This is a genomic window from Arthrobacter sp. MYb224 (assembly GCF_002975455.1).
Classification (GTDB): Bacteria; Actinomycetota; Actinomycetes; order Actinomycetales; family Micrococcaceae; genus Glutamicibacter.
The window spans coordinates 285,451-339,687 of sequence record NZ_PCPU01000004.1 but is presented as its reverse complement, the minus strand read 5'-3'; the positions used below and the strand labels follow the sequence as shown (position 1 = coordinate 339,687).

At 59.8% G+C, this 54,237-nt stretch carries 62 protein-coding genes, 4 tRNA genes and 1 pseudogene (2 of these 67 cut by a window edge); 38 read left to right on the top strand and 29 right to left on the bottom strand.

Annotated elements, in window-relative coordinates:
- The 3 genes in view from CQ017_RS10165 to CQ017_RS10155 are tightly spaced (at most 51 nt apart) and all read left to right on the top strand, a layout consistent with a single transcriptional unit that may run on beyond the window.
- Positions 1-102 carry the 3' end of an aromatic acid/H+ symport family MFS transporter gene (locus tag CQ017_RS10165; RefSeq protein WP_258133579.1) on the top strand. Its footprint begins 1,266 nt before the window's first position, so the window shows 102 of its 1,368 coding nt (coding positions 1,267-1,368); the start codon falls outside the window, past its left edge; its stop codon occupies positions 100-102.
- A 51-nt stretch (positions 103-153) separates the two neighbouring features.
- Positions 154-2,835, top strand: a complete 2,682-nt coding sequence (locus CQ017_RS10160) for a LuxR family transcriptional regulator (protein ID WP_105553595.1) — start codon at positions 154-156, stop codon at positions 2,833-2,835.
- Between the two features lie 44 nt (positions 2,836-2,879).
- Positions 2,880-3,503: a GrpB family protein gene (locus tag CQ017_RS10155; RefSeq protein ID WP_105553594.1), complete on the top strand. Its 624-nt coding sequence runs from the start codon at positions 2,880-2,882 to the stop codon at positions 3,501-3,503.
- Positions 3,504-3,562: 59 nt separating this feature from the next.
- Here CQ017_RS10155 and CQ017_RS18385 read toward each other — a convergent pair whose 3' ends face one another.
- From CQ017_RS18385 to CQ017_RS10130, 6 genes are all read right to left on the bottom strand, one after another.
- Positions 3,563-3,691 carry a hypothetical protein gene (locus CQ017_RS18385; protein ID WP_258133578.1) on the bottom strand — a complete coding sequence of 43 codons (129 nt, stop codon included), beginning with the start codon at positions 3,689-3,691 and terminating at the stop codon, positions 3,563-3,565.
- Between the two features lie 160 nt (positions 3,692-3,851).
- Entirely contained in the window at positions 3,852-4,709 is an 858-nt protein-coding gene (catA, locus tag CQ017_RS10150; RefSeq protein WP_105553593.1) for a catechol 1,2-dioxygenase, read from the bottom strand.
- Between the two features lie 194 nt (positions 4,710-4,903).
- On the bottom strand, positions 4,904-5,182 hold the full coding sequence (locus tag CQ017_RS10145) for a muconolactone Delta-isomerase family protein (protein ID WP_096285854.1): 279 nt from the start codon (positions 5,180-5,182) through the stop codon (positions 4,904-4,906).
- 30 nt (positions 5,183-5,212) lie between these two features.
- A complete protein-coding gene (locus tag CQ017_RS10140) occupies positions 5,213-6,313 on the bottom strand; it encodes a mandelate racemase/muconate lactonizing enzyme family protein (protein ID WP_105553592.1) in 1,101 nt (366 codons plus the stop codon).
- Complete coding sequence (locus tag CQ017_RS10135; protein WP_105553591.1) at positions 6,310-7,203, bottom strand: LysR substrate-binding domain-containing protein; 894 nt, start codon at positions 7,201-7,203, stop codon at positions 6,310-6,312. The genes CQ017_RS10140 and CQ017_RS10135 overlap by 4 nt, the downstream gene beginning before the upstream one ends.
- 180 nt (positions 7,204-7,383) lie before the next feature.
- Positions 7,384-8,640 carry a DUF445 domain-containing protein gene (locus CQ017_RS10130; RefSeq protein ID WP_181148456.1) on the bottom strand — a complete coding sequence of 419 codons (1,257 nt, stop codon included), beginning with the start codon at positions 8,638-8,640 and terminating at the stop codon, positions 7,384-7,386.
- Between the two features lie 75 nt (positions 8,641-8,715).
- Between CQ017_RS10130 and CQ017_RS10125 the strand changes: the two genes are divergently transcribed.
- Genes CQ017_RS10125 through CQ017_RS10110 form a run of 4 tightly spaced genes read left to right on the top strand, consistent with a single transcriptional unit; the run spans position 8,716 to position 11,297 of the window.
- A complete protein-coding gene (locus CQ017_RS10125) occupies positions 8,716-9,585 on the top strand; it encodes a glycerophosphodiester phosphodiesterase family protein (protein WP_181148454.1) in 870 nt (289 codons plus the stop codon).
- Positions 9,582-10,271 carry a hypothetical protein gene (locus CQ017_RS10120; RefSeq protein ID WP_105553588.1) on the top strand — a complete coding sequence of 230 codons (690 nt, stop codon included), beginning with the start codon at positions 9,582-9,584 and terminating at the stop codon, positions 10,269-10,271. The genes CQ017_RS10125 and CQ017_RS10120 overlap by 4 nt, the downstream gene beginning before the upstream one ends.
- Positions 10,252-10,983: an AzlC family ABC transporter permease gene (locus CQ017_RS10115; protein WP_258133577.1), complete on the top strand. Its 732-nt coding sequence runs from the start codon at positions 10,252-10,254 to the stop codon at positions 10,981-10,983. Before CQ017_RS10120 ends, CQ017_RS10115 begins: the two co-directional genes overlap by 20 nt.
- A complete protein-coding gene (locus CQ017_RS10110) occupies positions 10,980-11,297 on the top strand; it encodes an AzlD domain-containing protein (protein WP_096285839.1) in 318 nt (105 codons plus the stop codon). The genes CQ017_RS10115 and CQ017_RS10110 overlap by 4 nt, the downstream gene beginning before the upstream one ends.
- 51 nt (positions 11,298-11,348) lie before the next feature.
- On the opposite strand, the gene CQ017_RS10105 is transcribed toward CQ017_RS10110, so the two are convergent.
- Positions 11,349-11,798, bottom strand: a complete 450-nt coding sequence (locus tag CQ017_RS10105) for a MepB family protein (RefSeq protein ID WP_105553587.1) — start codon at positions 11,796-11,798, stop codon at positions 11,349-11,351.
- 90 nt (positions 11,799-11,888) lie between these two features.
- On the opposite strand from CQ017_RS10105, the gene CQ017_RS10100 reads away from it, so the two are divergent.
- Together CQ017_RS10100 and CQ017_RS10095 are read left to right on the top strand one after the other, a co-directional pair.
- Positions 11,889-12,197 carry a thiamine-binding protein gene (locus CQ017_RS10100; protein ID WP_105553586.1) on the top strand — a complete coding sequence of 103 codons (309 nt, stop codon included), beginning with the start codon at positions 11,889-11,891 and terminating at the stop codon, positions 12,195-12,197.
- 4 nt (positions 12,198-12,201) lie between these two features.
- A complete protein-coding gene (locus tag CQ017_RS10095; RefSeq protein ID WP_105553585.1) occupies positions 12,202-12,891 on the top strand; it encodes an O-methyltransferase in 690 nt (229 codons plus the stop codon).
- Here the strand turns inward: CQ017_RS10095 and CQ017_RS10090 are convergent.
- Positions 12,888-13,265: a hypothetical protein gene (locus CQ017_RS10090; RefSeq protein ID WP_105553584.1), complete on the bottom strand. Its 378-nt coding sequence runs from the start codon at positions 13,263-13,265 to the stop codon at positions 12,888-12,890. The two genes, CQ017_RS10095 and CQ017_RS10090, sit on opposite strands and share 4 nt — an antisense overlap.
- Before the next feature lie 141 nt (positions 13,266-13,406).
- Between CQ017_RS10090 and CQ017_RS10085 the strand changes: the two genes are divergently transcribed.
- Both CQ017_RS10085 and CQ017_RS10080 read left to right on the top strand, forming a co-directional pair.
- Positions 13,407-13,922 (top strand): GNAT family N-acetyltransferase, encoded by a 516-nt coding sequence (locus tag CQ017_RS10085; protein WP_105553682.1) that lies wholly within the window; start codon positions 13,407-13,409, stop codon positions 13,920-13,922.
- Entirely contained in the window at positions 13,915-14,739 is an 825-nt protein-coding gene (locus CQ017_RS10080; RefSeq protein ID WP_258133576.1) for a spermidine synthase, read from the top strand. The genes CQ017_RS10085 and CQ017_RS10080 overlap by 8 nt, the downstream gene beginning before the upstream one ends.
- On the opposite strand, the gene CQ017_RS10075 is transcribed toward CQ017_RS10080, so the two are convergent.
- Positions 14,732-15,172, bottom strand: coding sequence for a DUF2087 domain-containing protein (locus tag CQ017_RS10075; RefSeq protein WP_181148452.1), 441 nt, complete (start codon positions 15,170-15,172; stop codon positions 14,732-14,734). The genes CQ017_RS10080 and CQ017_RS10075 overlap by 8 nt on opposite strands.
- Positions 15,173-15,383: 211 nt before the next feature.
- On the opposite strand from CQ017_RS10075, the gene CQ017_RS10070 reads away from it, so the two are divergent.
- Positions 15,384-15,956: a dihydrofolate reductase family protein gene (locus CQ017_RS10070; protein ID WP_105553582.1), complete on the top strand. Its 573-nt coding sequence runs from the start codon at positions 15,384-15,386 to the stop codon at positions 15,954-15,956.
- A gap of 69 nt (positions 15,957-16,025) precedes the next feature.
- Here CQ017_RS10070 and CQ017_RS10065 read toward each other — a convergent pair whose 3' ends face one another.
- On the bottom strand, positions 16,026-17,474 hold the full coding sequence (locus CQ017_RS10065; protein WP_105553581.1) for an NCS2 family permease: 1,449 nt from the start codon (positions 17,472-17,474) through the stop codon (positions 16,026-16,028).
- A gap of 170 nt (positions 17,475-17,644) precedes the next feature.
- Between CQ017_RS10065 and CQ017_RS10060 the strand changes: the two genes are divergently transcribed.
- Complete coding sequence (locus tag CQ017_RS10060) at positions 17,645-18,613, top strand: universal stress protein (protein WP_105553580.1); 969 nt, start codon at positions 17,645-17,647, stop codon at positions 18,611-18,613.
- A gap of 155 nt (positions 18,614-18,768) precedes the next feature.
- Here the strand turns inward: CQ017_RS10060 and CQ017_RS10055 are convergent, their stop codons facing one another.
- Complete coding sequence (locus CQ017_RS10055; protein WP_105553579.1) at positions 18,769-20,457, bottom strand: NlpC/P60 family protein; 1,689 nt, start codon at positions 20,455-20,457, stop codon at positions 18,769-18,771.
- Positions 20,458-21,446: 989 nt separating this feature from the next.
- Here CQ017_RS10055 and CQ017_RS10045 point away from each other — a divergent pair.
- Positions 21,447-21,881, top strand: coding sequence for a hypothetical protein (locus CQ017_RS10045; protein ID WP_105553577.1), 435 nt, complete (start codon positions 21,447-21,449; stop codon positions 21,879-21,881).
- Positions 21,882-22,536: 655 nt separating this feature from the next.
- Here CQ017_RS10045 and CQ017_RS10040 read toward each other — a convergent pair.
- The gene (locus CQ017_RS10040) at positions 22,537-22,908 is read right to left on the bottom strand and encodes a metallopeptidase family protein (protein ID WP_105553576.1); all 372 of its coding nucleotides are present in this window, start codon (positions 22,906-22,908) and stop codon (positions 22,537-22,539) included.
- 134 nt (positions 22,909-23,042) lie between these two features.
- Here CQ017_RS10040 and CQ017_RS10035 point away from each other — a divergent pair.
- The 4 genes from CQ017_RS10035 (at position 23,043) to CQ017_RS10020 (ending at position 23,504) form a co-directional block, all read left to right on the top strand.
- Positions 23,043-23,115 (top strand) — tRNA-Glu (locus tag CQ017_RS10035).
- 56 nt (positions 23,116-23,171) lie between these two features.
- A tRNA-Asp gene (locus tag CQ017_RS10030) sits at positions 23,172-23,245 on the top strand.
- Positions 23,246-23,294: 49 nt separating this feature from the next.
- Positions 23,295-23,367: transfer RNA gene (locus CQ017_RS10025), tRNA-Phe, on the top strand.
- 60 nt (positions 23,368-23,427) lie between these two features.
- Positions 23,428-23,504: transfer RNA gene (locus CQ017_RS10020), tRNA-Asp, on the top strand.
- A 78-nt stretch (positions 23,505-23,582) separates the two neighbouring features.
- Here the strand turns inward: CQ017_RS10020 and CQ017_RS10015 are convergent.
- Entirely contained in the window at positions 23,583-24,413 is an 831-nt protein-coding gene (locus tag CQ017_RS10015) for a hypothetical protein (protein WP_146112468.1), read from the bottom strand.
- 26 nt (positions 24,414-24,439) lie between these two features.
- Positions 24,440-25,240, bottom strand: coding sequence for an exodeoxyribonuclease III (locus CQ017_RS10010; protein WP_105553574.1), 801 nt, complete (start codon positions 25,238-25,240; stop codon positions 24,440-24,442).
- Positions 25,241-25,345: 105 nt separating this feature from the next.
- Here CQ017_RS10010 and CQ017_RS10005 point away from each other — a divergent pair, with 105 nt between their 5' ends.
- The gene (locus CQ017_RS10005; RefSeq protein WP_105553573.1) at positions 25,346-26,398 is read left to right on the top strand and encodes a 3-hydroxyisobutyryl-CoA hydrolase; all 1,053 of its coding nucleotides are present in this window, start codon (positions 25,346-25,348) and stop codon (positions 26,396-26,398) included.
- Positions 26,395-27,291 (top strand): 3-hydroxyisobutyrate dehydrogenase, encoded by an 897-nt coding sequence (gene mmsB / locus CQ017_RS10000; protein ID WP_105553572.1) that lies wholly within the window; start codon positions 26,395-26,397, stop codon positions 27,289-27,291. Before CQ017_RS10005 ends, mmsB begins: the two co-directional genes overlap by 4 nt.
- On the opposite strand, the gene CQ017_RS09995 is transcribed toward mmsB, so the two are convergent.
- The gene (locus tag CQ017_RS09995; protein ID WP_105553681.1) at positions 27,286-27,789 is read right to left on the bottom strand and encodes a MarR family winged helix-turn-helix transcriptional regulator; all 504 of its coding nucleotides are present in this window, start codon (positions 27,787-27,789) and stop codon (positions 27,286-27,288) included. The genes mmsB and CQ017_RS09995 overlap by 6 nt on opposite strands.
- A 71-nt stretch (positions 27,790-27,860) precedes the next feature.
- Between CQ017_RS09995 and CQ017_RS09990 the strand changes: the two genes are divergently transcribed.
- A complete protein-coding gene (locus tag CQ017_RS09990; protein WP_105553571.1) occupies positions 27,861-29,003 on the top strand; it encodes an acyl-CoA dehydrogenase family protein in 1,143 nt (380 codons plus the stop codon).
- Positions 29,004-29,335: 332 nt separating this feature from the next.
- Here the strand turns inward: CQ017_RS09990 and nadE are convergent, their stop codons facing one another.
- Positions 29,336-30,160, bottom strand: coding sequence for an ammonia-dependent NAD(+) synthetase (gene nadE, locus CQ017_RS09985; protein ID WP_105553570.1), 825 nt, complete (start codon positions 30,158-30,160; stop codon positions 29,336-29,338).
- 93 nt (positions 30,161-30,253) lie between these two features.
- Positions 30,254-30,688: a MarR family winged helix-turn-helix transcriptional regulator gene (locus tag CQ017_RS09980; protein ID WP_105553569.1), complete on the bottom strand. Its 435-nt coding sequence runs from the start codon at positions 30,686-30,688 to the stop codon at positions 30,254-30,256.
- A gap of 280 nt (positions 30,689-30,968) precedes the next feature.
- On the opposite strand from CQ017_RS09980, the gene pyrE reads away from it, so the two are divergent.
- The 3 genes and pseudogenes from pyrE to CQ017_RS09965 all read left to right on the top strand — a co-directional run bounded on the left by pyrE (position 30,969) and on the right by CQ017_RS09965 (position 32,526).
- On the top strand, positions 30,969-31,526 hold the full coding sequence (pyrE, locus tag CQ017_RS09975) for an orotate phosphoribosyltransferase (protein ID WP_105553568.1): 558 nt from the start codon (positions 30,969-30,971) through the stop codon (positions 31,524-31,526).
- A gap of 242 nt (positions 31,527-31,768) precedes the next feature.
- Positions 31,769-31,972: pseudogene (locus CQ017_RS09970) on the top strand (bifunctional D-altronate/D-mannonate dehydratase); the annotation flags it as partial.
- Positions 31,973-32,028: 56 nt separating this feature from the next.
- Positions 32,029-32,526 (top strand): gluconokinase, encoded by a 498-nt coding sequence (locus CQ017_RS09965; RefSeq protein ID WP_258133575.1) that lies wholly within the window; start codon positions 32,029-32,031, stop codon positions 32,524-32,526.
- Positions 32,527-32,681: 155 nt separating this feature from the next.
- On the opposite strand, the gene CQ017_RS09960 is transcribed toward CQ017_RS09965, so the two are convergent.
- From CQ017_RS09960 to CQ017_RS09940, 5 genes are all read right to left on the bottom strand, one after another.
- Positions 32,682-33,407, bottom strand: a complete 726-nt coding sequence (locus tag CQ017_RS09960; RefSeq protein ID WP_105553566.1) for an ABC transporter permease — start codon at positions 33,405-33,407, stop codon at positions 32,682-32,684.
- Positions 33,404-34,147: an ABC transporter ATP-binding protein gene (locus CQ017_RS09955; RefSeq protein ID WP_308727253.1), complete on the bottom strand. Its 744-nt coding sequence runs from the start codon at positions 34,145-34,147 to the stop codon at positions 33,404-33,406. The genes CQ017_RS09960 and CQ017_RS09955 overlap by 4 nt, the downstream gene beginning before the upstream one ends.
- Positions 34,148-34,230: 83 nt before the next feature.
- Positions 34,231-34,860, bottom strand: coding sequence for a TetR/AcrR family transcriptional regulator (locus tag CQ017_RS09950; protein WP_105553564.1), 630 nt, complete (start codon positions 34,858-34,860; stop codon positions 34,231-34,233).
- A 25-nt stretch (positions 34,861-34,885) separates the two neighbouring features.
- Positions 34,886-35,125 (bottom strand): hypothetical protein, encoded by a 240-nt coding sequence (locus CQ017_RS09945; protein WP_105553563.1) that lies wholly within the window; start codon positions 35,123-35,125, stop codon positions 34,886-34,888.
- A gap of 57 nt (positions 35,126-35,182) precedes the next feature.
- Positions 35,183-36,031, bottom strand: coding sequence for an HAD-IIA family hydrolase (locus tag CQ017_RS09940; RefSeq protein ID WP_258133574.1), 849 nt, complete (start codon positions 36,029-36,031; stop codon positions 35,183-35,185).
- A gap of 136 nt (positions 36,032-36,167) precedes the next feature.
- Here CQ017_RS09940 and CQ017_RS09935 point away from each other — a divergent pair, with 136 nt between their 5' ends.
- The 6 genes from CQ017_RS09935 (at position 36,168) to CQ017_RS09910 (ending at position 41,820) form a co-directional block, all read left to right on the top strand.
- Positions 36,168-36,824, top strand: a complete 657-nt coding sequence (locus tag CQ017_RS09935; protein WP_105553562.1) for an RNA methyltransferase — start codon at positions 36,168-36,170, stop codon at positions 36,822-36,824.
- A gap of 280 nt (positions 36,825-37,104) precedes the next feature.
- Positions 37,105-38,334, top strand: coding sequence for a M23 family metallopeptidase (locus tag CQ017_RS09930; protein ID WP_146112467.1), 1,230 nt, complete (start codon positions 37,105-37,107; stop codon positions 38,332-38,334).
- 191 nt (positions 38,335-38,525) lie between these two features.
- Complete coding sequence (gene fbaA / locus CQ017_RS09925) at positions 38,526-39,548, top strand: class II fructose-bisphosphate aldolase (RefSeq protein ID WP_105553560.1); 1,023 nt, start codon at positions 38,526-38,528, stop codon at positions 39,546-39,548.
- Between the two features lie 2 nt (positions 39,549-39,550).
- On the top strand, positions 39,551-39,964 hold the full coding sequence (locus tag CQ017_RS09920; protein ID WP_105553559.1) for a DUF3151 domain-containing protein: 414 nt from the start codon (positions 39,551-39,553) through the stop codon (positions 39,962-39,964).
- 366 nt (positions 39,965-40,330) lie between these two features.
- Positions 40,331-40,984, top strand: a complete 654-nt coding sequence (locus CQ017_RS09915; protein ID WP_105553558.1) for a DUF4956 domain-containing protein — start codon at positions 40,331-40,333, stop codon at positions 40,982-40,984.
- Positions 40,981-41,820: a polyphosphate polymerase domain-containing protein gene (locus CQ017_RS09910; protein ID WP_105553557.1), complete on the top strand. Its 840-nt coding sequence runs from the start codon at positions 40,981-40,983 to the stop codon at positions 41,818-41,820. Before CQ017_RS09915 ends, CQ017_RS09910 begins: the two co-directional genes overlap by 4 nt.
- Before the next feature lie 63 nt (positions 41,821-41,883).
- Here the strand turns inward: CQ017_RS09910 and CQ017_RS09905 are convergent, their stop codons facing one another.
- The 4 genes from CQ017_RS09905 to CQ017_RS09890 all read right to left on the bottom strand — a co-directional run bounded on the left by CQ017_RS09905 (position 41,884) and on the right by CQ017_RS09890 (position 45,095).
- A complete protein-coding gene (locus CQ017_RS09905) occupies positions 41,884-42,552 on the bottom strand; it encodes a response regulator transcription factor (protein ID WP_105553556.1) in 669 nt (222 codons plus the stop codon).
- Positions 42,549-43,943 (bottom strand): cell wall metabolism sensor histidine kinase WalK, encoded by a 1,395-nt coding sequence (locus CQ017_RS09900; protein WP_105553679.1) that lies wholly within the window; start codon positions 43,941-43,943, stop codon positions 42,549-42,551. Before CQ017_RS09900 ends, CQ017_RS09905 begins: the two co-directional genes overlap by 4 nt.
- Before the next feature lie 37 nt (positions 43,944-43,980).
- Positions 43,981-44,415, bottom strand: a complete 435-nt coding sequence (locus tag CQ017_RS09895; RefSeq protein WP_105553555.1) for a hypothetical protein — start codon at positions 44,413-44,415, stop codon at positions 43,981-43,983.
- Between the two features lie 194 nt (positions 44,416-44,609).
- A complete protein-coding gene (locus CQ017_RS09890) occupies positions 44,610-45,095 on the bottom strand; it encodes an Lrp/AsnC family transcriptional regulator (protein WP_105553554.1) in 486 nt (161 codons plus the stop codon).
- Positions 45,096-45,201: 106 nt separating this feature from the next.
- Between CQ017_RS09890 and kynU the strand changes: the two genes are divergently transcribed.
- The 3 genes from kynU (at position 45,202) to CQ017_RS09875 (ending at position 48,673) form a co-directional block, all read left to right on the top strand.
- Positions 45,202-46,482, top strand: coding sequence for a kynureninase (gene kynU / locus CQ017_RS09885; protein ID WP_105553553.1), 1,281 nt, complete (start codon positions 45,202-45,204; stop codon positions 46,480-46,482).
- A 122-nt stretch (positions 46,483-46,604) separates the two neighbouring features.
- On the top strand, positions 46,605-47,984 hold the full coding sequence (locus CQ017_RS09880) for an amino acid permease (protein ID WP_258133573.1): 1,380 nt from the start codon (positions 46,605-46,607) through the stop codon (positions 47,982-47,984).
- A gap of 65 nt (positions 47,985-48,049) precedes the next feature.
- The gene (locus tag CQ017_RS09875) at positions 48,050-48,673 is read left to right on the top strand and encodes a thymidine kinase (protein WP_096285761.1); all 624 of its coding nucleotides are present in this window, start codon (positions 48,050-48,052) and stop codon (positions 48,671-48,673) included.
- 15 nt (positions 48,674-48,688) lie between these two features.
- Here the strand turns inward: CQ017_RS09875 and CQ017_RS09870 are convergent, their stop codons facing one another.
- Positions 48,689-49,228, bottom strand: coding sequence for a TetR family transcriptional regulator (locus CQ017_RS09870; protein ID WP_096285759.1), 540 nt, complete (start codon positions 49,226-49,228; stop codon positions 48,689-48,691).
- Positions 49,229-49,289: 61 nt separating this feature from the next.
- Positions 49,290-49,853: a small multidrug efflux protein gene (locus CQ017_RS09865; protein ID WP_105553552.1), complete on the bottom strand. Its 564-nt coding sequence runs from the start codon at positions 49,851-49,853 to the stop codon at positions 49,290-49,292.
- A gap of 146 nt (positions 49,854-49,999) precedes the next feature.
- Here CQ017_RS09865 and CQ017_RS09860 point away from each other — a divergent pair, with 146 nt between their 5' ends.
- Genes CQ017_RS09860 through CQ017_RS09850 form a run of 3 tightly spaced genes read left to right on the top strand, consistent with a single transcriptional unit; the run spans position 50,000 to position 52,172 of the window.
- Entirely contained in the window at positions 50,000-51,217 is a 1,218-nt protein-coding gene (locus CQ017_RS09860) for a sensor histidine kinase (protein WP_105553551.1), read from the top strand.
- The gene (locus tag CQ017_RS09855) at positions 51,217-51,822 is read left to right on the top strand and encodes a response regulator transcription factor (protein ID WP_096286021.1); all 606 of its coding nucleotides are present in this window, start codon (positions 51,217-51,219) and stop codon (positions 51,820-51,822) included. The genes CQ017_RS09860 and CQ017_RS09855 overlap by 1 nt, the downstream gene beginning before the upstream one ends.
- 14 nt (positions 51,823-51,836) lie before the next feature.
- Positions 51,837-52,172, top strand: a complete 336-nt coding sequence (locus tag CQ017_RS09850; protein WP_096285753.1) for a hypothetical protein — start codon at positions 51,837-51,839, stop codon at positions 52,170-52,172.
- Positions 52,173-52,200: 28 nt separating this feature from the next.
- Here CQ017_RS09850 and CQ017_RS09845 read toward each other — a convergent pair whose 3' ends face one another.
- On the bottom strand, positions 52,201-53,004 hold the full coding sequence (locus tag CQ017_RS09845) for a MerR family transcriptional regulator (RefSeq protein WP_105553550.1): 804 nt from the start codon (positions 53,002-53,004) through the stop codon (positions 52,201-52,203).
- 177 nt (positions 53,005-53,181) lie between these two features.
- Here CQ017_RS09845 and CQ017_RS09840 point away from each other — a divergent pair, with 177 nt between their 5' ends.
- Together CQ017_RS09840 and CQ017_RS09835 are read left to right on the top strand one after the other, a co-directional pair.
- On the top strand, positions 53,182-53,835 hold the full coding sequence (locus tag CQ017_RS09840; protein ID WP_105553549.1) for a Pr6Pr family membrane protein: 654 nt from the start codon (positions 53,182-53,184) through the stop codon (positions 53,833-53,835).
- Positions 53,836-53,990: 155 nt separating this feature from the next.
- Positions 53,991-54,237 carry the beginning of an adenylosuccinate synthase gene (locus tag CQ017_RS09835; RefSeq protein WP_105553548.1) on the top strand. 1,043 nt of this gene lie beyond the right edge of the window, so 247 of the gene's 1,290 nt are visible here — the first part of the coding sequence; its start codon is at positions 53,991-53,993; its stop codon lies beyond the right edge, outside the window.

Genomic DNA, 54,237 nt, shown 5'->3' with positions numbered 1-54,237 from the left:
GGTGCATTGATCACCCTCGGCGTTCCGCTGCGCAATTCCGAGATCACCGCCAAGCAGCGGCCCGCGCGGGTCGAACTCGCAACCGCGGACGCAGAGAAGTAGAGACGCATCGAGAAACAACTCGGCAACGCTGAAAGGTCGGTGAACGCATAAATGAGCCAACAAGTTGCCCAGGATGCGCTCGCCGACCTGCTGCGTGAAGTGCAGCAGCAGCGCAGCGCCCTGGCCGTCCTGCAAGGACCGCAAGGAAGCGGCAAAAGCACCGTGATAAAGCAACTGCTGCGTCGTTCCAACATGGCCTCGGTTACCGTAGTCACCGCCTCGCGCTGGGAATCCAGGCACCCCGGCGCGGCTCTGGGACCACTGCTGGAACGCGGCAAGCCCGGGCCAAGCGAAGATCTTGGCCCCGCGTTGCTGGAATACCTGCGCGCGGACCAGGAGCAAACCCGGGTGCTGGTCATCGAAAATGCGCAATGGGCAGATGCCGCAAGCTTCGAGGCGGTGCGCTACGCCTGGCGCCGGTTGCAGACCGAACGCGTACTTATCGTCCTGGTCCTGCGCGACCAAGACATCGCGATGCTTCCCGCCGAAACACGTGAGTTCTTGGGCGACACCGATCTAAAGGTCTTGCACGTTGACGTGCCGACGGCGGCCCAGGCCCGCGAAATCGTCTCTACCCGGCTGGGAATCGAGCTGCCGTCCATGGCGGCCGAGCATCTGATGCGCTACACACAAGGCAATCTGCATGCGGTTCTCGAATTGGCACAGGAAAACCCGGAACAAAGCTGGGAACAGTGGGATCGTTGGCCGCCGGCGCCGCGAGCATTGTCGCTGCATATCAAGCAGCTGCTCGACGAATTGGAGCCGCGCGCCCGCGGGCTTGTTGAGGCGGCCGCGGTGCTTGGACGCCAAGCTCGGATTGACCTCATTGTCAGGCTTGCCAAGGAAGACTCCCCGCTGGCCTACATCCAGCAGATTGTTGATGCCTCGCTGGCGCGAACCCAGGGGCATAGCGGCAAGGTGCGGCTGGGTTTTGACAGCGAGCTGACCCAGATGGCCGTCTATCATCAGATTCCGTTGAGCGCCCGCATTCGGCTGCACGCGGCAGCTGCCGAGATTGCCGAAGACCGCGGGGTCGTATTGGGCCATCGAGCCGACGCGAGCCTCTTGCCGGATATCGGGCTTTCGCGCGAATTGGAGGCCTACGCGGTGGCCCAGGGGCAGCGCGGTGAGTGGTCCTCGGCCGCAACCGCGTTCTTCCGCGCCATGCATTTGACACCTGAGCCCGCGCAACGCGAGGCATTGCTGCTCAAGGCGGTAGACGCGGTGGTTGCCGCCGGAGAGATTCCGCGGGCGCTGACCTTTTCCCACCAGCTGGCAAGTTTGGGAAGCAGCGCCGAACGCGACGTGCTTTCGGGGTACATTGCCATCCTCCAGGGCCGGGCGCAGACCGCCAACCGCTGGTTGACCAGCGCCTGGCAGAGTGCGGTGCGCCTGCAGCTCGGCGACACGATGGCGGTTATTTCGCAACGCCGCGTGCTGCATTCCCTGTGCCAGCTCGAGGGCGCAAAAATTCTTGAATGGGCCGAACAATCACTGCGCCTGGCGCAGGCAGGCAGCCCGCAGGCCATCGAAAGCGCAGCCATCCAGGGCCTTGGCCTGGCGATGATGGGCCGCAGGGAGGAAGGCGAACGGGCATTGCTCGAGTTGCTGGGCAAGCTTCCCACCGGCGCCCAGCGGCAACGCGCCGAGATGTCCCTCGGCTGGGTGTATTTGGCAAGCGGGCGGATCGAGCTGGCCCGCCACGAACTGGCGGCAGCCAGTTCCACCGACTTCAGCGAGGGCTCGCTGCGAATCTCGTTGTGGGCCAAGGCCTGGCTGGCCCGCGCCGAATTCCTCGTGGGCGACTGGGACCAGGCGCTGGAGACGGTCCGTGGGGCGCAAGCGATCCAGGAACGCTTCGGGATTCAGGTGCAGCGACCGCTGATCCAGTACACGGCGGTGCAGATTCATGCGCTGCGGGGAAACACGGAACTTGTCGAGGTCCACCTGGCCAAATCGTGGGTGCGAGTGGGCAGCTACCAGGTGATGGAGGTGCCGTATCGCATGGCGCGGGCCGAAGCCGCGCGCGCCCAGGCCAATCACGAGGAAGTGCTGCTGGCCCTGGAACCCATACTTCGCCTTGACCGCAGCCAGGGTATCGACGAGCCAGGCTTCTGGACTTGGCAAGACATGTATGCCGAAGCGCTGATTCGCAGCGAGCGGCTGGAGGAAGCCGAAGAATTCATCGCCCCCTTGCTGGATGCCGCGATGAAGGCCGGGCACAATAACGGCATCGGCGCCTTCCTCGGGGTGCGCGGCATGCTGTTGGCGGCCTTGGGGGACATCGATGCGGCGCGAGAAGTCTTCGAGCAGGCGCTGCTTCGCCTTCAGGGCGTTGGCACCGCCTATCACCGGGCACGGATCGATTTTGCCTACGGGCAGTGCTTGCGGCGCGCGGGAAAGCGGGCGGACTGCGTTGCCCCGCTAACCCGGGCGCTGTCGATCTTCACGCACCTGGACGCCACCGTCTACGTTGAACGCTGCACCCGCGAACTGCAGGCGAGCGGCATTGGCATGGCACGCCGCGAACCGATGGACTGGTCGACGCTGACCGCTCAGGAGCAGGCGGTCGCCAAGCTCGTCTGCGAGGGCGCAAGCAACCGCCGAGTGGCCGAGGAGCTGTTTGTCAGCACCAAGACGGTGCAATATCACCTGACAAAAATCTACGCGAAGCTTGCGGTATCCACGCGGACCGAACTTGCCGCGCTGACTCGCGAGGGTTTTGAGCACTAGGTTGCCCGTCGCAAGGCACGGCAGCAATCGGCGAGAATAGTTTCATGCCAAAGCTCATCGACATCGTCACCTTTCACGAACCGCCTGTTCCTGCCGGGCAATCGGCGTACCTTCCGGGGGCCGGCCCATCACCGGAGATTGAGATAACCGAGTGGAACGATGCCTGGCCGGAGCAGTTCCAGCTGCTTGCCGAACGGGTCCGGGAGGCCCTTGGCTGGCGGGCATTGGCTATCGAACATGTTGGTTCGACCTCGGTACGCGGACTCCCGGCCAAGCCAATTATCGACATTGATCTGATCGTGGCCGATCCAAATGACGAGCGTTCGTATGTTCCCGCGCTTCAGCGCGCGGGTTTCGAGCTGCGGGTGCGGGAACCTTGGTGGTTTGGGCATCGGTTCCTGCGCCACGTCGACCCGGCCTGCAATCTCCACGTTTTCGGCTTTGACAGCCCCGAGACGATCAAGCATCGGATCTTCCGCGATTGGCTCCGAGCGAACCCAAGCGATCGGGAACTCTACGCCAATGCCAAGCGAAAAGCGTCAGGCTTGTCACGGGATGCCGGCGAGCACTCCATGCAGTACAACGCACGCAAGGAAGCGGTCATCAGAGAGATCTACCAACGGGCGTTTATCGCCATGGGGCTCATCGAGGCTCCGCCTGGGCAATAATCGCGGCTACCGGGCACCGGGTGCGTGCGCGCTACTGGAGCGGCAACCGCAGAGAATCCTTAGTCGTTCTCGGGCATCCAGCCGGTCCAGGCCCAGTGGTTCTGAGGTTCCCGAGTGCCGGTAGCGGGCCATGCAACGGTTCCGGACTGGAATTCTACGGCAGGGTTGAGCAGTGTTGAGGCAGTCATGATGCGCTCCCATGGGTCGTTTGCTGCAGGGGTGGATCCGAAGGCGTGCGGTCTACTGCCGAGGCGTTGACCAGGGCGGCAAGCGCAATGTTCGTTGTACGACAACGGCGGGGTGCCCAGCAGTGTTGCCGGGAGCCCCGCCGTGAGGTGGCGCTAAGACCTACTTGACTGGGTCAAGCACGAAATCGTAGGTGACCTGCTTGCCGTCGCCGGACTGCGCTGGCTGCAGGTCGAGCATCAATTCTGGCTTCACCGCGGTGGCGATGTCGTCATCGTTGTGCGCGTCGCCCGGGAAGTACAGCTGCGCGGTGAGCAGCTCGTGGCCCTCGGCCGAGACCTTCAGGTGCAGGTGGGCCGGACGCCAGGCGTGCCAACCGGCGGCGGCGATCAGCTGGCCGCAGGCGCCATCGGTAGGGATCTGGTACGGGGCTGGCTGCATGGTGTTGATCTGGAAGTTGCCTTCCGCATCGGCGATGAAGCTGCCGCGCAGGTTCCACTCCGGGATGCCTGGAGCGAACTGCGAGTAGAAGCCTTCTTCATCTGCGTGCCACAGCTCGATCTTCGCGTTCTTCAGCGCGCTGCCGTCGGTGGAGCGGACCTGGCCCTGGAAGAGCAGGCTGGTGCCCTTCTCGTCTTCGCGCATCGCGATGGTGGCAGGGGAAGCCTGCTCCGGTGCATTTGGCACGTAGTAAGGTCCCTCGATGGAACCCTTGTTGCCTTCGCGGTGGTCGGTAGCGACCTCTTCCACCGAGTGCTCCAGCCACACGTCCAGGAACAGCGGCCATTCGCCATCGTCGCCGACCTTGATCAGCCAAGCCTTGAGGGCGTTGAACTCGTCGTAGCTCACGCGCTCTTCGAGGATGATGTCGTTTGCGGCCTTGACTAGCTTGCTCGCCAAGAGGTTCACGCGCTCAACGGACGTCTCGATCGCGGCGAGCTTGCCGGAGCTGCGGAAGCTGTCGGTAGCGGCATTGCCTGACTTGGCTGCTGTTGCGTCTGCTGGAGTTTCGGCGGTCATGATGACTCCCTTGTCTTTGTGTGGTGTGGCTGCTGGGGATTCATATTGTGACCCCCATCATCCTGTGCGATTGATATTCAATGTAGTGCAGGGTCTATAGCGAGTAAAATACTTATTTCCCGCACACTGAGACTGTTTGCCTATCAATACTTGTGAGCTGGCGTACGGGCCGGCGGTAGGCTCTCAAAAAGCCTCTAGCTCAGTGAATTCGGGTGTTTAGCCAGCGGAGTGACCTTGATTTTCATGTGCGCGTACATCGGGAAGCCGCTGAGGATCTGGTGAAGCTCGTCATTTGACTCGACGTTGAACAGCGAGTGGTTCGCGTACTCTCCGACGATGCGCCACAGGCCTTGCATCTTGCCGCTTTGCTGCAGCTGTGCCGAATAGGCCTTCTCGCGGACCTGGAAGTCGGTGACTTCTTCGGCCGTGAGGTATGCCGGGAAAGTTACGTCCATACGTGCAAGGAACAACATGGGTTCTCCTAAAAATCGGGTGGGGTACTGCTAGTCCTGGCGGTAGTGCGCCAGCTTGGTTTCGTCGATGGCGGCACCGACGCCTGGAACGTTGCGCACCGAAATGCGGCCATCCTTGATAACCAGCGGATCGGCAAGCAGGTCATCGGTCATGTCCAGGAAGTTTGACAGCTCGCCGGCCTTGCGGGTGGTCGCTTGGTGGGCGGCGCCGAAGGTGACGGTGGCCAGCGAACCGACCTGCGTATCTATCTGGTTGCCCATGGTGACGTCCACGCCCAACCCGGTGCACAGGCCCAGGATCTCGGTGGCTTCGGTGAAGCCCGAGCGTGCGGTTTTGATGCAGATCGCATTGGCGCCGCCAGAGAGCAGCTCGCGCGAGACATCACCGGCGGTTGGCACCGATTCATCGGCGACAATCGGGATCGGGGAGTGCTCGACGAGGCGGCGCCGGCTCATGGCTTCCTTGGCGTCGCAAGGTTCTTCGAGCATCGTCAGCCCGAGCCCCTCGGTCTGACGCAGAACTTCCATGGCCTCGTTGGCGGTCCAGCCGCGGTTGGCGTCGAGGTAAATCTCAACGTTTTCGCCCAAGCCCTCGCGCAAAACCCGGCAAGCCTCGATATCCAGCGCCAAGGGGCGTCGCCCCACCTTGAGCTTGAAGGTGGTGATTCCGTACTCTTCGCCGAAGCGCAGCGCTTCGTCGAGCAAATCCTGGGCCGGGCGGAAACCAAGCATGTGCGAGACCCGCATCGAATCGGTGAAGCCGCCCAGGAGCTTGTGCACCGGGGTATTGGCGGCCTGGCCGATGGCGTCCCAGATGGCGATGTCCAGCGCGCCCTTGGCCACCTGATTGTGGATGGTGCGCTCCATGACCTGGCGGATCTTTTCCCGGTCGAAGATGTCCAACCCGATCACCTGGGGGCCGAAGATGTCCTGCACGATAGTTCGGATCGAGGTCTGGGTTTCACCGTAGGTATACGGGCGAGGCGGCGCGTCGGCGGTGCCGATGATCCCCTCGTCGGTGTGCACGCGAACCAGCACGTGGTCCGCCGTATGTACCTCGCCGCTGGCGAAACGCAAGGGATGGGTATAGGGGATTGCGTAGGGAATCGCTTCGATGCGCGCAATTTTCATTCGGAATTTCCTTCCACGGAGGTCAAGGCGGTGCAAAGTTTCAAGAAGTTCTGGACCAGGGGCGCCTGATTGCCGGCCTTCCACGCCACCGCAAGATCCACGGCCGGTGCGTTGCGCAGCGGACGGAAGACGATCCGTTCACTGTGCGGCAGGTAATTGGAGGTCGGAACCATGCCGATTCCCAGGCCCGCCGCGATGAAAGTGAGCAAGGTCGAGGTTTCGCGGGCCACCTGCGCGGTGCGCGGGATGAACCCGGCATTGCGGCAGGTCTCAACGAAGATGGTGTTGACCGCCGAAGCGGTGGGATAGCAGATGAAGTCCTCGGTGCGCAGTTCGGCGATATCGATCTCTTCGTGCGAAGCCAGCCGGTGCCCGGCCGGCAGGGCGACGGCGAGCAGGTCCTTCTCCAAAAGGGAGTATTCGACCTCCTCGTTGTGCACAGGAGGGCGCAGGATCGCGATATCGAGCCGGCCTTCGGCGAGGGCTTCTTCCATTTCCGGGGTGAGCATTTCCCCCTGGACGTTCAACTGCAGCCCCGGCATGTGCTCGCTGGTCGCGGCAATGACCTGCGGCATGATGCGGTAGGTGGCGCTGCCGGTGGAGCCCAAGCGCAACACGCCGCTGGCCCCGGCGCCCACGGTGCGCACGTCACGAGCCAGCTGCTGGTGCTCTTCGAGCAGCGCCCGGGCGCGGGTGAGCAGGAGCTCTCCGGCAGGGGTGAGATCCACCTTGCGGGTGGTGCGGATGAAAAGCTGGGTCCCCAGTTGCTCTTCGAGCTGCTTGATCTGCTGCGAGAGCGGGGGCTGGGCCATATGCAGCCGTTCGGCAGCGCGGCCGAAATGGCGTTCTTCGGCAACTGCGACGAAGTAGCGTAAAAGTCTGGTTTCCATGGATGCTCCGATCGTCGATCCGCGCTGAAGGCTGTAGCGACGTTCATGGCAACTCTAGCCAGCCGGTTCGATAGTGAGAAATACTTATTCAACAGTTATTGAGACTGCTTGAATACTAATCTCTCGTCGACCCGATGGAAAGATGCATCGATGCGTGTGACGAACGGAAGAATTGGCAGGTCAGCTTGAAAAAGCCAAAATCAGCTCTCCGGCAGAGAAAATGACCACCCCGGCCAGCGCACCGATCACGGTTCCGTTGATTCGAATGAACTGCAGATCCCGGCCCACCTGCAGCTCGAGTTTCTCGCTGGCCTCGGCAGGATCCCAAGCCTGGACCGTGTCGCTGACCAATCCGGCCAGCGCCGCCCCATGCCGTGCAACTAGCGCGGCAACGCCATCGATGGCCCGGCCCTCCAAATTTGCGCGCAGCAGCGTATCGCTTTGCAGCCGCTCGCCAAAGGTGGCGATCGCCGAACGGAGCGCGGTGCGCAAGGGCGAGGCCGGGTCCTGCAGGGAACCGATCAGCCCGGCCTTCAGCGAAGCCCAGCCACGTATTGCCAGCTCACGCAGCTGTTGATCGCCGAGCAGCGAGTGCTTGAATCCCTCAACCTTGGCGATGGTTTCCGGATCGTGCTGCATTGCCACGGTGAATTCCGCCAACCAGCCGGTGAGCGCCAGCCGCAGCGGATGGCGCTTATTTCCGGCCACCGCGAAAAGCAATCCACGCAATTCCTGATGAACCTTTTGCGCCAGCATCTCGTCGACCAAACGCGGAACCCATGAGGGGGAGCGCCCGGAAACTACCTCGAGGAAAACCTCCGGATGCTCCGCCACCCAGGAACCTGCCCGCTCCGCGAGCAATTCGACCGCGGCCTCATGGTGCCCGTCGTCTATGAGTTTCTGGCCGAGCGTGCCTAAGGTCGTGGACCATTCGGGAGCGACCATGTAATCGGTGGCCAGCACCTGCAGCACCGTGAGCACCTGCTCATCGTCCAAGGACTTCAAGGCACCGATCGCCGCGGCGGAAACCTGTGCCGTCGTGGCTTCGGCCCCCTTGCCGCTGGAGAGGTATCCGCCCGCGCGCAGGCCCAGATCCGCCTGGCGCAATTTGGCTGAGATGACCTCCGGAGTGAGGAAATTTTGCTGGACGAAGTCGCCTAGCGAGGCGCCCAGCTCGGCCTTCTTCCGTTGAATCAAGTTGGTATGCGGGATCTTCAGGCCGAGGGGATGCCGGAAAAGCGCGGTCACCGCAAACCAATCGGCGACGGCGCCCACCATGCCGCCCTCTGCGGCCGCCTTCAGGTAGCTAAGCCCGGGGACAAGCTCCTGGAACAGCACGCTGATGATGAACAGGGCGCACATCAACAAGAAGAGCAGGGTAGCTACTCGTTTCATCCCTCGTAGGTCTTCGGCGCGCTGATCGAGAAGTTCTGGCATGCGCCCCACTTTACCCAGTGCGCGGCACGGCATTAATCACGTATGCGACAGCGGCAAACCAGTAGCGTAGGAGTTATGGACACGTTCTTTTACGCTCATCGCGGCAGTTCGCACAGATATGCCGAAAATACCCGTGCCGCCTATCTGCAGGCGATGGATGAGGGAGCTGACGGCATCGAATGCGACGTGCATCTGAGCCGGGATGGTGTAGTGGTCTGCCACCACGATCCGACCGTGGACCGCACCTCGGATACCACCGGAGATGTGGCCGGATACTCGCTTGGCGAACTGCGATCCATGGACTTTTCCTCCTACCTGCCGGTAGCGGTTCCCGCGGAGTATGGGGCAGAAAATGAACAGCTGCTGAGCCTTGGCGAACTCCTTGAGCTCATCGACGAACGCGGCATCGGCATCGGGCTGGCCGTAGAGCTCAAGCATCCGAGCCCCTTTGGACACCTGCTGGAGGAGGAAACGCTGAAGGTGCTTGCCGCCTTTGGGTTCGATCCGCAAACCGGCAAAGCCGGTCGGAGGGGGCAGATCCAGGTGACGCTGATGAGCTTCGAGCCGGACTGCCTCCGGTTCCTCTCGCGCACGGTCAACCGTGCACAGCTCTGCCAGCTGATGACCGAGATCGATCCGCAATACGTCACCGAGCTGATGGCCGGCGGGCAGACCGGACGCGCGGCAGTCTATGAGGTCATGCGCCGTTCGGTGGCCGAGGGCATCGAACTCATCGACGCCGGTGGCGCCGGTATTATTGGCCCTGGCATCGCCTGGGTCCGAGCCAACGAGCCGTTGGTGCACGGGTGGCTGGAGCGTGGATTGACCGCCCGGATCTGGACGGTTGACCGCCCCGCCGACGCGCAGTACCTGATCAACATGGGCGTCACCCAAATTACCAGCAACCGCCCGGCAGAACTCCGGCAGGAACTAGAGCAATCATGAGCACCGAAACAACCGCTACGCAGCATAACCTGTATCTCCACGACTCCTACGTCTTCACCGCCCAAGCCACGGTCATCGCCACGGGCAGCGACGAGACGGGGGACTGGATTGCGCTGAGCCCCAATATCTTCCACCCGCGCGGCGGCGGGCAGCCGGAGGACCGCGGCTCGGTCAACGGCGTTGGGGTCGATGTGGGCCGCTCGGCAAGCGGAATGGTGATTCTCTACGGCGCAGGAGACCATGCCGCAGGGGAAACGGTCACGTCGAGCATCGCCGCCGAGAACCGGCGCAGCAATGCGGCCTTGCACACCGCGGGGCACATTCTTGGTTTTGCGGGGGAAGAGCGCGGTTGGGAACACCGCGGCCACTCGCACTTCCAGGGACAGTCACGCCTGGATTTTGACCCCTCCAGCGTGGACTTGCCGCTGGGCGACGAAACCGAGCGGGCAGCGGCGGAAGCCTGGCTGCAACAGCGGGTGGATGAGCTGATTTCGCAAGGTGGCGAAATCAGCACCCTGATCGACGAGCAGGGCCACCGTACGGTTAGCATCGCCGGAGTGAACAGCGAACCGTGCGGTGGAACCCATGTGCAACACGTGGACCAGCTGGACGAGGTAAAAATTGGCCAAGCACGGGTCAAACGCGGTGTCTACAAGATTCGATACGATGCCCGCCACGCCGACTAGCTGGCTGACCCCGGCCACCAAGATGGGCCTGTCCATCGCGCTTGCGACAGGCCTCTACGGGATTTCCTTTGGCGCACTGGCTATTGCCGCGGGGCTGAACCTTTGGCAGACGGTGGCGTTGAGCGCCCTGATGTTCACCGGCGGGTCGCAGTTCGCCTTCATCGGGGTGATCTCCGGCGGCGGGGCCGCCTCGGCGGCTTTCTCTGCTGCGACACTGCTCGGCGTGCGCAATGCGGTGTACGGGATGCAGCTCAAGCAGGCCCTGCGCCCTGGGGCGCGCATGGTTCCGCTGATGGCTCAGGTCACCATCGACGAGTCCACCGCAACAAGCCTTGGACAGGCGAGCCAAAGCGAGCGGCACCGTGGTTTCTGGACCGCCGGGCTCGGCGTGTATGCGCTCTGGAACCTGTTTACGCTCGTTGGCGCCTTGCTCGGCGAACGGATGGGGGATCCGGCAGCGTGGGGGCTCGACGGAGCCGCGGTGGCGGCGTTCCTCGGACTATTGTGGCCGCGGCTGAAATCCGCCCAGCCGATTATCGTCGCCTTCGCCGCGGCCGTGGTCACCGCGTTTGCCGTGCCGCTGACGGTTCCCGGTGTGCCGATTTTGATCACCGCCGGCTGCGCGGTGGCGTTTGCGGTGCTCACCGGGCGCCGCGCCGAACCGGCGACCGAACACGGAGACCTGCAGCAAGTAGATCAGGAGAAGTCATGAGCGAATTGAGCTGGTGGCTGCTCGGCGCCTGCGCGGCGGCCTTCGCGCTGAAGATCTGCGGCTATTTTGTGCCGCGAAAAGTACTTGATTCTCCGTTGATGAGCCATGTGGCAGCAACCCTCACCGTCGCCCTGCTGGCCTCGCTGGTCACCATGAACGCGGTGACCAGCGGGCAGGAACTTGTCATTGACGCGCGTATCGGTGCGCTGGCCGCGGCAACGATCGCGCTAGTCTTCAAAGCCCCATACCTCGTGGTGGTGCTCGTTGGCGCCTTGGCTGCGGTCGCACTGCGCGCCACCGGACTGGCTGCCTAAGCGGTCCGGTAGGCGCTCGCCGAGGTCCGCGGTGGCCCGAAGCCAGGACGCTTAGCCAAGTACGCTAAAAGCCGCAGCTTGGGCTCGCTGAGTGCGTTGCGCCTGCGGATTCAACTCGGTGCACCAGCTGGGGTAAACCCGAAATCCGCGTTTGCCGGGCTTCGCTTCCGAGCTGGTGATACCAAGACTGCGCAACAGTTCGGCGGTGAACCGGAAGACCCCGAAACGCTCGGCGTCTTGCACAAAAACCAGAAGTCCTGAAATCTGTTCGTCCGAGCTAAAAGGTTCGGTGCGTCCGTCGGCGTTTCGAGTCCAGCAAGCGAGGAACGCTCCAGGTTTGGTATCGGTGATGCGGGCCGTGCGGATCCTCCACCGCCGGCCGCCGAACGAGACCAGCCCTGATTCGTAGTCGCTGTTTTGCTCTTCTGCCCGAACCAGCAGAGGGTCCGCGTCCGGTGCTAAGCCAAGTGCTGCGTATCGAGAGAAGGCGCTGAAATCCATGAATCTCATTTTAGGCGTGTGCCGGCATCCCCGCGCGGGTAACCGCAACAACGTCGTGACAAGCTCGAGCGTCGGTGGGAGAGTAGAGACATGATCGTAGCTTTTTCAGTTGCCCCAAGTACCGACAACGCCGATGCCTCGGTTCATGACGCCGTAGCCGAAGCGGTGCGCATAGTTCGCGCCTCCGGGCTTCCGAACCGCACCAGTTCGATGTTCACCGAAATCGAAGGCGAATGGGACGAAGTCATGGCTGTCGTCAAAGACGCCACCATGGCCGTAAGCAAATACGGATCTCGAGTTTCGCTGGTGCTCAAGGCAGATATTCGCCCGGGGTATACGGGTGAATTGGACGGAAAAGTCCGGCGCCTAGAGCAGGCGATCGAATCCAGCGAGGAGTAATGAGATGATCCGCCATTCTGCAGAACGTGAGAGCGTGGAGGTCGACACCTACCTCAACGAGGCACTGGGGCTCGAAATCCCAGAACTTGAGGCCGGTAGAGAACATGCGCATGACTCAGGTTTGCCTCGAATCGAGGTCAGCACCGCTCAGGGCAAGTTCCTGCAGCTGATGGCCGAGATAGTCGGTGCTCGGCGTGTGCTTGAGGTCGGCACGCTGGGCGGGTATTCAACGAGCTGGCTAGCTCGTGGGGTGGGTGAGCGCGGGCAGGTGATCTCTTGCGAATTTGAGCCCCTGCATGCTTCCATTGCCCGTGAGAATTTGCAACGTGCCGGACTTTCGGAGCGCGTTGAGATCAAACTTGGCGCAGCCAAGGGATCGCTTGAGAATCTGATCGCCGCGGGAACTGCGCCATTTGAACTGGTCTTCATCGACGCAGATAAACGCAATAACGTGCGCTACTTGGAACTTGCCCTAGAACTCTCGCGTCCCGGGACGGTGCTGATCCTCGATAACGTCATTCGCGGTGGTGCGGTGCTTGACGACGCGGCCGAGCACGGGGCCAACGAGGCTGATGTGCGGGGCGTGCAAGAGGGGCTCAGGTGGCTGCGCGATTCACCACGGGTCTCGGCAACCGCGCTGCAGACCGTTGGGACCAAGGGCTGGGACGGATTTGCCATTGCTCGGGTGATCTAGCCAGAGAGCGAGCTGGTGGAATACTGGCTCGCCACCGAAGACGCCGGAATCTTGAACGGCGGGAAACGCCGAACGAGCAAGTTTGTCGCAAAACCGCCGAGCACCGCGACGATGGCCCCGAGCCATAATGCGTAACCCGTTTCGCGTAGCAGCCCCCCGATCGTTGGAGCAAGGATCATCGGAAGAATGTAGTACCAGTGCTTGGCAGTGGTTGGTCCCCAGATGCCTTCAAACCTGGCCAGCAGGCTGAAACTGATAATCAAAAGCAGTGATCCGAAGCAGATGATCCAAAACGTCGGCGACAGGCAGACGACCAGCGTTAGGCCTGTCACGACACCGCCGGTAAAGTTCGCGAACTTTTCGTTCCGATCCACCAGTGACCACCCTTTCGCTACAGCATTTTAAGTAACTATCTAGGCAGTTTTTCAAACTCCACGGCCACAAGCAATAGTCCTTAAGTAGGAGGGTAGTGGTGCTTAGCGACGCAGGGGGCCTCGCTGACGTAATGTATGTATGTGTCACTTTTGAACGAGTATCGAATCCGACTAGCCCAAGAACAAGATTTGCGGGCGGCCCTTGAAATGAAGTTGCTGGCCTGGCGCCAAGCCTATTCGGGCTTCCGCGACGAAGAGTTCTTCGCCTACCACGAAGCGCAGCTCGAGCAGCAGCTGGCCTGGTGGGAACGTGGGTTGGCCGGGGGAGCCCAATTCTGGATCGCCGAGTCCGGCGACGGAAAGATTATTGGCTTAGCCGGTGGCACTCCAACCATTGAAGAAGATCAGGACACCGGGGTCGATATCGAACTAGGCGTGCTCTACGTGCTGGAAGAGTACTACGGCGGTGGACTCGGCGCCCATCTAATGGACACCGTGCTTGGCCAGCGTGACGCTCTGGTCTGGGTACTGGCGGGAAATGAGCGAGCAGTCGCTTTCTACAGCAAGCATGGATTCGTCCCGGACGGAACTTCCGAAGAGCTCGTTGGCTCTTGGGCCGGACTGCGTGAGGTTCGGATGGTGCGCCGACATGGCTAAGACCGATAGCAACGTCATGCTTGGAAGCTACGAGATCGATACCGGTTTGGCCGAGATCGAACCGGACCCCTATGGGGCGAATCGCTTCATCCTCAAAGTCAATGGTGTTCCCTCTTCGCATATAGACCTCGATGATCCAGGTTATTTGGACTTCGAATACATGCGCTGGATGGAACCCGTCTTCACCTTCGGATTCCCCGCCGAACAATTCGACGGACGTGCTCGCAAGCTGCGCGTGCTGCACCTTGGTGGTGGCGGTTGCTCGATGGCTCGCTGGGTGGCCGCCGCCTACGAGAATGCTCGCCAAGTCGTGGTGGAACTCGATGCGAAGCTCGCCGAGCTGGTGCGCACCCGTTTCGAGGTGCCTCGCGCCCCGCTGGTGCGATTGCGTGTGGGTGATGCCGGGCAGGTGCTTCCGACGCTCAGCGACGACAGCCGCGACGTCATCATTCGCGATGTGTTCGCCGGTAGTACAACCCCGCGCGAGCTGACCACCATCGGCTACGCCAAGCAGGCCCAACGCGTGCTGGACCAAGGAGGCGTGTACCTGCTGAACTGTGGCGACTCGGCTGATCTGGCAGGCGCCCGAGCCGAGGCAGCCACCTTGCTTTCGGTCTTTGCGCACGTGGCAATGATTGCCGACCCGCCGATGTTCAAGGGCCGGCGGTACGGCAATATCGTTTTCCTCGCCAGCGATGAACCGTTGGCTCTCGGGGCAAGTTTCGAAAAGAATCTGCGCACCGCTCCATTGCCGGCGCAACTTGTTTCGGGTCCAGCGGTGGCGCGCTTCGCCGCCGGAGCCGCACCGATTATTTAGCCGGCAGGCGGTAGTGGCTTCCGTCGAGATCGCGGTGGACCAGCTCATGGTCCACCAGATAGCGGCGTAGCAGCGCCACGTCTTCGTGGATCACCCGCAACCGCTCGTTGAGCTGATCTTCGCGTAGGGATTCTCCGGTGAAGAGCACGTGGTCGCGGATATGGAGCATGACTTCAAGGCGGTCCGCCGGACGTGCGGGCAAGGCATTCAGCCGTGGGCCGGTGAAGTAGCGCATGACCCCAGCGCGCTGGGTGCTGGACGCTGCTGCCGCGGCGAGGGTTTCCTCCAGCAGCTCATCGTTCAGCTGCCAGCGGCCTTCATGCGAGGTGAGCAATCCGATCTTGGCCCAGCGCTGCAAGTCCTTGCGGCTCTGGGCCGAGTCGCTGAGCTGCTCTTGCGCACCGGCGAGGACCAGACCCAATGCGGTTCGCATAGCCTGATTCTTCAACCCTGCGGCGATCTCAATCCATTTATTACCTTGAGACATCCTCATCCTCCGTCTGCGCCTAACTGCCATAGCCCACATGCTACCCAACGGGTGCGCAGGCGTTGTTCTTTGGACTGCAGAGGACTAAGGTGAGTGCTCTCGGCCCGTCGGTGCCGGAACAGGTGCCACGCATGGTCGACTCAGCTAAGGGGCGGTCATGATGACCTATACGTTTGACGTTTTCAGTTCGCTCGACGGGTTTGCCGCCGCGACCGAACCCTGGGAAGGATACTGGGGCAAGCAAGGTCCCGAACTCCTTGCACACCGCAGCCGCCTGTACGACCGGCCGACGCTCATGGTTTTCGGTGCCACCACCTACACGATGATGTCGTCTATGCTGGAGGATTGGGCAGACCCGGACGAGTGGGTTGCCAAAATGTCGGCCCAACCCAAAATTGTCATCTCCTCTACGCTGAACGCCGAAACCGACCTGAGCTGGAAAAACAGCACGCTTGAATCCGCGGATGCCGTCGATGTGGTGCGCAGGTTGAAGAATGAATCAACCATGCCGCTCCGCTCGCATGGCAGCCTGTCGATGAACCGGGCGCTGATGGGTGCGGGACTAGTGGATTTTCTGCAGCTCACGCTCTACCCGGTGATTACCGGAATTACCGGACGCGAGCGCATCTTTGAGGGGTTTGGCGATTTTGATCTTGAACTGATATCCGCGACGCTGCTCGATGGGCATACGCAGGAACTCATCTACGCCCCACGCCCGATCCCGCGCTGAGTGGCTTTAAATAGCGCCGGCTCGGCACCGTAGGGATACGATGCCGAGCCGGCGCTGCTTCTGCCTCGGTTACATTCCGATGAGATTCTCAATCAGTCCGATGCCGAAGAACAGCACAAAGGCGGCAGCGACAACCCACATCAACGGGTGGATCTCCTTCGCGCGGCCCTGCGCGGCTCGGATGAACACGTAGGAGATGAAGCCAGCTCCGATGCCGTTGGCGATGGAGAAGGTGAACGGCATCAGGGTGAAGGTCAGGAACGCGGGCAGGGCAATGCCCCAATCATTCCAGTCAATTTTCGAGACCTGCGAAACCATCATGAAGCCCACAACGACTAAAGCGGGCGCGACCGCTTCGAAAGGGACAAGGTGGATCAGCGGAGTCAGGAACATCGCCACGATGAGCATTAGACCGGTGACTACCGAAGCCAGCCCGGTACGTGCACCTTCGCCGATGCCGGCACCGGACTCCACGAAGATCTGGGCCGATGAGCTGGAGGTGCCGCCGCCGACGATGGCACCGGCCGCATCAACGAGCAGGACCTTGTCGACATTCGGGATATTTCCGTCTTTATCCAAGACGCCCGCCTCGGAAGCCAAGCCAACCATGGTGCCCATGGCGTCGAAGAAAATCGACAGCAGAATCACGAAGGCCAGCAATGAAGCCGCCGTGACGCCAAGCTTTTCAAATGATCCAAAGAGATTGACCTGGCCGATGAGGCTCAAATCCGGCAGCGTCCAGCTTGGCAGCGAAGGGACGACCAAAGACCAGGTGCTCGTCTCCTTCTCTCCGATGTTGAACACGGCTTCGAAGATATTTGCCAAAGCTGCTGCGGCGACGATTCCGATGAGGATAGCGCCCTTGACCTTGCGCACTACCAACGCCATGGTCAGCAGCAAACCGACCACAAAGACCACGATTGGCCAGCCCATCAGCTTGCCGTCAAACCCCAGGCCCACCGGCACGGTGGTATTCGCAGCATCGGGGATACGCTGCACGAAGCCAGCGTTGACCAAGCCGATCAGCGCGATGAACATGCCGATGCCGACCACGATTGCCGTTTTCAGGCCCGCCGGAACGGCACGGAACACGGCGGTTCTAAAGCCGGTGAGGACCAACAGGAACATGACGATACCTGCGACGACCACCAACCCCATGACATCTGGCCAGGTAAGCTCCGGATTCGTCGCCACGGTAATCGCAACAAAGGCATTTACGCCCAGCCCGGTGGCCATCGCGAATGGGTGGCGAGCCCAGATGCCCATCAAAATGGTCAGGATACCTGCAACGAATGCGGTGACAGCAGCTACGCGCTGGATTCCGAGTTCGCCGCCGGACGCGTCGGCTCCGGAAAGCACTAGCGGGTTGAGCACAACGATATAGCTCATCGCGAAGAAGGTGGCGATGCCGCCACGGACTTCGGTTGCAAAAGTTGAGCGGCGTTCCGAGATTTTGAAGTATCGGTCAACACGCGCCGGGAAGGATGTCTCAGACACTGTTCTGGTGGTGGAGGGCATGGTAAAAATTCTATGACGTTTTGGGTATAGATACATACCGATCTCATAGCTGAGTAGGCTTAGCGTGAAATCATTAGACCCAACTCACACTGTGGGCGAAGATTGGAAGTACATTGGTTGTAAGGGGGGTCACACCCCATGCCATCACAGGTCAATGAGGAGCGAGTCTGATGAGTGACGAAGCACCAGTCGAAACTGAAAAAATCGAGGGTATTGTCGTCGGCGCCGACGGTTCCCAGCAGAGCAAGTGCGCCTTGCGCTGGGCAGAACGAGAAGCGGTGCGCCGTGGCAGCGTTCTGAATATCGTGTCCGCCTACACGATTCCCGTTTTCGCCGCGTCGTCCATGGACGCCGGGTACTCCACACTGGATGACGATTTGATCCGTGGCGGAGCCGAGGACATCGTGCGCCAAGCGCGCGCGGAGCTAGAAGGCAGCCAGGCAACAATTCGCACTTACATCGAGTCAGGAGATCCCTCTGGGGTCCTGCTGGATCTGAGCGCGGATGCCGAGCTCGTCGTTGTCGGCACTCGTGGCCGAGGAGGCTTCGTAGGCAGGCTGCTGGGGTCGGTTTCCTCGGCTTTGCCGGCGCACGCCAAGTGCCCCACCGTGGTGGTGCCATTGTCCATGGCCAAGGAGCAGGAGCAGACCCTAGAGGATGCGCCGGAGCGCCAGACGATTGTTGTCGGCGTGGATGGTTCGGAGCGCGCGCGCTCGGCGGTGCTCGCGGCGGCGGAAGCGGCGTTGGCCCGGGACCTGAGGCTCCGCGTGGTGTGCGCGGTCTCGCCGGTTTCGGCGGCCCTTGCGTGGATGCCCGCCACCGTTGATCAGGAAGCGGTGCTTGAGGACGTTCGCTATCAAATGGATGTCGGGCGGCGCTGGATCAAATCACACTTCCCAAATCTCGAGGTCGAAACCGATGTGATCTCCGGGCCGCCGGTGGAGGTGCTGATTCGCGAGTCCGAACATGCGGTCCTCACGGTAACCGGTTCACGCGGACGCGGTGGTTTTGCCGGCATGCTGCTTGGCTCCACCAGCCAAGGGGTCTTGCACCACTCCAAGGGCCCGGTGATGGTAGTTCCGGACGGGGATGATCCACGGCTGGCCAACCGAAAGGATTTCGATACCGGAGCCGAGTAGGTAGGCCAATATGGCCCGGGAGGAGGTATTCCTTCCGGGCCATATTTTTCAGTAGCGCTGAAAACGCTAGCCCTAAGCGCATTGCAGGGCAGAGCCAAAAGATGCTCCGCAGCCAACTGGCTGCGGAGCATCTTTTCTCTCGAGGTCTCGCCTGCCTAGTAGCGGGCTGCCTTCGGATACATGTTGTTGACCCAGCTCAGCGGAGTCACCGTGATGCCGGCGTTCGGGTTGCGAGCGTGGACTACCTGGCCGTTACCAATGTAGATGGCCACGTGGTAGAACGACGCTCCGCCATTCGAGCTGGAGAACACGAGGTCACCTGGGCGAAGCTGGCTCAGCGAGACATACTGCGGAGCGCTGGCGAACTGCTGGCTGGAAGTACGTGGCAAGCTGATGCCGGACTTGGCGAATGCAGTCTGCGAGAAGCTAGAGCAGTCGAAAACGTTTGGCCCATTGCCGCCGAATACGTAGCGCTTGCTCGGATCGTTGGCCGTCTGCAGGGCCCACGAGATCGCCGCAGAATAATTGCTGTTGTTATTCTGCTCCTGCTTAGGCTCTTCCTTCTTCACCTCTGGCTTTGGCGAAGGCTTAGGGGTTGCCTTTGGCTTTTCTGGTGCCTTCGGCTGGACCTTTTTGGGTTCGGGCTTAGGCTTAGGCTTCGGCTTTGGTTCCTCAATAACCTTCGGCTTTTCCGGTGCCTGAGGGAGAACCTTCGGCTTCTCGGTTTCCTTGGGGGTGGTCTTCGGCTTCTCGGGAGCCTGCGGAGTTGCCTTGGGCTTTTCCGGGGCCTTTGGTGTCTGGGTTTCCTTTGGCTTTTCTGGTGCCTTCGGAGCTTCGGTCTGCTTTGGCTTTTCCGGCGCCTTCGGCTCGTCCTTTTCGACGTCGATGACCTTCGGGGTCAGCGTCTTTGGCTTGGCTTCTTCGGAATCGATAAATTCCAGTTCCTGAGGAGCTTCGATAGCCAGTGGCTGCATGGTTGCCAAGTCATCTTTCGTGACTGGCTTATCAGCCTCCGGAGCCTCGACGGCTTCCTGGAGAGCCTTCTCCTGAGCTTGTTCTTCTGCTTCAGCGATCTGCTGGCGAACTACTTCCTCTTCCTGTTCCTTCAGGAATGCGAGGTGTCCAACGAGCTCGTCACGCAATTCTTTCTGCGGAGCAATCGCTGACTCGTAGGTAGTGAGCGTGGCGCTGGCGGTGGTCGCGGCTGCATCGTAGTTCTCAGCTGCGGCCTTAGCGGCTTTCTGCGCGGTGTCTGCGTACTCTTCCCACGCGGATACCAGAGCTTCGGCCTCGGTAGCGGTGCTGACCGTTTGTGACCGGTTCTCACTCAAGGCGCTCATGGTGGCTGCCTTGTAGAAGAGATCGTTTGACTCATCGTCCTGCAGCAAGATGCCCAGGCTGGAGTTGCTTGCGCCATTGCGGTACATGTCCGAAGCGATCGCGCCCAGATCATTGCGGCTTTGTGCGAGATACTGCTGCGCGTATTCGACCTGTTCAACTGCCTTGGTGGCCTCCGCGGACCGCAGGTCGCGTTCTTCTGCGGCGGTCAGCAGGGACTCCTGAGCTTCCAGGGCCGCCGTTTCCACGCGCTGGAGTTCTACGCGACTGGAATCGAGCGATGCTTCAAGGCGCGCGATCATCTCGTTGGTTGCTGCCTTGTTCGACTTTGCCGACTCAACCTCTGCTGCCGATGGCAACGGGGAGTTCGACGGTGCTGCTGCAACGGAGACGGAGGTGGGAAACGCTGCCGACGGGGCGGCGGCTGCCGGGACGGCGCCAGCAAGGCAAGAGACTGCTAGGGCCAGGGTGCACGCGGCAACTCCGAGCGAGTGGCGGTTAGCCATATCGTTCCTCACTAGATTCAGGTGATGACAGTTGGGAAATGGTCGAATTGTGATTATCCGAGAACGGAAGGTCGCGATTTGATTAAGTTCCCAAATAGCACACTAGGCTAAAAATTAGGTAGTTGGCAACACTGGTCACACCAGTCACAGGAATTACATTGATGGTATTTGTTCGCCCAATTCAGGGATGATTTGGGGGAAGTGCATCCTATTTGGTGCGTTCTGAAATTATTTCAGAGAAATAAATGGCTCCGGGCCAAGTGTTCGAGTGACGTTTGAGTCGTGACCTTGTGGGCACCGGATGGCGGCACGAGCATTTAATGGCGACAATGCGTTACACAATGCGCCGGTAAGAGACGTTGAGCTGTTGCGTATCCTCCAGAGGGTTGGCAACTGCCGAGAGCGATCCACGAGCGCAGGAATTCGGCACACCGTAGTCCATCATCGTCGGTCCGGCCCTTCTAAGCGGCTGGGCATCGTCCGCGGAGCTGCGGCTGAAGCAGTCAGCGCTGCACCAAATGCCCTGCGCAATCAGTGCAACAAACGCGCTAATGCGGCTGCCGGACCCGCCGGCCTCCCCGGCTAAGAGCCCGAAGTCCTCTGGCCACCGCCTATTGCAGGCTCTGCCCGGCAGGCGGTCCTGTCGAGCGCCAGCCAGGGGCATCCGGGAACATGCGTTCGTTCGGTTCTAGGAAGCGAATCCCAGCGGGACCGTCTGAACCCCGCCACCAAGTCCGCAGCGATCGGCGAGCAGCACCGGCTCGCATACGATCACGGATTTCCCGCCAACCCCGGAACAGTACTCGATCCGCTTGGGGACCCCATCATGCGGGGAACTGTGAATGACATTTCAGGGACTGAAAGCTTAACAAGCTCCGTGAATAGCAGAACTGTTGGAATTCGACCGATAGGTACTCGCCGGTAGCCAATAGCGTGGTCAACAGTGCGTCGGTCAACTGGGCCGGCGACCGACCCGAAGGAGCATCACCATGAAGAACTTCACCCGAACCGGCGCCGCGCTGATCGCCGCGGCGTCTTTGAGCTTCGCTGGCGTAGCCGGCGCCTCGGCGCTGTCCCTCGGCGCGGTACTCGACGTCGACCTCACCGCGCAGGTGGCTGCGCAGGTAGCCGCCGAGGCGAAGGCTGACACCGCGGCCCAGCTCGAGGTGCTTGTCGACGCCGATGTCCTCACCGCCACCGCCGCCGCTGAGATTGCCGCCGAGGTTGAAGCCGCCGTGGAATCCACCGTCGAAGCAGAGCTGCTGGCTGACGCCTCCGTGGACGCAACCGTGGAAGCCGATCTGGAAGCTGGCGTAGCCGCGAGCGTCGCCGCCGCAGCGGATGTCGACGCAGACGTGGATGCGACCGTCGACCTGGATATCGTCGCCGATGTCATTTCAGCTTTGGGCACCATCGTTCTCTAGAGCCTGCGAACAGAAGCGGGCGGGTAGTCCTGACCCTCGGGCTTTGCCGCTGGCGGTCGTTGGGACCCGTTTGATGCACTCGAATTGAATCTCCAGCTGGCGTTGTGGCGGTGGGGGTGTTTTGGGGTTGTAGGCCCCGAACGCCCCCACTTTGCTACGCGATGGGCAGGGATCCTGTTTCGAAATGGCTTGCACGTGGGCCCGAGTGGGCATCTCGACGTCCGTCTCTACCGCTGCAGCTGGAGTCCATTGCTTGCTGGCCCGCCTCCCCTAAGCCAGAGGTCCCCGCTCTCCGTGTTTGGCGTAGCGAGCAGCTGCTAATTGCTGTGCCATCGAGGGGTCTTGCGGTCGGGAACTGTTCTTGGCGCCGAATCCAGAGTCGAAGCCCGGTGCTGGGCGGCCGGGGAATGCTGAGTCACGGGGTGTTGCCATGGCCCGGGCCTGGAAGCGGAATTTTGCCTGCTTGCTCCAAAAAGGTCCCGCTGTTCTGCAGGTGCTCCGATGATGAAATGATTGTGGGCTTCCGCATTCCTGTGGCTTAAGCAGGAAACGGGTGCGCAGCATTCGCTCCCGAGGAACGGCTAAACCAGGGCAATCCAGAAATATGAGTATTTTTCGTGACGCACATCTCAATATTAGTTTTTGCCGATTTGGGCTATCCCCAGCCCAAATCGTGCAGTTTTTCGTCGTCGATTCCGAAGTGATGGGCCACCTCGTGCATGACCGTAATGCGAACCTCCCGCACGACGTCATCACGCGTTTCGCAGGCCCTGAGGGTCGGGTTTTTGAAGATCGTGATTCGATCAGGCAGTGCCCCTGAAGCCCAGTCGAGATCTCGCTCGGTCAGCGCAACACCCTCGTATAGCCCCAGAATCTCGGTATTTTTCGCTTCTCCGGGAAGCGGCTCGTACTCGTCCTCGATAAAGAAAACAACATTGTCCATCATGGTTACCGCGGACTCGGGGATGCCGTCGAGGGCAGCCTGAACCAGCTCATCAAACTCGTCGTCGCTCATCTCCAGATCCATGATTCAAGCCTACTGTCCGCCATCGATTTGCGCCCTTCGAAAGTCCTTCGGATGCCGGTTTTGCAAATGGCAAAAAGGCCACGTATAGTTATTGAAGTCCGCAGCGGAGACGAAAGAAACCGCAGCAGATATAGGCCCCCATCGTCTAGCGGCCTAGGACACTGCCCTTTCACGGCAGCGGCACGGGTTCGAATCCCGTTGGGGGTACAAACAGCCAATTCGTTGGTTGTCAGATGGAGAAATCCATTGGCTTGCGAAAGCAAGGCCCTGTAGCGCAGTTGGTTAGCGCGCCGCCCTGTCACGGCGGAGGTCGCGGGTTCAAGTCCCGTCAGGGTCGCTCGGTTTATTGTTTAGGCAATAAATCTGGTGTCCACTCAGTGGTGCCAGGCTCTGTAGCTCAGTTGGTAGAGCGTTCGACTGAAAATCGAAAGGTCACCGGATCGACGCCGGTCGGAGCCACGCAGCCCTCGGTATACCGAGGGCTTTGCCATGTGATTTGAAGTTAGATTCAAAACTCATGGCCCTGTAGCGCAGTTGGTTAGCGCGCCGCCCTGTCACGGCGGAGGTCGCGGGTTCAAGTCCCGTCAGGGTCGCCAAATAGAAAAGCTCCGGTTTCAACCGGAGCTTTTTGCGTTAACGAAATACTTTTTTGATTCGGCTGCTCTGGGCAGTGTTTAGTTTGCGCGGCCCAAATGCCGAGGACCCAACCAGCGGTTCGTCAGTCGGCGATATGCCGCCGCCGCCGTGGGCAGATCTCCGTCTTCGATTGCTTGGATTCCGTGCATGAGGTCGTTGGCGGATTCATCTGGCCACACGATCTCGGCAAGCATCCCATAGTCCAGCTCGATCACCGACCGGCTATCGAAGGATTCAAGCCAGCTACCGAGCGCGCCTAGCTCCTCAAACAATGGTGCCTGAGGTGCATAGGTCACAAGCGTTTGCACTGCCCAAGAGAGGCGTTCTACCGCCTGGTCGAAGGGCACGATGAGCCGCACCGTGAGCAACCGGTCATCAACATGAACCTGTTCGTACTCGTCATCTTCCCGGAAGAGCGCAAACCAGCTCAGCGGTATGCCCCAGGTGGAGGTGCGGGTATGCAGGTGTGTGAGATCTGCCGCAAGCCGATCGGGATTAACGCGCTCGGCATTCGCGCTACGGGCTGCGGGAGGCACCAGGAGGTCGAGGACCTCGGTCCGGATGGCCTCCTCGGCTTGTTCTGCGGCCAGCACGCTGCGCGCCTGCAGCTGGCCGGGACAGTAGCGGGTGTGCTGGTTGCCCTCGTAGTCAAGGATCTTTAGCGAGCGAAAATGCTCTGCTTCATGGTGCGGGAAGGGGTCCGAAATGGGGCGTAGCGTGCGTTCCCAGAGTCGTTCGTTCTCGAAGCTGTCCCAATGGCTTGCGCTACGCTGCCCGGTGCGCAAGATAATTGACTGGGCCCAATCCTCGAAAGCGTCCAACGGTTCATAGACGCGCAAATGCGCGGTAGCCGCCGTAAGCTCTGCCAATGGCCCAGTCAATTTTCTGGTCATGGTTAGTCGTCCAGCTCCACGATGACCGGAGCATGGTCGCTAGCGCCCTTGCCCTTGCGTTCCTCGCGGTCGATGCTCGCGGTAGTAACCCGTTCGGTTAGTGCGGGGGAAGTCAACGCGAAATCGATCCGCATGCCCTCGCCTTTCGGGAAGCGCAGCTGTGTGTAATCCCAGTAGGTGTAGGCGCCCTCGGTGTGTGGGCGAACTGCGTCTGTGAAACCGGCGTCTTCGAATGCGCCAAATGCGGCACGCTCGGGGGCCGAGACGTGGGTGAGCTGGTTGTCCAAGAAGAACTGGATATCCCAGACATCTTCGTCTTTCGGCGCGATGTTCCAGTCGCCGAGCAGCGCAATTTGAGCTTGTGGATCTGCGGCGAGCCATTCGACCGAATTTTTCTTCAATTCGTCGAGCCAGTTGAGCTTGTAGCCCATGTGCTCGTCATCCAGGGCCCGGCCGTTGGGCACATAGAGGCTCCAGATGCGAACCCCACCGCAGGTGGCCGCGATGGCTCGGGGTTCTTGGATCGGGTCTTTCCCGCCCTTGCCGAACTCTGGCTGATTCGGGAACGTGCGCTGGACGTCGTCCAGTCCCACACGGGAGGCGATTGCCACGCCGTTCCACTGGTTGACGCCAAAATGCGCCACCTCGTAGTCGTTGTTCTCGAAAAGTTCCCAGGGGAAATTGTCGTCTTTGCATTTTGTTTCCTGAATTGCCAGGACATCAACGTCGGTACGGCGCAGCCAGTCTTCGACGCGGTCAGCCCGGGCGCGCAGGGAGTTCACATTCCAGGTCGCTATCTTCACTAGTTCAACCTATCAAGTTTGCTGTCATGCGCCACTTCAATTTACTTGGAAGTCCGAGTATATTCGAGAATGAACTGTGACAGCGATCACCGAGGGGTGGGTATTTTGACCGACATTCTGACCGAGCGCCGGGGACATTTGGGACTCATCACTCTCAATAGGCCAAAAGCGCTCAATGCGCTCACTACGCAGATGTGCCGGGGCATGCTCTACGCGTTGCTTGAATGGCGTGATGATCCAGCGGTGCGACAGGTCGCGATCACCGGAGCGGGGGAGCGAGGCCTGTGCGCAGGGGGCGATATTGTGGCGATCTACCGGGATATCTTGGACCGAGATGGGTCCACCGAAGAGTTCTGGCGTATCGAGTATCAACTTAATGTACTCATTGACGAGTATCCGAAACCGTTCGTGGCGTTGATGGACGGCATAGTGCTTGGCGGCGGGATTGGGGTTTCCGCCCACGGCAGCCATCGCATCGTGACCGAGACCAGCCGCTGCGGTATGCCAGAAGTGGGAATCGGTTTCTTCCCGGATGTGGGAGGCACCCACCTGCTGGCCAAGGGCGCAAAATCCGCAGGGCGCCTAGCGGCACTAACCGGGATGAGATTCCACGCGGCGGACACCATTGCCTTGGGGCTGGCAGACAACTACGTGGCGCAGGCGAACTTGCCGCAACTGCTGACCGAGTTGGAGACTCTCGAAGCCGACCAGGTGATTACGCGATTTGAGCGCACCGTCGAGCAGGGAATGCTGGGCGCCGATTGGGTTCAGGCCTTCGCCGAACCAAGTGTCCCGGCAATTCTCGCCGCGCTCGACTCTAGCGGCGATGCTCAGGCCAGCCTGGTTTCTAAGGCGCTTCGAGCCGCCTGCCCTAGTTCGGTGCGGCTCGTCGATGAATTGTTGGACAGTGCCGGGATGGACCTGCGCGAGGATCTGCGTCGCGAGTTCAGGGTCGCGGTTAACCGACTGGATGACCCGGACTTCGCCGAAGGAATCCGAGCCGCGGTGATCGACAAGGATCGCAATCCGCGGTGGCACGAACGAGTGGGTAATTTGACGCGCGAACAGCGAACGGCACGACATTTCGCCCCATTGCCTGGAGCGGAATTGAATTTTGCACTGTTGGAGCAGGGGCTACGAGAAAAGAGTGGAAGATGAGCGAAAAACCAATCATAGGATTCTTGGGACTGGGCCATATGGGGCTTCCCATGGCCATCAACTTGCACCGTGCCGGGTATCGCCTCAAGGCTTTTGATGTGGTGCCTGCGGCCCTCGAAGCCGCCGCCGCGGCCGGAATTGAAACTGTGGTTACCGGGACCGAAGCCGCGAGCGACGTGGATGTCGTGCTGACCATGTTCCCTACCGGGCAGCATGTATTGGATGCCTACCGGGACTACCTGCTTGGGGCTGCCAAGGCGGACACGTTGTTCCTGGAGTGCTCGACTATCGATGTGGCACAGGCGCGCGAAGCCGCCCAGCTCGCGGTGGCGGCCGGCCATCGAAGCGCCGACGCTCCAGTTTCCGGTGGGGTAGTTGGCGCGGAAGCGGGAACCCTGACATTTATGCTCGGCGCCGATGAGGCCGACCTGGCGCAGATCAACCCGGTGCTCGAAATCATGGGCAAGCGGGTCGTGCATTGCGGTGGGCATGGGGCCGGGCAAGCGGCCAAGGTTTGCAACAATATGCTTTTGGGCATCTCCATGCTCGGAGCGGCGGAAGCTTTTGTCCTAGGCGAGCGCTTGGGACTGGAGCACCAAGCCTTATTCGATGTGATTTCCTCGGCTTCGGGGCAGTGCTGGGCAGTGACAACAAATTGTCCGGTCCCGGGCCCCGTCCCTAGCTCGCCGGCCAACCGGGAGTATCAGCCTGGATTTGCTGCCGCGTTGATGGCCAAGGATCTCGGCTTGGCCTCCAGCGCATTGGAGCAGACGCAGACCGATGCGCAGCTAGGCAGTCTCGCGGCCGCGCTGTATCGGAAGTTCAGCGATGAGGGAAATGCAGGCACCGACTTTTCCGGGGTCATCAATGCGATTCGAGACGGTTCGTTATAGGAAGTCGCCCGAGGCGCGGCGGAAACGAGAGAGGATCTCGAATAGATCTGTCGCGTCTGCGGCTTCCAAATCGCTTTGGGCGAAGAGCTGTGCGTTCAAATCAGTTCGGGCGGCGTCGAGCACCTCCAGGCCTTGGGCCGTGAGCTCCAGGAGCCTGGTTCGCCCATCGGTAGGGTGTGCAACTCGTTGCACCAGCCCGGTGGCCTCTAGCCGGTCCACCGAATTCGTCAAGCTCGTAGCATGAACCTGGAGCAGCTCGCTTGCGTGGCTCATCGGGAGCGAACCGCGTTTGGAGAACCCAAGCAAGGCGAGCACTTCGAAACGCGCAAAGGTGAGCCCGTGCGGCTTGAGAATCGCATCGGCTCGCTGCAAGAAAATCGACGCCGTGCGCATCACCGCGGTGATTGCGGCCATGGCATTGGCTTCGGATGCCCAACCATGGGCAACCCACTGTTCGCGGGCCTGAGCAATCGGATCGCGTGGCAATGGAGAATTCAACATTTACCCCCTAAGGAAGTCTTAGTCCAACAATATACTTGGACTTCCAAGGGTTTGGAAGGAGAAATCGGATGGACCTATTGGGTGTGGCACACCAACTGCACGAGGCCGATCGGACGCGACTAGAGCAGGTGCGTGAGTTTTTGCAGGCACGTATTCGCCGGCAATCGATCGAGTTCTGGAATCGCGAGGAATTTCCCGCAGGACTTGTGCGAGAGTTGGCCGATGCCGGTTTAGCGGGAGTGCAGCTAGATGGCTCCTCGCATCTATTGCGCGGGTTGCTCCACGCGGAAATCGCAAGAGCCGACGTATCACTTTCATCCATTGTCGGCATCCACAATGAGCTCATCGTGGGCATGATCGATGCGCTTGGGTCGGCTGAGCAGCGTGAATCCTGGCTCCCAAAACTCACCATGTTCCAAGCCTTTGGCGCCTTTGCCTTGACCGAACCCGACCATGGTTCGGACATTGCCGGAGGCATCCACACCACCGCGACCCGCGAAGGCGACGAATATGTGATCAACGGGGCCAAGCGTTGGATCGGCATGGGAACTATCGCCGATTTTGCGTTGGTCTGGGCAAAATGTCCCGAGAGCGGAGCGGTGGGGGCCTTTCTGGTGGAAAGCGACCGTCCGGGCTACAGCGCAACCAAGATCGAAAATAAGATCGGCCTGCGCATCATGCAGAACGCGGATATTTCAATGGAGAATGTCCGCATTCCGGTGGAGAATAAACTCCCTGGCGCGGTCAACTTCGCCTCGGCGAATGCGTTGTTGATGCAGTCTCGCGCCTGGGTCGGGTGGCAGGCGGTCGGCGCCATGCTGGCAACCTTGGATATCTGTACCGCTTACGCCAAGGACCGGCAGCAATTCGGCCAACCCATTGCCTCGTTCCAGTTGGTGCAGCAATCCTTGGCGGAGATTGCCGGCAATGCGACGGCGTGCCTGTCGATGATGATGGACATCGCGCGCAAGCAAGAACGCGGCGAGCTGGAAATGGTCGACGCGGCGCTGGCCAAGTCCACTGCGACGCGGCTCGCGCGCCAAACGGTCTCATTGGGCCGTGCGCTGCTTGGCGGAAATGGTGTGGTGACCGACCATGAGATGGCCAAGTTCTTTTGCGATGTTGAAATCCTGCACACCTATGAGGGCACCTATGAAATTAATTCATTGATCGTCGGACGAGCGCTGACCGGAGTGAGCGCATTCGTCTAGCGAGAGTTCCCTTGTGTAGGTGGCCGAGTCCTAGTGAACTCTTGCTCCGACAGTACGTTCCAATCCGGAAAGTACTGGCTAGGGCAGATTCATCAGCATGCGCCACCTATACGAGGAGCATCGCGGTCTAAGGCGTCCGTAGCTCCGCGTGGGGCACGGCAACTGCGTTTGAGCTGCGTTGTGCTCGGGGCTGCAGTTGCCCTGCCACTGCTGTTTGGCGGTTTCTGGAAGCTGGCACGAGTAAGCGAACATCCACGAAAACAAACTAGTGACGACTTCAAAACCCTGCGCGAAGCTCTCGAAGTAACCGACTCGATGCCCGAGGAGCAGAGCTAGCTGCGCCACCAGGTATCGAGGTAGGTCGCGGGAACCGTACGCTTGTGGCGCGAACCGAGGAAGCGGGACTCGATGGTCTTGGCTGCGGCAGCATCGACTTCCCGGCCTTCGAGGTAGTCATCAATCTGCGAGTAGCTCAGCCCCAGCTCGTCTTCATCTGTCCGCTGTGGCTGGCCGTCTAATAGGTCCGCGGTTGGTTCCTTGGCCCAAAGGAGCTCTGGAGCACCCAATTCTCGCAGCAAGGCTTGGTTCTGACGTTTATTCAACCCGGCGAGAGGCAAAAGGTCGGCGCCACCATCCCCGAACTTGGTGAAGAATCCGGTGACCGATTCGGCTGCATGGTCGGTTCCGAGGACCAGCATGCGGCGATCACCTGCCATGGCGTATTGCACGATCATGCGCATCCGGGCCTTCGCGTTACCCCGGTTGAAGTCGCTGATGCGTGGGTGGCCCGCGTTGTCCAGCGCTTCATCCAGAGCCTTGACGGGCTTTTCGATATTTACTTCAAATTCCTCGTCGGCGCCGATGAACGCCATGGCCTTCGCCGCGTCGTCGGCGTCGCTCTGCACCCCATGGGGCAGTCGGACCGCGACAAAGTTCGCCTCGCCACCGGCGTCGCGGACCTCTTGGACCGCCAGTTGCGCAAGCCTTCCGGCCAAGGTGGAATCGATGCCACCGGAAATTCCCAGTACGAAACCCTTGGCTCCGGTCGCTCCGAGGTAGTCCTTCAGGAACCCCACGCGTCGTTGGATCTCCTGTGCCGGAATGATTTGTGGCTTGACGCCAAGTTCTTCGATAATCTCTGCTTGCAGTTCGCGCATGCATCCAATACTAGGCATGAGAATGGGCGCAGTGGCTAAATACCGGTGTTCGGGGCGGAAAGTTAATCTGTTTTCAACATTCCACCCGGCAGGCTACTCGGTTTCAGCCTCGGCCCAGCCAAAGTTCTTGGCCATCTGTTCCAGGGAACTCACCGTGGTGGAGTATGCCTCCGGGGTGAGCCCCTCGCCGCACTGGGTACGGATTCGTTCAACCAGTTCGCTGAGCTTCACCAATGACACATGTCCGCGTTCGGTGATCATGTACTCACCGCCCTGGCGCGAGATCCACCCGGATTCCACGAGCTCTGCCAGATGTTCGGTGACGGACTGAGGTTCATCGGGCGAGGCAAAAAATGGTGAGAGGCCCGTGGTGAGCTCGGCTTCCGACGCAGGATTCTGCTCGAGCAGGTTCAGTACCTGCCATTGCCGGCGCGTAACACCGTGTTCTTCCAAGGTCGCTGCAAACTGCTCGTCGATCAGCGAATCTACCAATTTCAACCAGAAACCCAAGGGGCGAGTCGCATTCATGATCCCACCCTAGCCGGGAGTTACGGCTGGGGCTAGGGGCTAATTTAAACAAGTACGGCCAGCTCAATCGCGGTTCCACCGATCCGTCGCCGGGCGGATGTGCGGCGCGCTTGGCAATCTGGCAGGGCCAGGACGCATGGCATCATCAGGTAATGATGTGCGGCTGCTAGAGACCGCTCTCGGAGCGCCGCGCCCTGGTGGTGAACTGCACCGAGGAATAGCCGTCATACAGGGCATTCCTTGCAACGGCCACTCCGTTGTGGCGACTAGAATTGTGTCTATGAGCGAAACCAGCGCCCGTGAGCGGCTTAAAGAACTGATCCAAGAACTTGCCATCGTGCGCGGCAAGGTCACTCTTTCCTCCGGCAAGGAAGCCGATTACTATATCGATCTGCGCCGGGTCTCCTTGCAGCAAGAAGCATCCGGACTTATCGGCGAGGTCATGCTCGACCTGCTGGACGAGGCCAAGCTTGAATTCACCAATGTTGGCGGTTTGACCATGGGCGCGGACCCGGTGGGTACCGCAATCATGCACACCGCGCGAACCCGGGGCCGTAGCCTTGACGCATTCGTGGTGCGCAAGGCACAGAAGTCCTATGGGATGGGACGCCAGGTTGAAGGCCCGAGCGTCGAAGGCAGGAACGTGATCGTTCTGGAAGATACCTCAACTACCGGTGGTTCCGCTTTGACCGCAGTCGAAGGCGTGCGCAAGGCCGGCGGCAACGTCATTGCCGTCGCCGTGATCGTTGACCGCGACACCGGCGCCAAGGAGCGTATCGAGGCCGAGGCCGGCGTTCCGTACCTTTTCGCCTACGGCAAGACCGAGCTGGGCCTGTAACAACATACTCAAGGAACTTGCTGGTTGACGGGAGACGTTAACCGACGCTGGCCTGGATGGGAGGGACTTTTGGTCCGCCCCATCCAGGCCAGTTTTTATAGAGCTGCGGTTCCTGAGCCTTGGCTTGCTAGTAAGTCAGGCCGTAGCCGAAGGGGTAGAGCTCCCCGTCGGTAGTTTCCGCATAACCCGGCAGATCGCTGTACTGCTCGCGGATGGCCTCTGCGGTGCCGGCCAGCGCGAACGGCATGCAGGAATACATGCAGCACTCGGACGCCACCAACACGGTCTTCGAGCAGTCCATGACCTTCAAGGACGGCTACCTGCACCCAGGCAACAAGCCGGGCCTGGGTGTCGAATTCAATGATGAAGCAGCGTTGTCCTACCCGTACCAGCAGGCCTACCTGCCCTACAACCGTCTTATCGACGGCACCGTCCACGACTGGTGAGCCAGCAAATTATTGCGCACGCCGGGCAAACGGAAACTTCCCAAGGAGCTGTCGCATTGAACCGAGTCATTGTCATGGGTGTTTCCGGTTGCGGCAAGTCCACGGTCGGCGAACTGCTCGGCACGAAGCTGAACGCCGGGTTCCTCGATGGGGATTCACTGCACCCGCAGGCGAATATCGACAAGATGGCTGCCGGGCAGCCACTGGACGATATGGACCGTGAGCCATGGCTTCGCGAGGTCGGCAATCGTTTGGGAGCGCTCAGCAACGAATCGATGGTCATCGCTTGCTCTGCGCTGAAGCGGAAATACCGTGACCTGATTCGGGCGCAGGCACCGGGAACTGTGTTCATCCACCTGCACGGCTCGGAAGAGTTGTTGACCGAGCGCATGGGCTCACGGCCCGGCCACTTCATGCCGGTGGGACTGTTGCAGTCGCAGTTGGAAACGCTCGAACCGCTGGAAGCTGACGAATCCGGTCTCGTACTGGATATCGCGCAACCGCCTGTCGCCTTGGTCCAAGATGCGGCCGCATGGCTGGAATCCCGAGACTAGAACTCAGATAAGTGGCAGTGGGGACTGATTCTGCTCAGTCCCCACTGCCTTTTTGCCTCCCGATGTTTTGGCGCTTCGAGTTTTGCCCTGCAGAGAGCGTTGAGAAACCCCGGGCAGGCTAGTGCCTCTACCTCACTGGGTCTCGAGGCTGGCGGTTATGGTGTCCTGCGGCGCAGTGTCAGCGAACCTACAATGAGTGCCGCGATAATCCACGCGGCGATCACCAAAAGGCTCGCGGTCGTGGCCGAGTCCTCGGTGCCATTCGCGATTGCATTCAACGCATCGATCGCATGAGACAGCGGCAGCCAATCGCCGAAGACCTCCAGAGGGCGTGGAAGCTGCGCTCGTGGAAGGATGATCCCGGCTAGCAGAAATTGCGGGAAGATGAACAGCGGCATGAACTGCACCACCTGGAATTCGGTACGGGCAAAGGCGCTGGCCATCAATCCCAGGCTGGTGCCCAGCAAAGCGTCGAGCGCAGCAACCGAAAATAGCAGCCAAAGGCTTCCCTGGATTTCCAAGCCGCACACCCAGACGGCAAATGACACTGCGATCACCGTTTGGAGGATTGCGATCAGGGTGAATGCCAGCGCATAGCCAAGAATGAATTCCCCCTTGGCCAGCGGCAAACTCAGCAACCGTTCCAGGGTTCCGCTGCGGCGCTCACGAAGCGTGGCAATGCTGGTCACCAGAAACATGACGATGAACGGAAACAGCGCGATCATGGCTGGGCCGATCAGGGCAAAAACTCGTGTATCGGTGAAGATCCAGGACATCAGCCCAATGAGCAAGCTAGGAACCACCAGCATGAGGGCAATGGTTCGTGGATCGTGCCGTATCTGCTGCAAGACGCGTCCGGATGTGGCGAGCGTGCGGATCATGGTTGATTCTCCTTGCCCGCGGCGCGGTGTTTTGGACTCGGCCGTGCAACGTTCGGCGTTGCGCCGCCTACGCCGCCAACTAGGGCCAGGAAGGCTTCTTCTGGATTCTCGGTTCGAGTGCGTGCAAGCAGATCAGCCGGGGTGAGCTGGGCTAGCAGTTGACCCTCGCGGAGCAGGAGCAACTCGTCGCAGCGCATCGCTTCATCCATGACATGGCTGGAGACCAGCAGGCTCATTCCGGTGGCGGCAAGTTCTGTAAACAGCCGCCAGAGATCGGAGCGAAGCACCGGGTCAAGTCCGACCGTTGGTTCATCGAGGATGACGATATCGGGTGTTCCGAGCAGCGCAATGGCCAATGACACTCGGTTGCGTTGCCCTCCGGAAAGATCTATGGCTAATTTTCTCGACTGGAGATCGAGGTCGGTCAAGGCGATGACACGGTCAACTTCCGTGGCGGACAGGCCAAGAATTCTTGCGAAGTAGGCGATATTCTGGCGCACGGTGAGATCGTCGTAGACGCTGGCTGCCTGCGTCATGTAGCCAACTCGGTGGCGCAGGGCCTTGTCGCCGGCGGAGGAGCCGAGTACCGTCACGGTGCCATGGGTGATAATTTGGCTCCCGACGATGCTCCGCAGCAGCGTGCTCTTCCCGCTGCCGCTAGGCCCCAATAGGCCAATGACGCGTCCGGGGGACAGCGCAAAACTCAGCTCTTCAAGTACGAGCATCTTGCTTCGCTTCACGCTCAAACCGTTCACGATTACGCATGCCGATTTATTCATCATGCAATGAATTAAAGACCCCTTTAAAGCCGGAGTCAACGGATTTAGGACGGCATTTTTCCTGTCAGATGCCACTGGACGGCTGGCCCGATGCAGGCGACTACTTCCTCGTCCTCCATCGATGCCAGCGGCTCGAGCTGAATAATGTACCGCCCGATAATCATTCCGATAATCTGTGTCGCTGCCAGCGCGGCCCGACGGTCAGCGTCGGCGGGCGGCAAGGATCTGCCAAGTCGCGCGAGCAGTTCTTTTTGGAGGAAGGGCTGCATGAGCTTGGTTGCCGACTGGCTGGAAAGCATGCCTCGGATCAAGGTGGTGGCCGCAGGACGAATGACGGGGTTTGCCCACGCCGTCACGACGGTGCGCACCAGGGCTTCGCCCAGTTCGCCAAGCGGGCTGGTCATTGCCTGGGCAACCAGCTCCCCAGGATTAACCGGCATATTGAGGGCTTCGAGGAAGAGCCCGGTCTTGTCTTTGAAGTAGTGGTGAACCAGAGCCGAATCGACACCCGCGCGGCGCGCCACGGAACGAATGCTTGCCGCCTCGAAACCTACGGTGCTGAATTCTTCGGTAGCGGCTTTCAAGATTTTCCGGCGGGTCGAACCCGTGGTGCTGCCCCTAGGCCGCCCGCGGCCGCGTGGTGCGGCGTTCGGGTATTCGGATTCCTGATTCACGGATCAAGCATACGTCTTGGGTACCTCAGCGGCGTTTGGCCCACAGGCCGAGAACTACGAGCAAGTAGGCGAGCATGGCAAATCCGAGCAGGCGGTGCTCTCCCCACACGACGGTATTGGATACCGAGCAGTGCAACTCGGCGCCTTGGCCCAGACAGGAACGCATCGCATAATTCAAGGCGATGAAAAGGGTCAGGCCCAAATATATGCCTACGGCAAGCAATACGAACTTCAGTAGCCTCCGCTGGGAGGAGCGGCTCATCATGCAAACAAGTATCCGCCCCTTTCCATGGTTGGCAAGGGGCGGATCTCAAGGCTCAGGCTACGGCTTTTTAGTCTTGCCGGCAGCTGGTTCGCTGGCGCCTTCGGCGACGAGCTCACCGTGCAGGGTCGCCACCGAGGGGTATTGCAGATCCGGGCGGAACGGGAAGGTATCAACATCGCCGGCGGCGGTGATGCCGGTGTGGACCAGCGCGGTCAACAGTCCGGCTTCCATGCCGGCAATGATGTCGGTGTCCATCCGGTCGCCGATCATTGCGGTGGTTTCCGAGTGCGCGTCGATCCGGTTCAGAGCCGAACGGAACATCATTGGATTGGGCTTGCCCACCACATATGGTTCGCGGTTGGTGGCCCGAGTGATCAGCGCCGCCACCGCGCCGGTGGCCGGTAGCAGGCCCTCGGACGAGGGGCCGGTGGCGTCCGGGTTGGTCGCGATGAAGCGTGCGCCACCCTCGATCAAACGAATCGCCTTGGTAATGGCCTCAAATGAGTAAGTGCGGGTCTCACCGAGCACCACATAATCCGGGTTCTGATCGGTCATGATGAACCCGGCATCGTGCAAGGCGGTGGTCAAACCAGCTTCACCGATTACGAATGCACGTCCGCCGGGACGCTGACGTGCCAGGAACTCGGCGGTGGCCAGGGCAGAGGTCCAGATGTTTTGCTCCGGAACGTCCAAGCCCGAGGCGAGCAATCGGGCACGCAGGTCGCGTGGGGTGTAGATCGAGTTATTGGTCAACACGAGGAATCGCAAATCATTCTCGCGCCAGTACTGAATCAGCTCGGCGGCACCCTTGATTGCCTGATTCTCATGGACAAGCACGCCGTCCATGTCGGTCAGCCAGGTTTTGATGTCGTGGATGGTGCGCGAAGCTCGAGTTATGGTCGTCACGAGGTGTTATTCCTCCTTGGGCAGTGATGGTGGGACGTTTCGTCATTGATCAACTTCCCTGGTACTAAAAGCCTACACAGCAATTGCCGTAAGTGCCGTGAACGTGGACACCTCGCCGAACAACTACCCTTAAAGGGTGAACGAAGAATCGCAGGAACCCACGGCAGACCCAGCAGCACAACACATCATCGGCGTTGGCCCTTGGCAGGGTGAACTGCCGACCGATGCGCACTATGACCCTGAACTGCTGGCCCAAGGCGACCGGCGCAACGTCGCCGACAAGTACCGCTACTGGTTGATGGACTCGATCATTGCAGATCTCGACGAACGCCGCCACGATTTCCATATCGCCATCGAGAACTGGCAGCATGACATGAATATCGGCACCGTGGTGCGTTCGGCAAACGCCTTCCTCGCCAAGGAGGTCCATATCATCGGCCGCCGACGCTGGAATCGCCGAGGTGCGATGGTGACCGATCGTTACCAACATGTCCGCCACCATGCCACCGTGGATGAATTCGTGATCTGGGCAGAAGGTGAAGGGCTGACCATTTTGGGGATTGATATTTTCCCCGATTCGGTCCCTCTGGAGACATACGAACTTCCACGAAACTGTGTGCTGGTGTTCGGCCAAGAAGGCCCGGGCCTCAGCCCAGAGGTGCATGCGGCAGCGAAAGACACCCTTTCAATTGAGCAGTTTGGTTCAACTCGATCGATAAACGCGGCTTCGGCGGCCGGTATCGCCATGCATGCCTGGGTCCGCAGGCACGTCTTTGGGCAACGCGTGAGTTAACAAAGGAATAAACATCTGTCTTTTAGACAAAAGTTTATTCGAGCATCTGGATTAGTTGTGAAATACACCATAGGCTAGGCCTTGGTTATACATTCGTGATCTGGGAGCGGCAGTAGTGAAACGGCGACATCAGGTAAACCACGACTTATTACTTATCGGCTTGCCCCGGAAAAGGAAACGTCTGATCGTATGGGCCACCTCAGTGGTGGCCGCCATTGGTCTCACAGGCGCGCTCGCAATTCCTATTGTTGCGCAAACAGCCGATGATCGTCAGGGCAATATGCCCATCGCCATCGATGCGCAGGCCGCGCCCGCAAACTTCAGCAACCCGGTCTACGTCAATCAGGACGCTCCCTTGAACGCCTTCGGCGGATCGGGGCGGGCCCTTGCCATTGATGGCCGGCCCTTGGGGATGGTTGAAGGCGCCGCCGAGACTTCCGAGGACTCCGAGAACGAAACCGAAACCGCACTTCTCGCAGGAGCCGTAGGCGCCATCGGGCAGCTTCCCGGTGACTTGCAACTGATGCACCCGGTCCCTACCCGACGCATCTCCAGCCCCTATGGGTGGCGCAGCAATCCCACCGGTCCAGGAAACCAGATCCACATCGGACAGGACTACCCAATCTCTTGTGGATCTCCGGTGTACGCCAGCGAGGCTGGTCGCGTCATCGTCTCCGGATGGCACGGCCACTCGGGCATGCGCGTCACCATTGACCACGGAAGCAACGTGCAGACCGGCTATAGCCACAACTCAAAGCTAGTGGCCAAGATTGGCCAGGAGGTCAAGCAGGGCGAGCTGATCGCGCTCGCGGGAACCACCGGCAATTCGACGGGTTGCCACGTGCACTTCGAAGTGATCGTCAACGGTCGCTGGCACGATCCGCGCAACTACCTGCCAGGGATCCCCGGCCAGCCCAAGGCAATGATCGATTCGAGCCGACTGACGGTGAACTCGAACAGTGCGCCAAAGGGCAACGGCTCCAACGGTCCGCAATCACAGGGGCCGGACCGCAACGAAAGCTCGGATCCTGATGTAGTGGTTCCACGCGACGACACTCCAGTGGTGCCTAAGCCAAAGCCAAAACCAAAGCCAAGCCCGAGCGATTCGAACTCGCCATCACCGACGGACTCCAAGTCGCCATCGCCTACGGATTCGAAATCTCCGTCTCCTACTGACTCGAAGTCGCCCTCACCGACGGACTCGAAGTCTCCATCACCGACGGATCCCGAGTCGCCGTTGCCAACCGAAGAGACGACACCGACTGAGGGGTCGGGGGAAACCACTCCATCCGGGGATCCAACGCAGGATACATCTACCCCAACGAAGCCTAAGGCTACGGAAACAGCACCGAAGACCAGCGATTCTTCTAATCCGGATAAGAAGGAATCGACTTCTGCAGTCCCGGAAACCAAGGGTTCCTCGGCACCGCCGGCAACGTCAAGCACGGTAGCCCCTGAGATTACCGGGTCATCCGGCTCTTCGCAGTCCTCGGGGTCGGCCAGCAAGTAGCAGTTCACCGAAAACCGCGAGTGGAAGTCAGCCAAAGGCTGGGTTTCACTCGCGGTTTTCAGCTTTAACACGCTTCATCACGTGTCACGTTCGGAGATCTACGCCACGTCACACCCCGCTGCCGATAGGATGGGGTGAGAAACGCCGTCAAAGGCGACGCGTCCACCCTCGCTAAACACAAGGAGTGAAGCATGCCTATCGCAACCCCCGATAAGTACAATGCAATGATCGATGCCGCCAAGGCTGGCGGGTACGCCTTCCCGGCGGTCAACGTCACCAGCTCGCAGACGCTGAACGCCGCAATCCGCGGCTTCGCCGAAGCGGAATCGGATGGCATCATCCAGGTATCCACCGGTGGCGCAGCCTACTGGTCCGGTGCCTCAATCAAAGACATGGTGACCGGCTCGCTCGGTTTTGCCGCCTTCGCCCGCCAGGTAGCCAAGAGCTACGGCGTGAACATCGCGTTGCACACCGACCACTGCCCGGCCGACAAGCTAGACTCCTTCGTGCTGCCGCTACTTGCAGCCTCCGAGGCAGAGGTCGCCGCAGGCCGCGACCCATTCTTCAACTCGCACATGTGGGACGGCTCGGCCGAAACCCTGGAAGAGAACCTGCGCATCGCAGCCGAGCTGCTGCCACGCACCGCTGCCGCCCAGCAGATCCTCGAAGTTGAAATCGGTACCGTAGGCGGCGAAGAAGACGGTGTGGAGAACGCCATCAACGACAAGCTGTACACCACCGTTGAAGACGCGCTGGCTACCATCGAAGCCTTGGGCTCCGGCGAAAAGGGCCGCTACATCACCGCGCTGACCTTCGGCAACGTGCACGGCGTCTACAAGCCAGGTGGCGTGAAGCTGCGTCCGGAGATCCTGAAGGATATCCAGGCTCAGGTTGGTGCAAAACTGGGCAAGGCCAACCCATTCGATCTGGTCTTCCACGGCGGTTCGGGCTCCTCCGACAAGGAAATCGCTGACGCGGTGTCCTACGGTGTCATCAAGATGAACATCGATACCGACACCCAGTACGCCTTTACGCGCCCGGTGGCCGGCCACATGTTCGCCAACTATGATGGCGTGCTGAAGATTGACGGCGAAGTAGGCAACAAGAAGACCTATGACCCACGCGTCTGGGGTGCCAAGGCCGAAGAGTCCATGGCGGCTCGCATCGTTGAGGGCGCACGTCAGCTCGGCTCGGCCGGAAAGTCGTTGAAGTAACAATGGCCGGCGAGAATCTACTGGGTATCCCAGAGACACTGCTGCCCGAGGAAACCGACGTGCTTGCGCGTCTGGATGCCGGGGATGAGCCGTTAGACCTTGCAGCGAAGTTCCCTTCGTCTTCACTGGTGTGGGCGCTGTTGGCCAATGAGGCGCACACAGAGGGCCGCACCGTGGAATCTTACGCGTTTGCCCGGGTGGGCTACCACCGTGGCTTGGACTCGTTGCGCAAATCAGGCTGGCGTGGACAGGGGCCCGTTCCTTGGCGCCATGAACCAAACCGCGGTTTCCTGCGTTCGCTTTACGCGCTGGGTCGAGCGGCTGCAGCCATCGGCGAAGCCGAGGAAGTTGAGCGAATTGAAAAATTCCTCAATGATTCGGATTCCAGCGCCAAGGGCTCCATCGAAGCCGAGTAGTAACGAATTAATAAGACGGACGAAAACCATTCGGGTTTTCGTCCGTCTTTTTTGATTCCAAATTGCAATTCGCAATATGTCCTTTGAACGGAAGAGATGAGTATTGAGCTTGAAAGCCATCTGCGGTCCGAGCCGAGCTGCATATTCCGGATGTTCCTGAGCGGAGATTTGGTGGCGAACCCGACCCAAGATTCTCTGTTTGACTTGTGCTTTACAGAAGTATTTGGAGAGGAAGAACAGAAAAGTATCCCCACTGGATGAAAATGAGACCGTTCTCATCAAGTTCTACTTTAAGACTCATCTTGTTAACCTAGAGTTCAAGTTAGTGAACGAATCATCACCTTATTTCAGTGAAGGGAATCCACCATGCTGTCATTTTGGCTGGCGCTAGCTTCGAACATTGTCGGTATTACGGTCCTCGTCTACTTCGTGTATTTCCGCCGTCATTTCCGGCGAGATTTGGTTTTGGCCTATATCGCCTTGAGCATGGGTATTTTCGCCGTGACTATGCTGCTTTCCGGTAGCGGCGCAGGCATGGGCCTAGGCCTTGGCCTCTTCGGCATTCTGTCGATCATTCGACTGCGTTCGGATACCTTGACCCAAGAAGAGGTCGCTTACTACTTCATTTCTCTAGCGATTGGCCTGGTCAACGGCCTTCATCCGGATCCGGCCTGGTTGGCGCCGGCAGCCACCGGCGCCCTGGTGCTGGTCATGTTCCTCGCCGACCACCCGCGCTTTGCGCCACGTACCGATCGCCAGACGGTGACCTTAGAGAAGGCCTACCCGCAGAAGCCTGAATTGGTGGCAGCGCTTGAAGAACTGCTCGATGCGAAGGTGCTGCGCACCGTTGTAGTTGAGCTCGACATGGTTCGCGATCTGACCATCGTAGATGTACGTTTCCGCACGAATCAGGCCAGCAAGCCGAGCACCAAAACCGACGACTTCTCGGGAACCTATGAACTGGCCAATACGCTGCCGGCCTCGGGGAACAGCGTCAAGCAGGAGTCGTGGTCCAAATGACCACCGAGGCGAGGACCTTCTCCTGCGCACGTGAAGCCATCGAAGCGGCGGTCGATGGCCGCTCGCCGATAGGGTTAGCGGAAGTCATTTCGGAAGCTGCGTTGCAGACACGCGTGGATCGCAAATTTCTGCTCACTCCAGATGAATTTACCGCTCTCTCCGAGCGTCTGGGGGAGCAATTCAAAATCATGGAGATCGACGGACTTCGCACCTTCCGCTATGAATCCGTGTACTTCGACACCGAGGACTTTGAGCAGTACCGAGCTCACCGCCAGGGCCGACGCCGGCGCTATAAGGTCCGCTCGCGGACCTACGCGGACACCGGACTGTCGATGTTCGAGATCAAAACCAAGGGACTTCGCGGATCCACCGTGAAACACCGCGTGGAACAAGATCCGCGGTTGGCTGGCGAGCTGACCGCTGAGAACGCCGAGTTCCTCGAACAAGTGCTGGCCACCGAGTATGGAGAGGAGGTGCCGGACTTGGCGCCAGTGCTCGATAGCTCCTATGTTCGTGCGACCTTCGTGAACCCCATCGACGGTGAACGAGTAACCTGCGATGTGGAATTGGCCTACGCCAATGGCGAGCAGCAGATCGCCGGACCAGATCTGATCGTCGTGGAAACCAAATCTGCCGACGGACGTGGAGCTTCAGACCGAGCGCTTGCCGATTTGGGCATCCGCGAGGTCAGCATGTCGAAGTACTGCATAGGCATCGCTTTATTGCATCCGGAACTGCCTGCTAACCGCTGGAGCCGTTTGTTGGAACAGCGCTTTGGCGCACGGCGTCGTACGGTGTCCTATCCGGCAAGACGCCGGCCAGCGGTACGCAGCTAAACAGCAAAGTGTGCCGACCTGGGAGATGATCGCTTATACGAGAACCCCCAAGGGTTTTGCGCGCTAGCGCGTGGCGGCCAGCCGGTATCCAACTCCGCGCACGGTTTCAAAGCGTTCCCCGCCGAGTTTGTTGCGCAGGTAGCGCACGTAGACGTCCACCACATTCGAGCCCGGATCAAAGTCGTAGCCCCAAACACGAGATAGCAGCTGCTCGCGGCTGAGCACCTGGCCTGGATTACGCAAGAACGCCTCGGCTAGGGCGAATTCTCGGGCGGACAACTCGATTTCCTTATCCGCGATGCTGACCCGGCGGCGCAATAAATCCATTTCCAGGTCGTCGTGGTTCAGTACCGAGTATTCGCTGGCGCTGTCTTCGGTACGCAGGCGCAAGCGCACCCGAGCTAGCAGCTCGTCAAAATGGAATGGTTTTGCCATGTAGTCATCGGCGCCGTTCTGCAAGCCGGTGACGGTGTCTTCCACGCTGCCTCGCGCGGTAAGAATGATCACTGGTGTTTCGATCTGCGCTGCACGCATCCGCCGCAGCACCGAGAAGCCATCTTCATCAGGCAGCCCGAGGTCCAAGATGATCAGTTCATAGTCGCCGTCGAGGGCCAGATCGAAGCCATCGCGCCCGGTCCCTGCAACAGCTGAAGTCAGCCCCGCGGCGCGTAGGCCTTTGGCGATAAATGAACTGATGCGAGGTTCGTCTTCAACGATCAGGATTCGACTCATGCTTCGGTACCTCGTGTAGTTAGTGGGATATCGATATAGAACGTGGAGCCCTTATTCGGTTCGGAATCCACCCAGACACGGCCGCCGTGGGCGGTGGCTATTGCAGAGACAATATTGAGGCCCAGCCCAGATCCATCTGCGCGTACCGAATTCTTGCCTCGACCGAAGCGCTCGAAAATGCGGTCGATGTCATCGGGCTGGATGCCGACGCCGGTATCCGAGACCCACCAGCGCAATAAGGTATCCCCGTGGCCGTCTCGAAGCACTTCGTTGCCCAACCCGATTCGAGTTCCGTCCGTGGAAAACTTCACGGCATTGGCGCAGAGCTGCAGCATAGCTTGGGTTATGCGCGTTTGGTCCAGGTTAACCGTGGATTCGGAACGATAATCCACTCTCCAGTGGCGATCGCCCAGACCCCTGGCTTTGTCCAGAATGTCATCCAATAGCGTGCCAACCTCGGTTGGCTGAGGCTGGATGAAGTCTGCTCGATTTGATTTAGCCAACATGACAAGATCATTGATGAGCAGGCTCATGCGCCCCATTTCATCCAGCGCTATTTCTTTGCTCTGCTGCACATCTTCCGGGTCGTGCGTGTCCATGAGCTCGAGGTGGCCGCTGACGATTGTGACCGGGGTGCGCAGTTCATGCCCGACATCGTCGAGCAGCTGCCGCTGTGACTTCAGCGCACCTTCCAAGCGGTCAAGCATTTCGTTAATGGTCACAGTCAGCTCGGCGAATTCATCATTCCCGGTGACTTCGATTCGCCGCGAGAGGTCGCTTTCCGAGATTTGATGCGCGGTAGTCTGCAGCCTGCGTATCGGCTCCAGGGTCCGATTCACCACCAGCCACGAGGCACCGGCCGCAAGCGCCATAACCAAGACCCCAACTGCAGAGAAAATAGCAAAATTTCGGTCATCGGCGCGTGCTTCTCCGAGGTAGTCATAGGCGAGCACAAATGCGCTGAAACTTGGATCTTCTGGAAGCTGCACCGGGACGATAACCGCCCGATATGTGGTCATCTCCGTCTTGACGGTCCCCAAATGGATGTGGCTGTCGGTTTTGCTCCGTTCGGCCCAAGCCAGAAATTCTGGGTCGTCCTCCAGCCGTAGCTGGACGACATCCGGTGCGGTCCATTGAACCTCGCCTCCGGCCAGGCCGAGCATTCCCTGATGCCGTGAGGGCAACGTGCGCTGCATGGCCGTGTACAGCAGGTCCTCGGCCTTTTCGAAGTGCTGCAAGGTGCGCGGATCCACGCCAGTTTCGGCGAGTACGCCGAACTCCTGCACGGTACGCGACAACGAGTCATCGAGCCGCTCATTGAGCTCGTGGCGTTGTACCGCGTAACTCGCGGCGCCGGCTACGAGCAATGCCAAGCCAACGACCAATAGCATGCCGGTGAGCACTCGTGCGCGAATAGACCATGAGCGCCTAGTCGTCATCGTCGTCTAGCTCGTCATCGTCGTCATAATCGTCATCATAGTCGTCGTCATCGTCGTAGGTGTTCGCCGAGGGTGGCAGCGGGACCACCGGCTTCTTGGTCGGTTTTGGCTTCACCGTGGGCTGCTTTGTCGGCTTTGCCTTGGGCGTTTCCGTGACGGTGCTTTTACTTGGAGCAGCGCTCTTCGTAGGTTCCTCGCTTATAGATGGCGATGGAGAAGGCGAGGGAGTCTCGGAGGAGGTAAAAGTCGGGGAGTTGGGCACCTCGCTGGTGGGTGAGGTGCGATCTTCGTTAATGATGAAGCCGTTGCCCAGATCCTTGTCCATTGGGTCTGCGATGACCTGCCGAATACCTAGAAATCCCAAGAGCACTACGACGATCACGATGATCGAGAGCGCGAGGCGGCGCAACGTTTCCAATCCCATGCAACCCATTGTCTCTGAGCCAGATTAGACCAAGATGAGAAGTGGCCTAAGTCGCCACGAAAAATTGATCGCGAGGAAGGGCTCTGGTGTCACCGATGTTGCAGACAGCATGCTCTGACGCGTGGGCGCCGCGCGTTGAACAATTATCGGGTTCGACTTAAATTCTAGATTCTGATGTTCCATGCAGCTCGGGGTCAGTGCAGGTGTTCGAAAATGATGTTCGTTTGCGTGGATGAAAACGCGTTATTGGCGCCCAAGTGGCTCGCAACGAACGTGCGCAACTCATCGATTGAACGGGTGGCCACGCGGACCAGCAGATCCGGAGTGCCACCAAGGACAAATACGTCACGGACCTGTGGCAGGTCAGCTAGGTTCTTTGCTGCATGGAGCATCCGGTCGCGGGCTTGTGCGGCTACGACCACGGAGATCATGGCATGGACCGTGACCCCGAGGAGTTTTTCATTGATTCTTGCGTGGTATCCCTCAATGATGCCGCGGGTCCGCAACGCCTTGACTCTGCCAAGGCACGTGGAGGGGGCAAGGCCCACGCGTTGGGCCAATATATTGTTGGCCAACCGCGCATCCTTGTGCAGCTCGACGAGAATCGCAAGATCGGTTTCATCCACCTGAACGGAATTCGACTGGGCAGATCCAGAGCTGGCCCATGCTGAACCTGACACGGAATATTCTCCTAGTTCTTTGCGAAAGTTCGAAAGTTAAACAAATCTTCCACTGTTGATTCTACGATGAATGCAAAGGTGAGTTCTCAGAGAAAGCGAACAAAGTATGAGCACAGTGGTCAGTCGAGAAAAGTTGGAGCTATTGGACCGTCAGGATGCGCTAGCCTCCTTCAAGGATCGGTTCCTGCTGCCCGACGGGGTGCTGTACCTGGACGGAAATTCGCTGGGCCCGCTTCCGGCCGGGGCAGCCGAGCGTGCTGCAGAGGTGGTGAATGTCGAGTGGGGACAAGGGTTGATCCGTTCGTGGAACAGCGCCGGATGGTTTGAGATGCCCACTCGGTTGGGTGACAAACTCGGATCCTTGCTTGGTGCCAACCCAGGCGAGACTGTGGTTACCGATACCACCAGCCTGAACCTCTTCAAGGCCTTGGCTTCGGCGCTTCGCATCCAGCAGGTCGATGGCCCGGGCCGCCGTGTGATCATCACCGAACGCGACAATTTCCCCACCGACATCTACATTGCCGAAGGTCTCGCCGAGTTGCTGAACTCGGTCGGTGCAGAAACCGGCATTCGCTACGAAGTGAAATTGATCGACAACGAAACCGAGCTGCGTGCCGCATTGGGCGAGGACACCGCGGTCCTCTCGCTGTCGCACGTTAACTATCGCACCGGCTCCATGTGGGACATGGCGGGGATAACCGAAGCGGTCCACGAAGCGGGGGGACTGGCAATTTGGGATCTGGCGCATGCTGCCGGTGCCGTTCCCGTAGATCTAAACGCCGCAAAGGCCGACTACGCGGTTGGGTGCACCTACAAATACCTCAACGGCGGCCCGGGATCTCCGGCTTTCATCTGGGTCAACGCCCGGCATCAGGACCGCTTCTGGCAACCGCTCACGGGATGGTGGTCCCACCAGGCGCCCTTCGAAATGGCGGAGCAGTACACCCCGGCAAATGATGTACGCCGATTCATGTGCGGCACCCAGCCGGTAACGTCCATGGCGATGATCGAGGTGGGCCTGGATATCGCAGTGGAAGCCGAGATGGAATTGGTCCGGGCGAAGTCCTTGGAACTCACCGACCTATTCATCGAACTTGTCGAGACCCGGTGTGCCGGACACGGGCTCGAGCTGATTACCCCTCGTGAGCATGGGCAGCGCGGAAGCCATGTGAGTTTCCATCATCCGAACGGCTACGAGATCATTGCGGCGTTGATCGAACGCGGCGTGATTGGTGACTACCGGGAGCCTGCGGTGCTGCGCTTTGGAATCACGCCGCTGTATCTGAGCCGTACGGATATCTGGGATGCGGTGGAGATCTTGCGTGAAGTTCTGCACACAGGCCACTGGCAACGCGAAGAGTTTGCCGTGCGAAATGCCGTGACATAGCAGGAATACTAGCCACTGGCGCCCAGCGGCTCCCAAAACCGCACGGCCGAGGCGATAGTACGCTTGAACGCAGCGAGGCAGCTGGTGCCTCGCTGCGTTTTCTTTGAGGGGTGCTGCGCAACGTGGGAACTGAACCTGCGAACAATGTACCGGGTGGCTTGGGACTGAAAAAGTCGCTTACCACGGCCCAGATGACCATGATCGCCCTCGGCGGGGCGATTGGCACCGGCCTATTCATGGGCAGCAAGCTTGGCATCCTGCTGGCCGGTCCATCGGTGATCATCAGCTACATTATTGGTGGCATCATCGCCCTACTGGTGATGGGCGCGCTTTCGGAAATGACTGTGCATCAACCTGTGGCAGGGTCGTTCGGTGTGTACGCGGAGAAATACCTTGGACACTTCGCCGGGTACCTGACCAAGTACCTTTATTGGTCCGCGTTGGTCTTCGCGGTGGGAACCGAAGTCAGCGTGGTGGGGGAGTACATGCAGTACTGGTTCCCCGATATTCCCGGATTGTTCTGGGTGGTCGTCTTCTCTCTGGCACTTCTCGCGGTGAACATGTCCAGCGTGAAGTTCTTTGGAACCACCGAATATTGGTTCTCCGCGATCAAGGTCTTCGCGATCGTCGCCTTCATTATTATCGCCGCATGGCTGGTATTCCATGACCCAAATGACCAGTTTGGCATCGCCAACTACAGCGCTGAATCAGGGTTCTTCGCCAACGGCATCTGGGGCACTTGGAATGCGGTGATCGTCGCAATTTTCTCTTATATGGGCATCGAAGCGATCTCCATTGCAGCTGCGGAATCACGCAATCCGCAGATCGCGGTGCGCAAGGCCTTCAAGACGACGTTCCTGCGCCTGTTGCTGTTCTATGTGTTCACCATGGGGCTGATCCTCGCGATCGCACCAACCAGCGAACTGGTCAACGGCGGTTCTCCCTTCGTGACCGTGATGAGCCTGATGGGTGTTCCCTTCGCCGACTCGGTGCTGAACTTCGTGTTGATCGTCGCCGCCCTTTCAGCCATGAACGCGCAGCTGTACGCGGCGACTCGCATGCTCAACTCCTTGGCGGATTCCGGCCATGCTCCATCTCTCGCACGAAAGCTCAACGTGAAGGGTTCGCCCATCCACGCGGTCTGGATGTCTGCTGGCGGGATTGCGGTGGCTGCGCTGGTCTACGGGCTTGTCCCGGATGGAGGCCTGGGCATCATGATCTCGCTAGCGACTTTTGGTGCCATCGCCACCTGGTTCATGATCCTCTTAACTCACCTAGCCTTCCGTCGACACATCGGCAAAGAACAAATCCGTCTGGACTTCAGGCTGCCGGGGTATCCGACCGCCTCGTTGCTCGGCGCGATTCTCCTCGCGGGCTTGCTGGCCACCTCGTATTTCACCGAACAGTTCAGCTACACGCTGGTCTTCGGCATTCCGTTTGTGGTCGTGATGTCGCTGCTCTATAAGTTGGTTTTTGCCCGCCGTGCCAAAGTCCGGGCCTAGAACAAAAGCCAACTAAACTCGTAGGAGGTCTGCGCGGTGCAGGCCAGAACTTTGAAGGGGCAACTGTGGCCAAGCTGTATTTCCGATACGGGGCAATGAACTCGGGCAAATCAACGAGCTTATTGCAGGCCGCCTTCAACTATGAGGAACGCGGTCAGCGTATCTTGCTGGCGAAGCCGGGCGTCGACACCAAGGGGGAGGCCTCGATCGTTTCCCGTTTGGGTATTGAACGCGAGGTCGACTTCGTCATCAGCCCCCGAGGCGATGTGCGTCAGCAGTTCGCTGCGATCGCTTCCGGCGAGGACCCTGAAGCCTTGCTCACCCATGTTGATTCGCCTCCGGTCGCTTGCCTGCTTGTCGACGAGGCGCAGTTCTTGACGCGTGAGCAGATCGATGACCTGCTGCGCATTGCCGTGTTGGACAATGTCCCGGTCCTTGCCTATGGGATCCGCACGGACTTTAGAACTCACGCTTTCCCAGGCTCTGCGCGATTAATGGAGCTGGCGCACTCGTTGGAAGAGCTGAAGACCATCTGCCGTTGCGGACGCAAGGCAATGTTTAACACTCGTAGAGTGGGGAACCAGGTTGTTTTTGACGGCGACCAAGTGGCTATCGACGGGGAAGATGTCTGGTACGAGTCACTGTGTGCCTCGTGCTACCTAGAGGTTTCCGGCGGGCGACTGAGCTAGGTCTTTCTAGTGGGGTTAGCCGCGTGGGAAAAGACCAGAAACTGCGCGCTGAAGTCCCCAATCAAAACCGTCACTTTGTGGCGCATCAACGTCCAATTGCACAAGGTTTTGACGGTAAGCCACCGAACCCAAAATGTGGTTGAGCAGTAGCTGCTGACCAAAGCGGGCATCCTCTGTGGACAAACCAGCAGAGTGAAGCAAGTCGCGTAGCTGCAGAACCGGATTGAGCTGCTCAACTTGCAATGCGCTGGCTACTTCGATCACCTCTGGGCTGTCCTGGATGGGAAGCAGAGCCAAGTACAGCTTGCGGCATAGCTGCAAAACAGCGTCGGCGGGTGTTGCAAAATTTTCTGGGATGACACGTAGCTGCTCGGTGTTCAATAATTTTGCGGCAACGGCAGCTAGTAGCTCTTGTTTGTTCTTCACATGCCAGTACAGCGCGCCAACCTGAACTTCGAGTTCTTTGGCTAAACGCCGCATGGAAAGGTCAGCTAACCCGAACTGTTGCAGGATATCGACCGCGGTATCCACGACGGTCAGCTGAGTTAGTGCCATGCCTTCTAGTCTAGACGTAGTGACATCGGCTACCCGTGTGCACTGACCTGGCCGGGTTTTCCTAGGCTGCGACGTTGACTACGCTGGCAATGAAAATGGACAGCACGGTGGTCCAGCCGACGATTGCGACTGCCTGCCAGATGAGGATGCGTGCCTTGTTGATGCCGACGGCAGCGAGCATGGTGGCGGTGAAGTGCGTTGGCAGCAGCAGTGGGCCGAGCAAGCTCACCCCTGGCACGCCGTAGCGTTCGAATGCGCGCTGGAATTTCATGCGGCGGTTGGCTTTGCGTTCGCTGTCCTCGGCTACCGGCGCAATGCTTTCGTGGAGCTGTGCGTCTTCGGTGCGGTTGGCACCATTTACTGCGACAGGTTCTTTGGCTCGTTTGCGGTTGACCAGTGCGGTGCGGGCACCGGAACCCAGTAGCACTAGCAACGCCACACAGATGAAGTTGCCGATGATGGCGGCGATGGCGGCGGCCACCGGGTTAATTCCACCAAGTATGCCGATGGTTGCCGCACCTTCGCCTTCGATGAAGGGCACTGCGCCGGCGAGGGCGACGATCAGTGGCTGTACGATTTCTGGAACTTGGGAGATGAGGTTCTGGAAGGATTCGATGAGGTTCATTATTGTTCCTGTCGTGGGTCACTGGATGTGTGTGTAATACAATTTCATCGCGTTTTCGGTGCCACGGTAAGTGTCTAAATGTCACTTGTGACAGGGAGCTTTGCATGTATGGGCGATGACAAATGTCATCCCCGTATACTGAAGAAATGAGTGCTCTTTTACCTGCCGATCCGACTGAGAACTTTGGCCCCGGATCGATTGGTTCGCGCAGGCTGAGTACGGGAATCACCGCCACTTGGTGGTACACGGTGGCCGCCTTGTTGATGTTTCAGCTCACGATCCTGCTCTTATGGGTCGGCGCGCTGGCCAACCTGGACAAGGGCACTGCTTCCATGGCCATCATGTCGATTGGGGGACTGGTGTGGTGCGCCGCGACGATTCCCTTGCTGATGCAATACCGGCGCCGAGATGAAACTGCCGGAGCCGCAGCGCAATGGCGCAGCATCCTGCTTCCACTACTCATCAGCGCGGTATTTGCGCTGGTGGCGGGTCTGAGCAGCGGGCTTTGGGTGGTGGGCGCGTTGCCCATCGTGCAATCGCTGATGTTGCTCAACTGGCCTCGCGGCGTGCGCATGCGCTTGGTCATCACCACGCTGGTATTACTTGGAGGCCTGTGGTTTATCGACCTGCCAGCGGTGTCCTCCGCCAAGGGGGACAGCTGGTGGACACTGGGAATCGCGACCATTGTGTTGCCAGCGATGACCGTCAGCTCACTGTGGTGGTGGGACGTGCTTGCCACACTTGACCGCGCCCGGGCGGCGGAATCACGGTTGGGGGCCACCCAAGAGCGGCTGCGGGTTGCGACCGACGTACATGACCTGCAGGGCCATCACCTGCAGGTGATCGCGTTGCAGCTCGAACTCTCCGAACGGCTGCTGGCGCGTGACCCGCAGGCGGCGCTGCAACAGCTGCGGCTGGCCAGGTCAAGCGTTGCCGAAGCCCAGCAGGGCACCCGAGATCTGGCCATGCGCTTCCGTGGTGTTCCGCTGCGCGACGAGATCGATAATGCGGTTGACCTGCTCAGGGCTGCCGGAACTTCGGTGAATGCCGTGGTGTCTGCCGAGGCAAACTCGGCACCCGCCGCCACTCTCGGGCCGATCATTCGTGAAACGACAACCAACGTGCTCCGTCACGGCGGCGGGAAGCGCGCACAGCTGTCGTTGAGGCGCGAGGAAGACCAATGGCGCTACGAGATCACTAATGATGTTGCAGCAGCTGCCAAGGATGGTGCGGATGGATCGGGGCTGCAGGGGATCAGCCGCCGGGTGGCCGAAGCCGCTGGCTCGGTTCAGGTGCAACGTGGAAAACATGAGTTCACGGTCGTAGTGCTGGTGCCGGCGATGAGTCCTAAGGAAGAGCAATGATGATCCGAGTATTAATCGCAGATGATGAGGCAATGATTCGTTCGGCGGTGGCGGCCCTGTTGTCTTTAGAGGACGACATCGAAGTGGTTGCCGAATGCGCCGACGGTGCGCAGGCTGTTGTTATGGCAGAGAAACTAAAGCCAGATATCTGCCTGCTCGATTTGGAAATGCCAGAACTTGACGGCGTCCAGGTGGCCGACCGGCTGAGCGGTACGTTGGCCGCGACCCGCTGTGTTGTGGTGACCAGGCATGCCGGCCCCGGGGTGTTGCGCAGGGCCCTGGCATCCGGCGTCGCCGGATTCCTCCCGAAGTCGCGAAGCGCCAACGAGGTGGCCGAGGTCATCCGCCGCGTCGCGGCAGGCGCACGCTACGTCGACCCCGAGGTTGCCGCCGATGCGCTAAGCGAGGAGCGCAGCCCGTTGACCGAGCGGGAACTGGACGTGTTGCGCGCGGGCCGGCGTGGAGAATCCACGAGCCAGATCGCCAGGGCACTCGGCCTTGCCCCCGGAACCGTGCGCAATTACATCTCTGCGATTCTGGCTAAGTTGAATGTTGCTACCCGCCAGCAAGCGGTGTTGCTGGCCGAAGAGCGTGGCTGGATCTGAGACATATACTCGAAGTGACGCTGTTCGCGCTGTCCGGGGCGGTTGCCTTATTTGGACAGTCGCTGTTCGCAGATGTTTCGGCACTGTTCTTGCAGCTAGTCATAACGTTGGCCTATCGGCTGAGCGTGGGAGTCTTTATCCAGACGCAGGCCCGGGACGTAGCGCGAATATACCGCAGAAATACCATGATTCTTGTGGTTGCCAGCGTGCTGAGCGTTTTTGAACCACTGAAATTTGCGGTGGCTTTGCTTCTGATGCTCGGTGCGCTGTTGATCGCGCAGCGTGCCTGGCGTTACGGCCATCCGGAAATGGAAGATAATGATGTCCCGCGGCCCCTGCAATGGATCTGAGCTCGCAGCAGAAGCCCCCGGTGAAACATTAGCGGTTTGCATCGGTGACCGGCTGTTGAAGCTCGGTCACCCAATCGGTCTGGTCTTCGGACTCTGCGCGCACATAAAGTTCGCGGCACGGGCCGGCTGGAACGAGCCCACGGGCAAGCACTTCGCCATGCACCGCTTGCCAGCTCTCATGGATTCGATCCATGGGGCCGAGGTGAATCCCGCAAATCGCCTCGGGTACTTCCTCAAGCTCAATGATCTCAAATTCATCGCTTGGCGGGGCATCGCTGAGGTACCCGGCTATCACGTCCACGCCGTTTTCGGTCCCGGTGTACTGCGCAATCGGGGTGGTCAGCGAAGCCCCTCGAAGTGCGCCTGCGACCTGGTCAAATAACGGGCCGAGGGATCCGGCAATTTCGGGTTGTTCGCTAACGGAAAACCGGCCGGCCGCTAGACGCACCGCAGGCAGGGGTTTGTGGATTATCTCGATGTGAGACATGAGTTTCTCCTTGGTGATGAGGTCAAGACGCCGGGCGACATCTCGCAGCCGCGAGGTCGCCAACCGGTGTTCCGCTTCGACTTCGGCTTGCCGCACGCGCAGCAGGGCCGCAATGCGGTCGACATCTACTCCCTGATCCAAAATCAGCGAGATATCTTCCAAGCCAAAACCAAGCTGCCGCAGCGCAACGATCCGGTGCAGGCGTTCTAGCTGCGCCGGATCATACGAGCGATAGCCACTGAACTCGTCCACGTCGGCGGGCACAAGCAGCCCGGCGGTGTCCCAATGCCGAAGCATCCGGTGAGTCACCTGACCGATCTGCGCAAACGCTCCAATGGATAACATGCTTTAAGTTCTCCGCCCTGACACCGTGTGAGAGTCAAGCCCTCGGTTGGTTCTGGGGCTATTGTTGCACCGTAACGGGTGCCATTGGCGATTCCTGGGTCCGGTAATTTTCCGGAATGTACAGGTCGCTTAGCTAGAGCCATTGGATACTGCAGCGCTAGGCGATAATCTTCGAAGGTGAAGACGCCTCAAAAAACCGTGCGCTATCTCAACCTCGCTCGAATCCTCTGGGCGCTGGTCACCCTGGGCGCTATTTTGGCCACTTATGCGGACACCGCGTCGCGAGGCCCGGTGCAAGCGATGAATTTCTTTGGCTACTTCACGATCCAGTCGAACCTGATCGTGGTAGGCGTCGGGCTCGTCGCCGGGGCGATGGGCCTAGCCAAGGGCGCCGCGGTACCACGCTGGGTTGTGGGCCTTCGGGCCTTGGCCAGTATGTGCATGGTGGCCGTCGGGCTGATCTATATCACCTTGCTGGCGCCCTTGGGAGCTGCCGGCGGGGTGCCGCTGCCGTGGGCGAATTGGGTGATGCATATTCTCGGCCCAATCCTGGTTCTGGCCGATCTGCTCTTGGCTAAGGATCGGAAGGCCTTGCCCTACAAGACGGTACCGGTGCTCCTGCTTTACCCGCTGCTCTGGACCGGGGTGGTGCTGGTTCGCGGGGCCGTCGATGGGTGGGTCCCCTATCCCTTCCTCGACCCGGATCAGGGATACGGAGTCATCGGCTTGTACGTTGTTTCCATTGCCGTGGCCTTCGCGGGAATAGCCTTTCTCGTCGTCGCATATGGCCGACGGGGACGACACCGTGACGCTGAGCTCGAGATTCCCTAATCGTTTCGGTAAACTTTGGTCGTAAGAGCCCCTAACTCTTACATTGAGCCCATTGGGCCAAGTGAGAAGTACAGGGGCATATTTTTTGCCCGGCACCGTGCCGGGACGGCGTGAAGAGCGCCGTAACCGCTGCTTTATGCAAGGGGGAGGATCCCATGCCAGCAATCGTGATCGTCGGAGCCCAGTGGGGCGATGAAGGCAAAGGCAAGGCTACCGATTTGCTCGGTGGGCACGTCGACTATGTAGTCAAGCCAAACGGCGGCAACAATGCCGGGCACACCGTGGTCGTCGGCGGTGAGAAGTACGAGCTCAAGCTCCTTCCAGCCGGCATCCTGTCGCCAAATGCCACTCCGATCATCGGCAACGGTTGCGTGGTGAACCTCGAAGCGCTCTTCGAAGAAA

What these genes read in the sequence shown, in the direction of transcription:
- CQ017_RS09920 (WP_105553559.1), top strand. Translation starts at nt 39,551, where the DNA reads ATGGCCGGCGAGAATCTACTGGGTATCCCAGAGACACTGCTGCCCGAG.
- CQ017_RS09945 (WP_105553563.1), bottom strand. Translation starts at nt 35,125, where the DNA reads ATGATGAGCCGCTCCTCCCAGCGGAGGCTACTGAAGTTCGTATTGCTT.
- CQ017_RS09960 (WP_105553566.1), bottom strand. Translation starts at nt 33,407, where the DNA reads ATGATCCGCACGCTCGCCACATCCGGACGCGTCTTGCAGCAGATACGG.
- nadE (WP_105553570.1), bottom strand. Translation starts at nt 30,160, where the DNA reads ATGCGCGAACTGCAAGCAGAGATTATCGAAGAACTTGGCGTCAAGCCA.
- CQ017_RS10110 (WP_096285839.1), top strand. Translation starts at nt 10,980, where the DNA reads ATGAGCGAATTGAGCTGGTGGCTGCTCGGCGCCTGCGCGGCGGCCTTC.
- CQ017_RS09990 (WP_105553571.1), top strand. Translation starts at nt 27,861, where the DNA reads ATGGACCTATTGGGTGTGGCACACCAACTGCACGAGGCCGATCGGACG.
- catA (WP_105553593.1), bottom strand. Translation starts at nt 4,709, where the DNA reads ATGACCGCCGAAACTCCAGCAGACGCAACAGCAGCCAAGTCAGGCAAT.
- CQ017_RS10060 (WP_105553580.1), top strand. Translation starts at nt 17,645, where the DNA reads ATGAGTGACGAAGCACCAGTCGAAACTGAAAAAATCGAGGGTATTGTC.
- CQ017_RS09870 (WP_096285759.1), bottom strand. Translation starts at nt 49,228, where the DNA reads ATGGCACTAACTCAGCTGACCGTCGTGGATACCGCGGTCGATATCCTG.
- pyrE (WP_105553568.1), top strand. Translation starts at nt 30,969, where the DNA reads ATGAGCGAAACCAGCGCCCGTGAGCGGCTTAAAGAACTGATCCAAGAA.
- CQ017_RS10045 (WP_105553577.1), top strand. Translation starts at nt 21,447, where the DNA reads ATGAAGAACTTCACCCGAACCGGCGCCGCGCTGATCGCCGCGGCGTCT.
- CQ017_RS10160 (WP_105553595.1), top strand. Translation starts at nt 154, where the DNA reads ATGAGCCAACAAGTTGCCCAGGATGCGCTCGCCGACCTGCTGCGTGAA.
- CQ017_RS09980 (WP_105553569.1), bottom strand. Translation starts at nt 30,688, where the DNA reads ATGAATGCGACTCGCCCCTTGGGTTTCTGGTTGAAATTGGTAGATTCG.
- CQ017_RS10145 (WP_096285854.1), bottom strand. Translation starts at nt 5,182, where the DNA reads ATGTTGTTCCTTGCACGTATGGACGTAACTTTCCCGGCATACCTCACG.
- CQ017_RS10115 (WP_258133577.1), top strand. Translation starts at nt 10,252, where the DNA reads ATGCCCGCCACGCCGACTAGCTGGCTGACCCCGGCCACCAAGATGGGC.
- CQ017_RS09855 (WP_096286021.1), top strand. Translation starts at nt 51,217, where the DNA reads ATGATCCGAGTATTAATCGCAGATGATGAGGCAATGATTCGTTCGGCG.
- CQ017_RS10040 (WP_105553576.1), bottom strand. Translation starts at nt 22,908, where the DNA reads ATGGATCTGGAGATGAGCGACGACGAGTTTGATGAGCTGGTTCAGGCT.
- CQ017_RS10125 (WP_181148454.1), top strand. Translation starts at nt 8,716, where the DNA reads ATGGACACGTTCTTTTACGCTCATCGCGGCAGTTCGCACAGATATGCC.
- CQ017_RS10105 (WP_105553587.1), bottom strand. Translation starts at nt 11,798, where the DNA reads ATGGATTTCAGCGCCTTCTCTCGATACGCAGCACTTGGCTTAGCACCG.
- kynU (WP_105553553.1), top strand. Translation starts at nt 45,202, where the DNA reads ATGAGCACAGTGGTCAGTCGAGAAAAGTTGGAGCTATTGGACCGTCAG.
- mmsB (WP_105553572.1), top strand. Translation starts at nt 26,395, where the DNA reads ATGAGCGAAAAACCAATCATAGGATTCTTGGGACTGGGCCATATGGGG.
- CQ017_RS10135 (WP_105553591.1), bottom strand. Translation starts at nt 7,203, where the DNA reads ATGGAAACCAGACTTTTACGCTACTTCGTCGCAGTTGCCGAAGAACGC.
- CQ017_RS09895 (WP_105553555.1), bottom strand. Translation starts at nt 44,415, where the DNA reads ATGGGATTGGAAACGTTGCGCCGCCTCGCGCTCTCGATCATCGTGATC.
- CQ017_RS10100 (WP_105553586.1), top strand. Translation starts at nt 11,889, where the DNA reads ATGATCGTAGCTTTTTCAGTTGCCCCAAGTACCGACAACGCCGATGCC.
- CQ017_RS18385 (WP_258133578.1), bottom strand. Translation starts at nt 3,691, where the DNA reads ATGACTGCCTCAACACTGCTCAACCCTGCCGTAGAATTCCAGTCCGGA.
- CQ017_RS09915 (WP_105553558.1), top strand. Translation starts at nt 40,331, where the DNA reads ATGCTGTCATTTTGGCTGGCGCTAGCTTCGAACATTGTCGGTATTACG.
- fbaA (WP_105553560.1), top strand. Translation starts at nt 38,526, where the DNA reads ATGCCTATCGCAACCCCCGATAAGTACAATGCAATGATCGATGCCGCC.
- CQ017_RS10055 (WP_105553579.1), bottom strand. Translation starts at nt 20,457, where the DNA reads ATGGCTAACCGCCACTCGCTCGGAGTTGCCGCGTGCACCCTGGCCCTA.
- CQ017_RS09930 (WP_146112467.1), top strand. Translation starts at nt 37,105, where the DNA reads ATGCCCATCGCCATCGATGCGCAGGCCGCGCCCGCAAACTTCAGCAAC.
- CQ017_RS09905 (WP_105553556.1), bottom strand. Translation starts at nt 42,552, where the DNA reads ATGAGTCGAATCCTGATCGTTGAAGACGAACCTCGCATCAGTTCATTT.
- CQ017_RS09845 (WP_105553550.1), bottom strand. Translation starts at nt 53,004, where the DNA reads ATGTTATCCATTGGAGCGTTTGCGCAGATCGGTCAGGTGACTCACCGG.
- CQ017_RS10070 (WP_105553582.1), top strand. Translation starts at nt 15,384, where the DNA reads ATGATGACCTATACGTTTGACGTTTTCAGTTCGCTCGACGGGTTTGCC.
- CQ017_RS10095 (WP_105553585.1), top strand. Translation starts at nt 12,202, where the DNA reads ATGATCCGCCATTCTGCAGAACGTGAGAGCGTGGAGGTCGACACCTAC.
- CQ017_RS10075 (WP_181148452.1), bottom strand. Translation starts at nt 15,172, where the DNA reads ATGCGAACCGCATTGGGTCTGGTCCTCGCCGGTGCGCAAGAGCAGCTC.
- CQ017_RS09865 (WP_105553552.1), bottom strand. Translation starts at nt 49,853, where the DNA reads ATGAACCTCATCGAATCCTTCCAGAACCTCATCTCCCAAGTTCCAGAA.
- CQ017_RS10065 (WP_105553581.1), bottom strand. Translation starts at nt 17,474, where the DNA reads ATGCCCTCCACCACCAGAACAGTGTCTGAGACATCCTTCCCGGCGCGT.
- CQ017_RS10140 (WP_105553592.1), bottom strand. Translation starts at nt 6,313, where the DNA reads ATGAAAATTGCGCGCATCGAAGCGATTCCCTACGCAATCCCCTATACC.
- CQ017_RS09900 (WP_105553679.1), bottom strand. Translation starts at nt 43,943, where the DNA reads ATGCTATTGGTCGTTGGCTTGGCATTGCTCGTAGCCGGCGCCGCGAGT.
- CQ017_RS09910 (WP_105553557.1), top strand. Translation starts at nt 40,981, where the DNA reads ATGACCACCGAGGCGAGGACCTTCTCCTGCGCACGTGAAGCCATCGAA.
- CQ017_RS09860 (WP_105553551.1), top strand. Translation starts at nt 50,000, where the DNA reads ATGAGTGCTCTTTTACCTGCCGATCCGACTGAGAACTTTGGCCCCGGA.
- CQ017_RS10120 (WP_105553588.1), top strand. Translation starts at nt 9,582, where the DNA reads ATGAGCACCGAAACAACCGCTACGCAGCATAACCTGTATCTCCACGAC.
- CQ017_RS10130 (WP_181148456.1), bottom strand. Translation starts at nt 8,640, where the DNA reads ATGCCAGAACTTCTCGATCAGCGCGCCGAAGACCTACGAGGGATGAAA.
- CQ017_RS10080 (WP_258133576.1), top strand. Translation starts at nt 13,915, where the DNA reads ATGGCTAAGACCGATAGCAACGTCATGCTTGGAAGCTACGAGATCGAT.
- CQ017_RS10155 (WP_105553594.1), top strand. Translation starts at nt 2,880, where the DNA reads ATGCCAAAGCTCATCGACATCGTCACCTTTCACGAACCGCCTGTTCCT.